At 61.2% G+C, this 57,671-nt stretch carries 51 protein-coding genes and 1 tRNA gene (2 of these 52 running past the window's edge); 29 read left to right on the forward strand and 23 right to left on the reverse strand.

Going from position 1 to position 57,671, the window contains the following annotated elements:
* The 13 genes from ABD653_RS13535 to ABD653_RS13595 all read left to right on the forward strand — a co-directional run.
* Positions 1–416, forward strand: partial view of an NAD(P) transhydrogenase subunit alpha gene (locus ABD653_RS13535; protein WP_160779162.1) — the 3' end only. Its footprint begins 697 nt before the window's first position; only the last 416 of its 1,113 coding nucleotides appear in the window; its start codon lies off the left edge, out of view; the stop codon is at positions 414–416.
* A complete protein-coding gene (locus ABD653_RS13540; protein ID WP_160779163.1) occupies positions 413–1,291 on the forward strand; it encodes a hypothetical protein in 879 nt (292 codons plus the stop codon). The genes ABD653_RS13535 and ABD653_RS13540 overlap by 4 nt, the downstream gene beginning before the upstream one ends.
* A gap of 1 nt (position 1,292) precedes the next feature.
* Complete coding sequence (locus ABD653_RS13545) at positions 1,293–1,577, forward strand: NAD(P) transhydrogenase subunit alpha part 2 (protein WP_160779164.1); 285 nt, start codon at positions 1,293–1,295, stop codon at positions 1,575–1,577.
* The gene (locus ABD653_RS13550) at positions 1,577–3,031 is read left to right on the forward strand and encodes an NAD(P)(+) transhydrogenase (Re/Si-specific) subunit beta (RefSeq protein ID WP_160780399.1); all 1,455 of its coding nucleotides are present in this window, start codon (positions 1,577–1,579) and stop codon (positions 3,029–3,031) included. Before ABD653_RS13545 ends, ABD653_RS13550 begins: the two co-directional genes overlap by 1 nt.
* Positions 3,031–3,369 (forward strand): hypothetical protein, encoded by a 339-nt coding sequence (locus ABD653_RS13555; protein ID WP_160779165.1) that lies wholly within the window; start codon positions 3,031–3,033, stop codon positions 3,367–3,369. The genes ABD653_RS13550 and ABD653_RS13555 overlap by 1 nt, the downstream gene beginning before the upstream one ends.
* Complete coding sequence (locus ABD653_RS13560; protein ID WP_160779166.1) at positions 3,366–3,761, forward strand: hypothetical protein; 396 nt, start codon at positions 3,366–3,368, stop codon at positions 3,759–3,761. Before ABD653_RS13555 ends, ABD653_RS13560 begins: the two co-directional genes overlap by 4 nt.
* A 56-nt stretch (positions 3,762–3,817) precedes the next feature.
* On the forward strand, positions 3,818–5,020 hold the full coding sequence (locus tag ABD653_RS13565) for a parallel beta-helix domain-containing protein (RefSeq protein ID WP_160779167.1): 1,203 nt from the start codon (positions 3,818–3,820) through the stop codon (positions 5,018–5,020).
* Positions 5,017–6,036: an SO2930 family diheme c-type cytochrome gene (locus tag ABD653_RS13570; protein WP_160779168.1), complete on the forward strand. Its 1,020-nt coding sequence runs from the start codon at positions 5,017–5,019 to the stop codon at positions 6,034–6,036. The genes ABD653_RS13565 and ABD653_RS13570 overlap by 4 nt, the downstream gene beginning before the upstream one ends.
* Positions 6,033–7,028 (forward strand): alpha/beta hydrolase, encoded by a 996-nt coding sequence (locus tag ABD653_RS13575; protein WP_160779169.1) that lies wholly within the window; start codon positions 6,033–6,035, stop codon positions 7,026–7,028. Before ABD653_RS13570 ends, ABD653_RS13575 begins: the two co-directional genes overlap by 4 nt.
* A gap of 81 nt (positions 7,029–7,109) precedes the next feature.
* Positions 7,110–7,802: an aspartate/glutamate racemase family protein gene (locus ABD653_RS13580; protein ID WP_160779170.1), complete on the forward strand. Its 693-nt coding sequence runs from the start codon at positions 7,110–7,112 to the stop codon at positions 7,800–7,802.
* A gap of 138 nt (positions 7,803–7,940) precedes the next feature.
* Positions 7,941–9,101, forward strand: a complete 1,161-nt coding sequence (locus ABD653_RS13585; protein WP_160779171.1) for a deoxyguanosinetriphosphate triphosphohydrolase — start codon at positions 7,941–7,943, stop codon at positions 9,099–9,101.
* A 13-nt stretch (positions 9,102–9,114) separates the two neighbouring features.
* Positions 9,115–9,819, forward strand: a complete 705-nt coding sequence (locus ABD653_RS13590; protein WP_160779172.1) for an NAD(P)H-binding protein — start codon at positions 9,115–9,117, stop codon at positions 9,817–9,819.
* Between the two features lie 5 nt (positions 9,820–9,824).
* Positions 9,825–10,256 carry an ABA4-like family protein gene (locus ABD653_RS13595; RefSeq protein ID WP_160779173.1) on the forward strand — a complete coding sequence of 144 codons (432 nt, stop codon included), beginning with the start codon at positions 9,825–9,827 and terminating at the stop codon, positions 10,254–10,256.
* 3 nt (positions 10,257–10,259) lie between these two features.
* Here ABD653_RS13595 and ABD653_RS13600 read toward each other — a convergent pair whose 3' ends face one another.
* The 3 genes from ABD653_RS13600 to ABD653_RS13610 form a co-directional block, all read right to left on the reverse strand.
* A complete protein-coding gene (locus ABD653_RS13600; RefSeq protein WP_160779174.1) occupies positions 10,260–11,477 on the reverse strand; it encodes a hypothetical protein in 1,218 nt (405 codons plus the stop codon).
* Positions 11,478–11,683: 206 nt separating this feature from the next.
* On the reverse strand, positions 11,684–11,812 hold the full coding sequence (locus ABD653_RS13605) for an entericidin A/B family lipoprotein (protein ID WP_160779175.1): 129 nt from the start codon (positions 11,810–11,812) through the stop codon (positions 11,684–11,686).
* 70 nt (positions 11,813–11,882) lie between these two features.
* Positions 11,883–12,770, reverse strand: a complete 888-nt coding sequence (locus ABD653_RS13610) for a DMT family transporter (protein WP_160779176.1) — start codon at positions 12,768–12,770, stop codon at positions 11,883–11,885.
* A gap of 47 nt (positions 12,771–12,817) precedes the next feature.
* On the opposite strand from ABD653_RS13610, the gene ABD653_RS13615 reads away from it, so the two are divergent.
* The gene (locus ABD653_RS13615; RefSeq protein ID WP_160779177.1) at positions 12,818–13,048 is read left to right on the forward strand and encodes a hypothetical protein; all 231 of its coding nucleotides are present in this window, start codon (positions 12,818–12,820) and stop codon (positions 13,046–13,048) included.
* A 253-nt stretch (positions 13,049–13,301) separates the two neighbouring features.
* Here the strand turns inward: ABD653_RS13615 and ABD653_RS13620 are convergent, their stop codons facing one another.
* Positions 13,302–14,843 (reverse strand): TadA family conjugal transfer-associated ATPase, encoded by a 1,542-nt coding sequence (locus tag ABD653_RS13620; protein WP_160779178.1) that lies wholly within the window; start codon positions 14,841–14,843, stop codon positions 13,302–13,304.
* A 225-nt stretch (positions 14,844–15,068) separates the two neighbouring features.
* On the opposite strand from ABD653_RS13620, the gene ABD653_RS13625 reads away from it, so the two are divergent.
* The 4 genes from ABD653_RS13625 (at position 15,069) to ABD653_RS13640 (ending at position 21,782) form a co-directional block, all read left to right on the forward strand.
* Positions 15,069–16,388, forward strand: a complete 1,320-nt coding sequence (locus ABD653_RS13625) for an O-antigen ligase family protein (protein ID WP_160779179.1) — start codon at positions 15,069–15,071, stop codon at positions 16,386–16,388.
* 105 nt (positions 16,389–16,493) lie between these two features.
* Positions 16,494–17,405: a DMT family transporter gene (locus tag ABD653_RS13630; protein ID WP_160779180.1), complete on the forward strand. Its 912-nt coding sequence runs from the start codon at positions 16,494–16,496 to the stop codon at positions 17,403–17,405.
* Between the two features lie 117 nt (positions 17,406–17,522).
* Positions 17,523–19,346: a glutamine--fructose-6-phosphate transaminase (isomerizing) gene (gene glmS, locus ABD653_RS13635; RefSeq protein WP_160779181.1), complete on the forward strand. Its 1,824-nt coding sequence runs from the start codon at positions 17,523–17,525 to the stop codon at positions 19,344–19,346.
* A 75-nt stretch (positions 19,347–19,421) separates the two neighbouring features.
* On the forward strand, positions 19,422–21,782 hold the full coding sequence (locus ABD653_RS13640) for a putative bifunctional diguanylate cyclase/phosphodiesterase (protein ID WP_160779182.1): 2,361 nt from the start codon (positions 19,422–19,424) through the stop codon (positions 21,780–21,782).
* On the opposite strand, the gene purQ is transcribed toward ABD653_RS13640, so the two are convergent.
* Positions 21,779–22,450, reverse strand: a complete 672-nt coding sequence (purQ, locus tag ABD653_RS13645; protein ID WP_160779183.1) for a phosphoribosylformylglycinamidine synthase subunit PurQ — start codon at positions 22,448–22,450, stop codon at positions 21,779–21,781. The two genes, ABD653_RS13640 and purQ, sit on opposite strands and share 4 nt — an antisense overlap.
* A gap of 4 nt (positions 22,451–22,454) precedes the next feature.
* Complete coding sequence (purS, locus tag ABD653_RS13650; RefSeq protein ID WP_160779184.1) at positions 22,455–22,688, reverse strand: phosphoribosylformylglycinamidine synthase subunit PurS; 234 nt, start codon at positions 22,686–22,688, stop codon at positions 22,455–22,457.
* Positions 22,689–22,971: 283 nt separating this feature from the next.
* Between purS and ABD653_RS13655 the strand changes: the two genes are divergently transcribed.
* Complete coding sequence (locus tag ABD653_RS13655) at positions 22,972–25,203, forward strand: TonB-dependent receptor (protein WP_160779185.1); 2,232 nt, start codon at positions 22,972–22,974, stop codon at positions 25,201–25,203.
* A 66-nt stretch (positions 25,204–25,269) separates the two neighbouring features.
* Here the strand turns inward: ABD653_RS13655 and ABD653_RS13660 are convergent, their stop codons facing one another.
* Positions 25,270–28,146 carry a M16 family metallopeptidase gene (locus ABD653_RS13660; RefSeq protein WP_160779186.1) on the reverse strand — a complete coding sequence of 959 codons (2,877 nt, stop codon included), beginning with the start codon at positions 28,144–28,146 and terminating at the stop codon, positions 25,270–25,272.
* 58 nt (positions 28,147–28,204) lie between these two features.
* Complete coding sequence (purC, locus tag ABD653_RS13665; RefSeq protein ID WP_160779187.1) at positions 28,205–29,011, reverse strand: phosphoribosylaminoimidazolesuccinocarboxamide synthase; 807 nt, start codon at positions 29,009–29,011, stop codon at positions 28,205–28,207.
* 198 nt (positions 29,012–29,209) lie between these two features.
* On the opposite strand from purC, the gene ABD653_RS13670 reads away from it, so the two are divergent.
* Complete coding sequence (locus ABD653_RS13670; protein ID WP_160779188.1) at positions 29,210–30,154, forward strand: phosphoenolpyruvate carboxykinase (ATP); 945 nt, start codon at positions 29,210–29,212, stop codon at positions 30,152–30,154.
* Positions 30,155–30,160: 6 nt separating this feature from the next.
* On the opposite strand, the gene ABD653_RS13675 is transcribed toward ABD653_RS13670, so the two are convergent.
* The 5 genes from ABD653_RS13675 to infA form a co-directional block, all read right to left on the reverse strand.
* Positions 30,161–30,236, reverse strand: a tRNA-Phe gene (locus ABD653_RS13675).
* 85 nt (positions 30,237–30,321) lie between these two features.
* Complete coding sequence (locus ABD653_RS13680; protein WP_160779189.1) at positions 30,322–30,501, reverse strand: DNA gyrase inhibitor YacG; 180 nt, start codon at positions 30,499–30,501, stop codon at positions 30,322–30,324.
* On the reverse strand, positions 30,498–31,460 hold the full coding sequence (locus ABD653_RS13685) for a ribonuclease E/G family protein (protein WP_160779190.1): 963 nt from the start codon (positions 31,458–31,460) through the stop codon (positions 30,498–30,500). Before ABD653_RS13685 ends, ABD653_RS13680 begins: the two co-directional genes overlap by 4 nt.
* Positions 31,453–32,040, reverse strand: coding sequence for a Maf family protein (locus ABD653_RS13690; RefSeq protein ID WP_160779191.1), 588 nt, complete (start codon positions 32,038–32,040; stop codon positions 31,453–31,455). Before ABD653_RS13690 ends, ABD653_RS13685 begins: the two co-directional genes overlap by 8 nt.
* Positions 32,041–32,046: 6 nt before the next feature.
* Positions 32,047–32,304: a translation initiation factor IF-1 gene (gene infA / locus ABD653_RS13695; RefSeq protein ID WP_067600927.1), complete on the reverse strand. Its 258-nt coding sequence runs from the start codon at positions 32,302–32,304 to the stop codon at positions 32,047–32,049.
* A gap of 269 nt (positions 32,305–32,573) precedes the next feature.
* Here infA and ABD653_RS13700 point away from each other — a divergent pair, with 269 nt between their 5' ends.
* The gene (locus tag ABD653_RS13700) at positions 32,574–35,531 is read left to right on the forward strand and encodes a TonB-dependent receptor (RefSeq protein ID WP_160779192.1); all 2,958 of its coding nucleotides are present in this window, start codon (positions 32,574–32,576) and stop codon (positions 35,529–35,531) included.
* A gap of 36 nt (positions 35,532–35,567) precedes the next feature.
* Here the strand turns inward: ABD653_RS13700 and ABD653_RS13705 are convergent, their stop codons facing one another.
* On the reverse strand, positions 35,568–36,362 hold the full coding sequence (locus ABD653_RS13705; protein WP_160779193.1) for an esterase/lipase family protein: 795 nt from the start codon (positions 36,360–36,362) through the stop codon (positions 35,568–35,570).
* Positions 36,359–38,029 carry a wax ester/triacylglycerol synthase family O-acyltransferase gene (locus ABD653_RS13710; protein ID WP_160780400.1) on the reverse strand — a complete coding sequence of 557 codons (1,671 nt, stop codon included), beginning with the start codon at positions 38,027–38,029 and terminating at the stop codon, positions 36,359–36,361. Before ABD653_RS13710 ends, ABD653_RS13705 begins: the two co-directional genes overlap by 4 nt.
* Before the next feature lie 245 nt (positions 38,030–38,274).
* Between ABD653_RS13710 and uvrC the strand changes: the two genes are divergently transcribed.
* From uvrC to ABD653_RS13730, 4 genes are all read left to right on the forward strand, one after another.
* Positions 38,275–40,230, forward strand: a complete 1,956-nt coding sequence (gene uvrC / locus ABD653_RS13715) for an excinuclease ABC subunit UvrC (RefSeq protein WP_160779194.1) — start codon at positions 38,275–38,277, stop codon at positions 40,228–40,230.
* Positions 40,227–41,624 carry a TrkH family potassium uptake protein gene (locus ABD653_RS13720; RefSeq protein WP_344705649.1) on the forward strand — a complete coding sequence of 466 codons (1,398 nt, stop codon included), beginning with the start codon at positions 40,227–40,229 and terminating at the stop codon, positions 41,622–41,624. The genes uvrC and ABD653_RS13720 overlap by 4 nt, the downstream gene beginning before the upstream one ends.
* Positions 41,614–42,279 carry a potassium channel family protein gene (locus ABD653_RS13725; RefSeq protein WP_160779196.1) on the forward strand — a complete coding sequence of 222 codons (666 nt, stop codon included), beginning with the start codon at positions 41,614–41,616 and terminating at the stop codon, positions 42,277–42,279. The genes ABD653_RS13720 and ABD653_RS13725 overlap by 11 nt, the downstream gene beginning before the upstream one ends.
* Before the next feature lie 181 nt (positions 42,280–42,460).
* A complete protein-coding gene (locus tag ABD653_RS13730) occupies positions 42,461–42,829 on the forward strand; it encodes a hypothetical protein (protein WP_160779197.1) in 369 nt (122 codons plus the stop codon).
* Positions 42,830–42,882: 53 nt separating this feature from the next.
* Here ABD653_RS13730 and ABD653_RS13735 read toward each other — a convergent pair whose 3' ends face one another.
* Positions 42,883–43,302 carry a DoxX family protein gene (locus tag ABD653_RS13735; protein ID WP_160779198.1) on the reverse strand — a complete coding sequence of 140 codons (420 nt, stop codon included), beginning with the start codon at positions 43,300–43,302 and terminating at the stop codon, positions 42,883–42,885.
* 164 nt (positions 43,303–43,466) lie between these two features.
* On the opposite strand from ABD653_RS13735, the gene ABD653_RS13740 reads away from it, so the two are divergent.
* A complete protein-coding gene (locus tag ABD653_RS13740) occupies positions 43,467–45,071 on the forward strand; it encodes an AbgT family transporter (protein ID WP_160779199.1) in 1,605 nt (534 codons plus the stop codon).
* A gap of 7 nt (positions 45,072–45,078) precedes the next feature.
* On the opposite strand, the gene ABD653_RS13745 is transcribed toward ABD653_RS13740, so the two are convergent.
* On the reverse strand, positions 45,079–46,422 hold the full coding sequence (locus ABD653_RS13745; protein WP_160779200.1) for an MATE family efflux transporter: 1,344 nt from the start codon (positions 46,420–46,422) through the stop codon (positions 45,079–45,081).
* A 117-nt stretch (positions 46,423–46,539) separates the two neighbouring features.
* Between ABD653_RS13745 and ABD653_RS13750 the strand changes: the two genes are divergently transcribed.
* Together ABD653_RS13750 and ABD653_RS13755 are read left to right on the forward strand one after the other, a co-directional pair.
* Entirely contained in the window at positions 46,540–47,205 is a 666-nt protein-coding gene (locus ABD653_RS13750) for a DedA family protein (RefSeq protein ID WP_160779201.1), read from the forward strand.
* A gap of 91 nt (positions 47,206–47,296) precedes the next feature.
* Positions 47,297–48,115, forward strand: a complete 819-nt coding sequence (locus tag ABD653_RS13755; RefSeq protein WP_160779202.1) for a universal stress protein — start codon at positions 47,297–47,299, stop codon at positions 48,113–48,115.
* An 88-nt stretch (positions 48,116–48,203) separates the two neighbouring features.
* Here the strand turns inward: ABD653_RS13755 and ABD653_RS13760 are convergent, their stop codons facing one another.
* The 6 genes from ABD653_RS13760 to ABD653_RS13785 all read right to left on the reverse strand — a co-directional run bounded on the left by ABD653_RS13760 (position 48,204) and on the right by ABD653_RS13785 (position 57,345).
* Complete coding sequence (locus ABD653_RS13760; protein WP_160779203.1) at positions 48,204–49,697, reverse strand: carotenoid oxygenase family protein; 1,494 nt, start codon at positions 49,695–49,697, stop codon at positions 48,204–48,206.
* A gap of 51 nt (positions 49,698–49,748) precedes the next feature.
* Positions 49,749–50,657, reverse strand: a complete 909-nt coding sequence (locus ABD653_RS13765) for an acyl-CoA thioesterase (RefSeq protein ID WP_160779204.1) — start codon at positions 50,655–50,657, stop codon at positions 49,749–49,751.
* Between the two features lie 42 nt (positions 50,658–50,699).
* On the reverse strand, positions 50,700–51,512 hold the full coding sequence (locus ABD653_RS13770) for a cupin domain-containing protein (protein WP_234032293.1): 813 nt from the start codon (positions 51,510–51,512) through the stop codon (positions 50,700–50,702).
* Positions 51,513–51,602: 90 nt separating this feature from the next.
* Complete coding sequence (locus tag ABD653_RS13775) at positions 51,603–52,748, reverse strand: GNAT family N-acetyltransferase (protein WP_325065388.1); 1,146 nt, start codon at positions 52,746–52,748, stop codon at positions 51,603–51,605.
* Positions 52,749–52,889: 141 nt separating this feature from the next.
* Complete coding sequence (locus ABD653_RS13780; RefSeq protein ID WP_160779206.1) at positions 52,890–55,016, reverse strand: alpha/beta hydrolase family protein; 2,127 nt, start codon at positions 55,014–55,016, stop codon at positions 52,890–52,892.
* A gap of 220 nt (positions 55,017–55,236) precedes the next feature.
* The gene (locus tag ABD653_RS13785) at positions 55,237–57,345 is read right to left on the reverse strand and encodes a sodium-translocating pyrophosphatase (RefSeq protein ID WP_160779207.1); all 2,109 of its coding nucleotides are present in this window, start codon (positions 57,343–57,345) and stop codon (positions 55,237–55,239) included.
* Between the two features lie 229 nt (positions 57,346–57,574).
* Between ABD653_RS13785 and ABD653_RS13790 the strand changes: the two genes are divergently transcribed.
* Positions 57,575–57,671, forward strand: partial view of a hypothetical protein gene (locus ABD653_RS13790; RefSeq protein ID WP_160779208.1) — the beginning only. 98 nt of this gene lie beyond the right edge of the window; 97 of the gene's 195 nt are visible here — the first part of the coding sequence; the start codon lies at positions 57,575–57,577; the stop codon falls past the right edge of the window.

Genomic DNA, 57,671 nt, shown 5'->3' on the forward strand with positions numbered 1-57,671 from the left:
AGCAGAAGGCCGCGCAGGCCGAGCTCGTTACCGGCCATATTGCCAAACAGGATATTGTCATCACCACCGCGTTGATCCCGGGCCGCGCTGCACCGCGCCTGATCAGTGACGACCAGATTGCGGCCATGAAGCCGGGCAGCGTGATTTTCGACCTGGCCGTGGCCCAGGGCGGCAATGTCGAAGGTTCCAAGCCCGATGAACTGGTGGAGCGCCACGGCGTCACCATCATGGGCTATTCCAACACGCCCGCATCCCTCGCGCCCGACACTTCGGCCCTGTTTGCACGCAACCTATTCAACTTCCTCTCCGCCTTCTGGGACAAAGAGGCTGGAAAGCCGGTTCTGGACGAGGAAATCGGCAATGCCGTGCGCCTGACACAGGGCGGCAAGGTTGTGAGCGAGAGGCTGAACGGGTGAAACAATTTTCGCAGGCGATGTTGGCAATATGTGCGATGGTCGCGGGCGCAACTGTTCTTCCTTATGCTTCAATTGCGGCGCAAAACCCTGTCTATTCTCCCTACGATAAATGGCATGCAGAACTTGGCGCCGAACTCCGTGCGGAAGTTGCCATCCTACTCCCTCTCATACAGCCAGCGTGTCCGGCATCAGAGGCGATAGAAAGCGTTCTTTCTCGCTATGCCGAAGTTACGAACTCGTTGGCCCTCCCGCGTCAGAAGATTGATCTGGAGATAGCAAATGCGGATTATTCCTACGCCTTGATGCAAACTGCCGACAATCAAGATGAGCGGGTTCTTCCCGCGATATCTTTTGTGGGGGAAGGTTGCCCCAAGCCGGACTCACCACAAGCGCTTGAGGCGGAATCGCGGACTATCGCGCTGGCCAATAGTATTCTTGATAGGATGGAAAGACTAGTTGTGCAGGCACCGGAGAGTTCCGGGCCAAACCCCCGTGCGATACCTGGTCGCGAATGGCGTGGCGATGATGACTTTTACAAGGTTTGGGTGACTTACGGGCGTGCAGAGAGAGCATATACAAGTTTCCGAAACCGCCATTGCGCCTTCGGCGAAAGGAAGCAACGTTCACTGTCCCACGTTTTGAAAGAAACGCGCGAGCGCCTCGATATGGCAAAGCAAAGAATAGATGTTCTTTGGCCCGGCGGAACGGACGGAGCGGTTGATCTTTTTTCCGATGAAGCCGCCGATGTGACCAAGCGCTGCGATGACGCAATCGCTGCAAATGAAGCGTTTGGCGCGGCCCTAGGCGCGCGCGATGCGCTCGAATTCTTATTGAACTTCAAAGAGCGAGAGCGTCTCTTGGCCGAGGAGCCATAACATGGACTTCATCTCTATCCTGTCGATCTTCGTGCTGGCGTGTTTCGTCGGCTATTATGTCGTGTGGTCGGTCACGCCGGCGCTTCATACGCCTTTGATGGCAGTGACGAATGCGATTTCCTCCGTGATTATCGTCGGTGCGCTGATTGCTTCGGCTGAGGCGGGCAGTGTGGTGGCCAAGTGGCTCGGCCTGTTCGGTGTCGTGCTGGCGAGCGTGAACATCTTTGGCGGCTTTGCCGTTACGGAGCGGATGCTGGCGATGTACAAGAAGAAGGAGAAGAAGTGATGGACTTCTCCTTGCTCGTAGCCGCGTCAGACGGCGCTGGCGTCAGCCCCTTTGTGGCTCTCGCTTATCTCGTTGCCGGCGTATTCTTCATCCTCGCACTGCGCGGGCTTTCCAGCCCTGCGACCAGCCGGACTGGCAACCGATATGGCATGGTCGGTATGCTGATCGCGGTGGTCACGACGCTGATCACGCATGACATCGCCAATATCGCCGAAATTGGCGTGGCAATGTTCTTGGGCGGCATTATCGGCATCACGGTCGCGCGCAAGATCGCGATGACAGCGATGCCCGAACTGGTGGCAGGTTTCCACTCGCTGGTCGGCCTTGCCGCCGTAGTGGTGGGTCTCGCCGCATGGCTGGACCCTGCTTCGTTCGGGATTACTGACGCCAATGACCAGATCCTGATGGTCAGCCGGATCGAGCTGGGGCTGGGTATCGCCATCGGTGCAATCACCTTTTCGGGTTCGGTCATCGCGTTCCTGAAGCTTTCCGGCCGGATGAGCGGATCGCCGATCCTGCTGCCGGGCCGCCACATCATCAATCTGGGCACGTTGCTGGCCATCCTCGGCCTGATTGCTGCCTATGCCGTTTCGGGCGCGGGCGGCGCGGGCGAGGGCCAGTTGATCATCTACGTGACGGTGCTGGCCTTCCTGATCGGCTTCCTGCTGATCATCCCGATTGGCGGGGCGGATATGCCGGTCGTGGTGTCGATGCTGAACAGCTATTCCGGCTGGGCGGCGGCGGCGATGGGGTTCACGCTGGGCAACACGGCCATGATCATCACTGGCGCACTGGTCGGCAGTTCGGGCGCGATCCTGAGCTACATCATGTGCCGGGCGATGAACCGTAGCTTCATCTCCGTGATCGCAGGCGGCTTTGGCGCGGATGACAGCGCAGCCGGTGGCGGCGAGGCGCGCGAACAGCGCCCCTATAAGCAGGGTAGCGCTGACGATGCGGCCTTTATGCTGGAACAGGCCGAGAAGGTCATCATCATCCCCGGCTACGGCATGGCGGTGGCGCAGGCGCAGCACGTGCTGCGCGAAATGGCCGATGTGCTGAAGGACAAGGGCGTCGATGTGAAATACGCCATCCACCCCGTCGCAGGCCGGATGCCGGGGCACATGAACGTGCTGCTGGCAGAGGCCAATGTGCCTTATGATGAAGTGTTCGAGCTGGAGGATATCAACAGCGAATTCGCACAAGCGGACGTGGCTTTCATCATCGGTGCCAACGATGTGGTCAATCCGGCGGCGAAGACAGACAAATCCAGCCCAATTTACGGGATGCCGGTGTTCGATGTGGAGAAAGCCAAGCAGGTATTCTTCATCAAGCGTAGCATGGGCGGGGTTGGCTATGCCGGCGTCGATAACGATGTGTTCTACATGAACCAGACCGTGATGTTGTTGTCCGACGCCAAGAAGATGGTCGAGGAAATCGTCAAGGCGCTCGATTGATGCGCGTCGCGCTGGCGGCTGCCGGTGTCGCCATGCTGTTGACGGGATGTATCAGCCAGATTGCGGAAAGCCGGGTCGAGAGCGCGCTGCTGAAGGCCGGCCTGTCGCAGCGAAATGCAACCTGCATGGCCGAACGCATGGTGGATCGCCTCTCGATCGGCCAGTTGCGCAAGCTCGAAGCCCTGCGCGGCAAGGCGGGCGAACCGATGAAGCCACGCACCTTGCGTCAATATGTCGAGCGGGTTCGCGCGGTCGGCGATGCCGAGGTGCTGGCGGTCACATCCACATCGGCCGCCCTGTGTGCTACTGGCCTTGCCAACGAAGCGCGGCGCGATTGACTGCCCTCTGGTTCTACCAGGGTATGTTTATGAAACGGATCGGGATCATTGTGGCGCTGATGGGTGCGCAGGCAATTGCCGGATGTGGTGATGGTGCGGGGGATGACCCGTCTGATGTGGTCAGTTCCGATCGGATTGAGGCGGCGCTGATGGCAGTCGGTGTGAAAAAAGTGATGGCCGCTTGCATGGCACCTACCCTGGTTGACGAGCTCGCCTCCGGCCAGATCGGTACGCTGGAGGAATTCGGCGATCGCGCAGGCGCGGCCCCGGGTTCGCTATCGATGGGCAAAGCGATGGCGCGCCTGCGCCGGATCGATGATCGCGACATGGTCGAAAAGATCGTCCAGTCCGGCGGAAGTTGCGGCTTTGAATTGATGATGGGCGCTAGCTGACCGCGCTTGCATTCCTCCCCCACCACGGCACAATGGCACGCAAGAGGGAGAGAATAATGACACGTTTTCTGATCGGTGCTGCGGCGCTGGCACTGGGCGCACCGGCATTTGCCGAAACCATCGAAGTCGCTGCCGGTGAAGGCGCACAGGAACGGCTGCAAGAGGCGCTGATTCTGGCCGAACCGGGCGATGAAGTGGTCTTGGGCGCAGGCCGCTTCATGCTCACCGACGGGCTCAGCCTCGATGTCGATAATGTGACCTTGCGCGGCGCTGGTATGGACGCCTCGGTGATTGATTTCACTGGCCAGCAGGGCGCGGGCGAAGGCCTGTTGGTGACGTCTGATAACGTGACGTTACGCGATTTCGCGGTCGAGAATGCCAAAGGAGACGGGATCAAATCCAAGGGCGCGGACAATATCGTCTACTACAAGCTGCGGGTAACCTGGACCGAAGGGCCAAAGGCCAGCAACGGCGCCTATGCGGTCTATCCGGTCGAGAGCACGGGGATATTGGTCGACAGCGTAGTTGTCTCCGGCGCTTCCGACGCGGGCATTTATGTCGGCCAGAGCAAGGACATCACGGTCCGCAATTCCATCGCGCAATACAACGTCGCAGGGATCGAGATCGAGAACAGCCGCAATGCGCTGGTCGAGAACAATGTTGCCTTCCACAACACTGGCGGCATCCTCGTGTTCGACCTGCCCGACCTGCCTGTGATGGGTGGCGGTGACGTATTGGTGCGGCGCAACCTGGTGGCCACCAACAACACCCCCAATTTCGCCCCTCCGGGCAATATCGTCGCGGGGATTCCCAAAGGCACCGGCATCATGGTGATGGCGAATGAAAACGTCATGATCGCCGACAACGTGCTGTCAGGAAACGACACCGGCCAAGTGCTGGTGGTCGCCTATTCGCAAGCGTTCACCGATGAACGCTATAACCCCTATCCGCGCAATGTGATTGTCGGCTCAAACCTCTATTCGGATGGCGGACGCGATCCGCAGCTGCCGGGCAAGGATATGCTGTTGGCCGCATTTGGCGGAGCTCTGCCCGATGTGCTGTGGGATGGCTTGTCGCAGGAAGGCAAGCCTGCGCTTTTCGCGATTGAAGGGACCAGTGGCTGGTCGCTCAATCTGCCCGGGCAAGGTGTCCCGCTGGATCAGGCGCAGCCCGGCCCGATGAAAGTGAGTGAGCCGAGCACTCCGATCGATTTGTCTGGTATCGGTGCGCCGCCCGAACTTGCCGAGCGTATCAATTGAGGAAAAGGGTTGCCTTCCTGGGTCTTGCGACGCTCGCCTTGGCAGGGGCGATTGCCGCACGCGCTACGCCGCCGCCCCAGATCGTCGACTATCCCCTGATTGTCGGAAACGACCTCCCGCGATTGTTGAGTGACTTCGACTTTTTCGTCGATGCCCGCGCGCAAGCTCCCAATATCGGGGTGGTGCCTTACCGGCTCAATATGCCGCTATTTTCGGATGGGGCCGACAAGCTGAGGTTCGTCTATCTCCCGCCGGACGGGAAGGCCGTTGCGAGCAATCCGGACGAAGTTCTCGACCTGCCCGTAGGAAGTGCGCTGATCAAGACCTTTGCATTCGGCGAGGGGAAGCAGCGCCGCCTGATCGAAACGCGTGTTCTGCTGCATCGGGCCGATGGCTGGCTGGCCTTGCCGTACAAGTGGAACGCAGAGCAGACCGAGGCGCGGCTGGCACTGGCCGGAGCACGGCTGCCCCTGACGACACCCTCCGGCGAAGAGATCAGCTACCGGATCCCCAACAAGAACCAGTGCAAGGAATGCCACGGGGTCGATGACGCGGTGGTGCCCATCGGGCCCAAGGCACGCAATCTGTCAAAGGCTTTCTTGGGCGATATGGTCGCTTCGGGCACGCTGGATGCGGTTCCCGCTCAAGCTGGCTCGATTCCGCTGTGGGAGGACCGCAAGACTGCCGATGTCACAGCGTCTGCCCGTGGCTATCTTGATGTGAATTGCGCCCATTGCCACCGGCCCGGGGCCACCGCATCCAACAGCGGCCTCGACCTGCGATGGGAACAGCAGGACCGGATGGCCATCGGGGTGATGAAGCGCCCTGTGGCGGCGGGCCGTGGATCGGGTGGCTTTGACTTTGATGTTGTGCCCGGTCGCCCGCAGGAATCGATCCTGCTGCACCGGATGCGCGTAAACGAACCCGGCGTTGCAATGCCCGAACTGGGCAAGGCAACAGTGGATGCAGAAGGCGTCGCGCTGATCGAACGCTGGATATTGGAGATTGGCCCGTGAAGACTTTCGGCAAGATAGTGGCGGTGCTGATCGCCTTGTTGGTGATCGCCTTTGTCATCTTCCGCACGCCGGATACCGACAAGGCGGAAATGCGGGCGAAATATGGCGGGGAACCCTCGCAATTCGTCACGCTCGCCAACGGGCAGGAAGTGCATCTGCGTGACGAAGGCCCGCTTGACGGGAATGCCGATGCGCCTGCCATCATCCTGCTGCACGGGTCGAATGCGGATCTGCATACTTGGCAACCATGGGTCGAGGCGTTGCGTCAGGACTATCGCGTGATCCGGTATGACCAGATCGGCCACGGGCTGACCGGGCCGGCCAATGACAATGATTATGCCGGTGAACGGTTTGTCGAAACCGTCGGACTGGTGGCAGATCACCTTGGGCTGGAAACCTTTGTTCTCGGGGGCAATTCCATGGGTGGGCGGATCTCGCTCGGCTATGCGCTGGAACATGCTGACCGGCTGGAAGGGCTGGTCCTGGTGGATGCATCGGGGGCCCCGATCAAGCGGGAGGGCGGTGGAAATATCGCCTTCACCATCGCGCAAATTCCAGGCGTTGGCGCAGTGATGAGCCAGATGCTGCCGCGCTCCCTGGTTGAGCGGAGCCTGGCGCAAAGCGTGTCCAACCAGGACATCGTGACCGATGCTGCGGTTGATCGCTATTGGGAAATGGCCCGCTATCCGGGCAATCGCGCGGCGACCCGGGCGCGTTTTTCGCAGGCACGCAAACCCTTCGATGTCGCGCGGATCGAGGCTTTGCAGGTACCTACGCTAGTGATGTGGGGCGAGGAAGACTCGCTTGTGCCGTATGAGGCGGCGGGCTGGTTCATGGACCATCTGCCCAATGCGACCCTGGCCAACTATCCGGGCATCGGACACATTCCGATGGAAGAGGCACCCGAACAAAGTGTCGGCGACTTGCGCGCGTGGCTGGAACAGACGCTGGCCTCTGATGCGCAAGATGCCGAGGATCGCGAGGCGGCCTAGACGTTGTCTTGCCAATGCGGGCGGAGCCGCTAGGAACGCGACTGCGCATCCGGCGCTCAAAAATCAAACAGGGACAATAACTTGCGCAAACTGGGCATGATCGGGGGGATGAGCTGGGTCTCTACCCGGTTGTATTACGAGACGATCAATCGCCTCGTGCAACGCCGTGCGACGCCGATGGCCAGCGCGCCTTTGCTGATCGAAAGCCTCGATTTCTGCCAACTCTATGGCTTGAAGGAAGAAGCAGACTGGGATCGCGCCGGAAAAGTGCTGGTCGAGTCCGCGAAACGTCTGGAAGCGGCGGGTGCAGAGGGCTTGATCATCGCGGCCAACTCCATGCACCGCCAATACAACCAGGTGGCCGAAGCGGTTGAAATCCCGGTCTTGCATATCGCTGAATGCGTTGGCGAGCGGATGGCCAAAGACAAGGTCGGGCAGGCGGCCATCATTGGCACCAAGAATGTGATGACCGAAAGTTTCTATCGCAGGCGTCTGGTGTCCCACGGCATCGACCTCGTGCCGCCCGATATGGAGCGGGTCGAGGAAACCAACCGGATCATTTACGAAGAGCTGATGAAGGGCCAGGCGACGCGCGATGCGGAGCGGTTCTTCAAGACAGCATTCACCCGGCTGGAGCAGGATGGTGTGACAGCGCTCGTGCTTGCCTGCACGGAACTGAACCTGGTCGTGGATGCCAATGCGAATGTCCTGCCGATTTACGATTCGGCGCGCATTCATTGCGAAGCGGCGGTGGACTGGATCCTCGACGACTAGACTTGGGCCTATGCGGCCACGGACTTAACCGTCTTGAGACCGGAAGCAGCATATCCACGACAGATGTGCGCGTGGCCGCCATGTTGCCCGATTGTTCCCGTTGCCGCGATTCCCGGCATTCCGTAAGCCCGCGTCTCAATGACGCGTTCTCCGCTAGCATCCGATCCCGACGCCAGTCGCGGCCGCGAATTCACGCAGCCGGGATGCGAAACACGCGGACCGCGTAGCGCCTTCCAGCGCGATCGTGACCGGATTATCCACTCGATTGCCTTTCGCAGGCTGCGTTCCAAGACCCAGGTTTTCGTTGCCCCTGATGGCGACCACTATCGCACGCGCTTGACCCACAGTCTGGAGGTCGCCCAGATCGGCAGGGTGATCGCCCGTGCGCTCGGCCTGGATGAAGATCTGACCGAGGCCCTGTGTCTGGCCCACGACATCGGCCATCCACCGTTTGGCCATGCCGGGGAAAAGGCGCTGCATGACGCGACCGAGCGCCATGGCGGGTTTGACCATAACGCCCAGACGCTGCGCACCCTGATGCGGCTGGAATGCCCTTATCCCACCCATGATGGCCTCAACCTCAGCTGGGAAGTGCTGGAAGGCCTCGCCAAGCATAATGGCCCCATCAAAGAGCCGCACTGGGCGTTGCAGGAGCTTGACGAGCAGTTTCCGCTCGATCTGCCGCAATGGTCCTCGCTGGAGGCGCAGATCGCCGCGGTGGCGGACGACATCGCCTATGACAATCACGACATCGATGATGGGCTACGCGCCGGCTTCCTGAAGCTGGACGACTTGCTCACACTCGATTTTGTGGCCGACCAGTGGCGCGAAGTGGAGCAACGCTTCCCCGATGCGCCGCAAGACCGGCTGCTGCGCGAACTGGTGCGCGGGCAGATCGGTCTGATGGTCAATGATGTGATCGGTCACACTCGCGCTACAACAGAGGGGCTGACGTCTCCGGATGAGGTGCGTGGGGCAGGGCGGATGCTGGGCGGATTTTCCCCCGCCATGCTGGAACAAGAGCGAACCCTCAAAGCCTTCATGTATGAACGGCTCTATTTCCACGAGCAGCAGATGGAAGCCGCGCAGAATGCCAGGAGCGTGGTCGCGCGGCTCTATGCGGCCTACGAACAGGACCCGTCGCTGATGGGAGAAGAATGGCGGGGCGGTTTGCCGGAATCGCAGCCCCGCCGCAGCCGCCACATCGCCGATTTCATCGCCGGTATGACCGATCGCTTCGCCATGGAGCAATTCCGCCGCATCTATGGCAAGGTGCCCAGCGGCCTCAGCCACGTCTAACGTAGAAAAGAACATGTCCAAATCTGTCCGCATAGCCCTTGTCGGCGCCACTGGCCTGATCGGCCAGCAAATCCTGCAACTGGCGGTAGGGCGGGAGGATCTGCGCATTGTCGGGATTGCCCGGCGCGAAGTATCCCTGCCTGAAGGCGCGCGGATGGAAGTCTTCGTGGCCGAACCGGACAAATGGGGTGAAGTGCTGGAGGCAGTGAAGCCCGATGTCCTGATCAGCGCATTGGGATCGACCTGGAACAAGTCTGGCAAAGACGAAGACGCCTTTCGCGCGGTCGACCAGCACCTGGTGCTGGACACGGCCAAGGCTGCAATGGCGGCCGGGGTGGAGCGGATGATCGCGGTATCGTCGGTGGGGGCGGACCGGCATTCGAAGAACTTTTATCTGCGGGTGAAGGGCGAGGTCGAGCTACAGCTGAGCAAGGTAGGCTTCAAACGGCTGGATATTCTTCGGCCCGGCCTGCTGCGTGGCGGACGCAAGAACGATCCCCGCGCTGGAGAAAGCCTGGCGATCATTGCCAGCCCGATCATGGATTTGCTGTTGCATGGGTCCATGCGCCAATATCGTTCGATCAAGGCGCGCGAAGTCGGCGAAGCGGCGCTGGCGCTGGCGCTACGCCGCACGCAGGGGCGCTTCGTGCATGATAATGACGGTATGCACAGAGCGGCCAGATCGCTGCCCGAACTGGCAGCTGGCGAAGAGGAGTGACGGCCATGTGGGACACGATATTTGCCAGCGTAAACCTGCTGGCAATGGCCGCATGGGCCATCCTGATCCTGGCTCCGCGCAAGGAGTTATTGCTGACCGTCGTACTCTATCTGGGCGTCGGCATCTTGTGTTTGGTCTATTCGGTCGGGTTGATTTCAGTATTGGTCGGGAGTGAGGGCAGTGGCCTCGACTTCGGATCGATCGAAGGTGTGCGCGCCATCTTTGCCACCGATAGCGGAGTGACAATTGGCTGGACCCACTACCTGGCCTTCGATCTGTTTGTTGGACTGTGGATCGCCCGCGACGCTGACGCGAAGAAATTCTCGCGCTGGCTGCAGGCCCCCATCCTTCTTGCAACCCTGATGGCAGGGCCGCTCGGCCTGTTTGTCTGGCTGGCTATCCGCGAGACGCGCCGCGCCCCCCGGAAGGCTAGCTAGCGATCAACTCTCGGCAGGTTGTTCGACAATCGGGCGGCTATAGTTTTCCGGCGTCAAGTCGAGCCGTTCAATCCGCAGCACCGGATCACGGCGACGCAGGCGTGTGCCCGTAACGTTGTCGGCGAAGCGGGCGACGGCGGAATAGCGCTCGATCATATAGAAGCCTGGTGTCGCTGCCTTGTCCGAAACCGGCGCATAGCGGCGACTCTTGATGTGGCGTTCGACTTGCTTGAGCCAGTCGGTTTGCCCTTCCGAACGCAAGACTTCGTAATCCTCGATCCGGCCATCTGCATTGATCCAGAAGCCGATGTCGGCCCACCGGGGTTCGTCTTGATTAAGCGTTGTGAGGCGTGCAGCCGCACTGCCTGCACGCGTGTTTTCGCGATCCCGGTCGGCGCGGCTGAAGAGCGGTTCGCTAAACAGCAGAACGGGGCTAGTGACGCCGCCGCGTTCGGCGAAGCGCTTGACCAGTGCATCGGTCTTGTCCTCGTTGCCTTGACTGCGATCGAGACGGGCCAACATGACTTCTGCGACCAGCGTGAACTCCTCGCCGCCAGCAATCGGATTGTCACGAATATCTTCGAGCTTCTCGATCATGCTGCGTCGCTCGCTTTCGAGTCCGGTCACGGTGAAGCGGGCATTGTCGAGCAGTGCAAGGCGCAGACGTGCGAACATGGCGACGCGTGGGTAATTCAACTCCATCGCACGCTTTTCCACACGGCGGTAAATCCGCTCGGCACCATTGTCGTCACCCAGTTTGACCCGGCTGTCACCGACGGTGACGTCGGCGACCAGCGCGCGCGGATCATCGCGGCCCAAACCCTTGCGCAAAGTGTCGCGCATATCGAGTGTGGCGAGCTGGAAATCCTTGCCTTCGCCCAGCTGTTCGGAGACGCGCGAATAGGCCCGCTGCAGGCCCGCAACGGCCACCGGCAATTTGCGGCCATGCTTGTCATTGCGCCCGATCGACTTGCGCAGAGTGTCGCGGCTGTCCTTGTATTCACCCGCTACCAGCAGGTTTTCTGCGTGGTCGAGCGTGGCCTTGATGTCTTCCTCAGGCGGGCAATTGCGCGCGAGGCAGTCGGCCAAGGCCTTGGCTGTATCATCCAAAGAGCGTCCGGTGACGACGATTTCCTCGCCGGTTCCGCCGTCCTGGGCATAAGCCGGAATAGTGGTGGCGCTGGCGGCCAACGCAGCAAGAAAGAGTGTTCGGACGGACATGTGCAGTTCCCCTGGGAATTTTGTGCGGCCAACATAGTTGCGGACGGCCGGATATCTAAGGTGTGTTAGACAAAACCGCTATGCGGCAAGATGAACGACAAACCGATACAGGCTTTGTCAGGTGTCTGACTTTCCATCAAAAACGCCCGCCAACCGGTGGGGGAGACGAGCGCTTTTGCGACCCTTTGGGCCATTGTTGCCAGCAATCAGATGGCGCGATCGCCTGCCTCGCCCACTGATTCAATGTCGCGGCCAAGGCCTTTGACAGTGTTACAAGCGGCGGTTGTCAGCGAAAGTGCTGCGATTCCAACGGCGAGAATAATCTTGCGTGCCATGGTCTTTCCTTCGTCAGATTGGCGTGCATCGTACACCAGGGAAACCAACCTCGACTGAACGGGTTCCCTATCACGTCTTTTTCAGGCGATGCTCGCGCCATGCGACGATCAGCCCTGAAACGATGATGAGCGGTGCGCCAATCCAGAGCGTGGCAGGGGGAACACGCTCGAACACGGTCCAGCCATAGGTCGTCGCCCAGATCAGGGCGGTGTAGTCCATCACGATGATGGTCGCGGCCGATCCGAAGCGGAGCGAGGTGGTGAGCAGCACCTGCGCCAAGGCGCCGGTCCCCGCCACTGCGAGGATCACCAGCCAGGTCATCGGGTCATGCGCTGACAGGACGAAGGGGAGCGCAAGAGCCGCCAGCGGCGTTGTCAGCGCGGTAAACCAGAAAATGATGCCATAGGGTGTTTCGGTCTTGTTGAGGTCCTGGATCTGGAAGGAGATCAGCGCGACCATGAAGGCGGCGACCAGCCCGACTGCCACTCCCAACGGATCGACGGCGTCACTGCCCCAGGGCTGCATCACGATGGCGACCCCGGCAAAGCCGACGATCACTGCACTCCAGCGGTAGAATCCAATCTTTTCGCGAAACAGCACGAGGGCCAGGATCACGGCAAACATCGGGGTGGTGAAACTGATGGTGGTCGCCTCTGCCAGCGGGAGCAGGATCACGGCACCATAGACGAATACCATGCCGGTAATGCCATAGATCGCGCGGCGGGCATGGGCGCCGAAACGCTTGGTCCGGATCTGTACGAGCCGTCCGGTGACTGCCAGCAACCCGCCAATGACCAGGAACGTCAGAAACTGGCGCCAGAAGATCATCTCCAGCAGATGCGCGCCGCGTTGTTCACCCAGCTTTACCAGCATGGCCATGGTCGCAAGGCTCAGCGCAGTGACCAGACGTAGTCCGAGCGCAAGAAACGGGCGCGGGCGTGCGACAGAGCCATCCATGGCCTTGCCCTAGTGCAACCTGGCGCGGATGCCCATATGGCCTCGCGATGGAATTTCTACGTGACCTGATCTTTGCCAGCGACGCCGAATTGCTCGCCCTTTGGGGCGTGGCATTCTTGCTGTTGGCCGGGTTTGCGACCCTGATGGAGCGCCGCCGTCTCAAAAGGGCCCGGATCGATCGCATCGGCTGGGTCCCTTGGTTCGGGATATTCTTCGTCAGCGTGATGCTCGGCGGCGGCCTGCTGGCGCTGGCCGTGCCGGGAATGATCAAGGGCTAGGGAGAGGGTAGGAGAGTAGGATTATTTGGTTTTCGCACGCCCTCCGGCGCGCGATATCCTCGCACCTTCGGTGCTGCGGGCGCCCGGTCGGGCTTGCGGCTTGCTAGGCGCAAGCCGTGCTCCGCCGCCAGGTCAATAGCTAGGAATGGTCCGGTCTACGACCAGTGGACCGCAAGGGCGACCGCCCGCCCGAGCTAATGCGAGGAAGCAAGGGGCGCGGACGCGCCCCGCCCGCAGGGTCAAAACAAAAGTTCTAGAGACACGCCTCAAGATAGGCTTGGTCAAACCCGAATTGACGGGCTTTTTCCAGCGTATAGGGACGCAGGCCACTGGGGCGGAATTCGCCGATGATCTTGCCGTCTTCGCTCTCGTCCAGATATTCGAACTTGAACAGGTTCTGGGTTACGATCACATCGCCTTCCATCCCGATTACCTCGGTGATGTCGGTGGTGCGGCGCGAACCGTCGCGCAGACGTTTCACCTGCACGATGATGTCGACCGATTCCGCGATCTGGCGCGAAATGGCTTCCTTCGGGATCTTGATGTCCCCCATCAGGATCATGTTTTCCATACGGCCCAGACACTCGCGCGGCGAGTTGGCGTGAAGCGTACACATGGAGCCATCGTGGCCGGTGTTCATGGCAGCAAGAAGGTCGAAACATTCCGCGCCACGAATCTCACCCAGGATAATGCGGTCCGGGCGCATACGCAGGGCGTTCTTCACCAGGTCACCAATGGTGATGGCACCCTGGCCTTCAAGGTTGGGCGGACGGGTTTCGAGCGGCAACCAGTGGGGCTGCTGCAAGCGAAGCTCGGCGGCGTCCTCGATTGTCAGCACACGCTCACCCGGGTCGATCATTTTCGACAGGGCGTTGAGCATGGTCGTTTTACCCGAGCCGGTACCGCCCGAGATCACAATGTTCATCCGGCAAGCGCCTGCAATCTTCAGCGCAGTACACATCTTGTCGCTCATCGAACCGAAGTCCTTGAGCATGTCGAGCGTGATCGGCTTCTCGGAGAACTTACGAATGGAGATTGCCGTGCCTTTGAGCGAAAGCGGCGGTACGATCACGTTCACACGCGAGCCGTCTTTCAAGCGGGCATCGGCCAGCGGTGTGGTCTGGTCGACGCGGCGGCCGACCTGGTTCACGATGCGCTGGGCGATCTGGAACAGATGCTGTTCGTCACGGAAGCGGATTGGCGCGATGACCAATTTGCCGCCTTTTTCGATGTAGGTCTGGTCGGGGCCGTTGACCATGATGTCCGACACGTCGGGATCGTTCAGCAGCTCTTCGAGCGGACCGAAGCCGAGCAGTTCGTCGATCAGAACCTTTTCGAGCGCAAATTGCTCGCGGCGGTTCAGAGTGACTTTGAGTTCCGCCAGCACCTCCATGATGATCGGGCGGAATTCTTCCGACAGTTCATCCTTGGTCAGCGTGGCAGCAGCTTCGGGGTCGACACGTTCGAGCAGGCGGGGGAGCACCTGTTCCTTGATCTTGTGGACGCTGGCTTCGAAGCCGCCGATGTCGGCCTGGCCGCTGTGGACGGCATTGGCCCGGTCGGCGAGGCGCGTCATCGCGTCTTCTTGTGCAGGCGGGGTGCTCGATGCCGGGGCTGCGCCCGGGACGCTGGCGTCGTCGGACTCGCCTGGAAGCGGCGGGAATTGATCCCCGCCAGAGGCTGCATTGTCCTTGCTTGCGCGCTCGCCGCCCTTCATCGGGCGGGCCACGCCGAAGGCCGGGCGTCCGCCCGATCCTGCGCCGCCAGCTCCGCTCTTGCGTCCGAATGCACTCATTCCCTGTCCCCCAGGTCGTAATCGATTCATGCCAAGGTTCATCGTCGCTTTTGGGCGAAGAGGACCTTCCGAAGCTTGGTGAATAGAAAGGAAACCTTATTTTTTTCCTAAATTTTCCGATCGGGAATGCTGCGTCGCGCTTGCCTGCCTTAGACCCCGAGCGCGGCGGAACGGGCCACAAACGATGGTAAATATTCCTTAATCGGGCTCGATTAATCAGCCTTCATGGTTTCGATGAATCTTACCGAGCAAGACGCGTCTTCCACGAAAGGGATGCTGCAGGGCTATGTAGTCCCGGTGGCAATCCTTGTCGCGATCCTGATGCCGATCGTCTCTGGCGTGGTCTATCCGACCTATATGCACCGCATGCCGGTACTGTCGCTGGAGTTCTCGCGGCTGATAGAGGCGCCATTCCTTCTGGCCGAGCTTGGCGTCGTGATATGGGCCTATCGGGTTGGTCTTGATCGCGGAAAGATATGGCAGGCCTTGCCGCGCGATGTGCAATGGGCAACCGGCGCCTTGATTGCCGGGCTTACCATCAGCAGCATCTTCATTTCGCGCAGCACCAGCGCTTCGATGACGCATTCCCTGATGTATGTGCTGCACCTGTTTTTCGCGATGTCGGTCTATTCCCTGGCGAGGCACTATGGCGTCGACAGCATTCGCAAAGTGCTGCCAGTATTTGGCATAGGCCTGGTGACTTTGGCGATATTCACGGCGGTGCGGTTCAGCTTTCCGCCGCCGGCCGAGAAGGTTTTTGGCGGAGTGATCGAATGGGAGTCTGCGCTTCCCGGCTTCATCAATGTGCGCCATTTCGGGGCCTGGACAGGAGCCATCGCAGCCGGTTTCGCGATCAAGATCCTGTTCGTGGACGAAGCCCGCAAACTGGGCTGGAGCCATTTCTTCTATTGCCTTGCTGCGGGTATGACCGTGTGGTCGGGTACCCGCGCTGCCCTTCTCGGCATGGTCGTCGTCCTTCTCGTCACGATTATTTCGCTGCGCAGGTTTCCTGACATCCGCAATATTGGCATTGCCTTCCTGCTTACGGCATTTGCGATGGGAGTAGCGTTCCTGCTCCTGCCGCCAGACCCGGCATTCTACCTGTTCAATCTCAATGACACGGCAAGCGCCAATTCGCTGACCAGCGGACGATTGAAGCTGTGGGAACAGACCTATGATCGCTGGCTCGCTTCCCCCCTGTTCGGTTGGGGTTCCGGATCAACCTTCTGGGAGGTCGATATCGGCTGGAGCCACACGCAACCGCACAATGTAGTCCTGCAATATCTCATATCCTGGGGCATTCTCGGCGCAGCGGGCGGCTTGTGGCTGGTCGGGCGAATGATCAAGGCGGTTCATCGTCCGGCTATCGCCGAACCTGTGCTGCTGCCCCTGTTGGCCATCATGTATTGCCTGCTGTTCCAGAGCTTGCTGGAAGGGATGCTGCATTATCCGCGCTACATCATGGCCATCATCATGCTGGGCGGCTTGATCCTTGTCGCGTCGCGCGAGAATGTGAAAGACGAGGCCTGGGGCCGCCGTGCCTAGCTGAGACGTCCCTGGCGGAAACCTGCTTGTCTGATTTGTGAAGGGCTGTATCGACGCCCCGGATCAGGACCGTATCCCAACGGGCCTGAAAAGGGAGCGTGCGCGGTGCAGCAGGATGATCGCAGCGGATTGCTGTTTGCACTGGCGGGCTTTGCATGCCTCTCGGTCGGCGATGCCGTCATCAAGACTATCAGCGGCGAATGGTCCCCGATCGCGGTTGCCGCGCTGCGTTTCACATTCGGCGCCGTTGGCTTGGCGATCTTGCTCGGCATGCGCGAAGGGGTGGCAGGGTTTCGCCCGAGTCATCCTTGGTTGCAGTTGGGCCGCGGATTTTGCCTCGCAATGGCAACCTTGGGATTCTTCTCGGCGATCTTCGTGATGCCTCTGGCAGAAGCGACCGCCCTGGTTTTCCTGGCCCCGATCCTGACCGCGCTCTTGAGTGGTCCCCTGCTGGGCGAGAAGGTGCGCCCGGCTGTCTGGATCGCGTCCGTCGCAGCTTTCGTGGGGGTTTTGGTGATCCTGCGACCCAATGTTGCGGCCTTGGGCGTCACGGCCTTCCTGCCCGTTGGTGCGGCCTTTTTCATGGCGCTGCTGATGATCGCCAATCGCGCTGCTGCGGGGCAGGGGAGCGTGCTGTCGATGCAGGCCTATATGGCGATTAGCGCCGCGGCGATCCTGGCAGTCGCAGCCTTTATCGGGCGGGCAAGCGGCATCGAGATTCTGCAATTTGGCTGGCCGGACCTTTCCATTGTGCTGCGTTGTGCAGTGGTTGCGGTCACTGCCAGCACAGCCCATTGGCTGGTCTTCATGGGAACAACACGGGCGGGAGCTGCATCGATCGCCCCGATGACCTATGTCCAGCTACTGGTCGCCAGCGCATTGGGCTGGTGGTGGTTCGATGACAGCCCAGATCTGGGCACACTGGCAGGGGCGGCGATCATCATCGGGGCCGGATTGTTCCTGTGGCAGCAGGGACGGTTTTCACGCATCGCGCCTGCGAAAAGCTCGAAGCGCTAATTTGCCGGTTAATACCGTGGAATCCTGCGCACAAATCGTCTAGCGCCCCGCCAAGCGTCGGGCGCGCGGGCCAAAAGAGCCTATTTCTTACAGATTTTCTGACGGGACAGACTACGCATGTGCGGAATTATCGGAATTGTTAGCCCAGATGCCGTCTCAGAGCGGTTGGTCGATGGCCTGCGGCGCATGGAATACCGGGGCTATGACAGCGCTGGCGTGTGCACCATCGAGGATGGCCAACTGGTCAGGCGAAGGGCCAAGGGCAAACTGAAGAATCTCGAAGAAGAATTGTCGGGCAATCCCGCGCCGGGCAATGTCGGTATCGCCCATACGCGCTGGGCCACGCACGGGGCACCTACCGAGCATAATGCGCACCCGCATGCGACCGATGACGTTGCCTTGGTCCACAATGGCATTATCGAGAATTTCAAGCCACTTCGTGAGGAACTGCAGCAGGCCGGACGCACGCTGGAGAGCGATACCGACAGTGAAGTCGTCGCGCATCTCGTCTCGCATGAGTTCGAGAAGGGTCTCAGCCCGCAAGATGCCATCAAGGCCGTGCTGCCGCGTCTGCGCGGTGCCTTTGCGCTGGCGATCGCCTTTCGCCAGCACCCTGATTTGCTGATTGGCGCGCGGCTCGGCTCGCCACTGGTGGTCGGCTATGGTGACGGGGAAATGTTCCTCGGGTCTGATGCTTTGGCACTTGCCCCCCTGACCCAGAAGATCACCTATCTCGAAGAGGGTGACTGGGTTGTCATCACGCGCGACACAGCGACGATTTATGACAGCGAGAACAAAGTTGTAGAGCGGCCCGTTGTTGCTTCCGGTGCTTCTGCTGCTGCGGTGGAGAAGGGCAATTACCGCCACTTCATGCAGAAAGAGATCTACGAACAGCCGACGGTCGTTGCGCAGACGCTGAACAGCTATGTTCGGCAAGCGGACGAAAGCGTGGCCTTGCCTCAGATCGATTTCGACCTGTCAGCGATAAAGCGGATCACCATCGTGGCCTGCGGCACGTCGTTCTATGCTGGCATGGTGGCCAAGTACTGGTTCGAAACCTTTGCTCGCGTCCCCGTCGATATCGATGTTGCGAGCGAGTTCCGCTATCGCGAGCCCGTGCTCGAAGAAGGCGGCCTGGCGATCTTCATTTCGCAAAGTGGCGAGACGGCCGATACGCTCGCCGCGCTGCGCCACTGCAAGGAAAACGGCCAGACCATCGCGACGGTGGTGAATGTTCCAACCAGTTCGATGGCACGTGAAGCCGACCTGATTCTGCCGACCCATGCAGGGCCCGAGATCGGCGTCGCGTCGACCAAGGCGTTTACCTGCCAGCTGGCCGTTCTGGCTGCGTTGGCTGCGCATCTGGCCGTCGCCAAGGGCAAGATGAACCGTGCCGAAGAGCAAGAGGTTGTGCGCCATTTGATTGAGGCTCCTGCGGCCCTCAATGCCGCGCTCGATCATGATGACGATATTGCCGCAATGGCGCCGTTGATCGCACCGGCGCGCGATGTGCTTTATCTCGGGCGCGGGCCGGACTATCCGCTCGCGCTGGAAGGAGCCCTGAAGCTCAAGGAAATCAGCTATATCCATGCCGAAGGATACGCTTCGGGCGAGATGAAGCATGGCCCGATCGCCTTGATCGATGAAGAAGTGCCGGTGATCGTTCTCGCTCCGTCGGGCCCGCTGTTTGAGAAAACGGTTTCGAACATGGAGGAAGTGCGTGCTCGGGGCGGGCAGGTCGTGCTTATTTCCGATGCCAAGGGGCTTGCAGAAGCTGGCGATGGTTGCATCGCAACGATCGAGATGCCCGATGTCCATCCGCTGATCGCGCCGCTGGTCTATGCCGTACCAGTCCAGCTGCTGGCCTATCATGTTGCTGTTGTGAAGGGCACGGACGTCGACCAGCCGCGCAATCTGGCGAAGTCGGTTACCGTCGAATAGCGGCCTGACAATGCGCGTCTTTTTGGCGCCGGCGCTTTACGTGGAAATAACTATTCAGGCCTAAGGATCGGCCGCGTGAGCGAGAACCGATCCCATACGCTGACCTTGCCAGAAAGGTTGCCGCTGCTCGCCGTCCTCGGGTTGAAAGACACCGAAGGGACGGATTGGCCGCGGCTGCGTGCATTGCAATATGCCCGTGTGGGACGCTCGTCCTTCGCGCGGGTCGGTACGCATAGTGTGATCGCCGGTCTCGCATTCTGGATCAGCTGGGGGCAGGTAGGAGCGATTGCGTTGCTCGCCTGGCTGGCAGCATTGGGTTGCGCGGCTTCGGTGTTTGCACGCCAGGATCACAAGCTGGGCAAGGCCGCCGCGTCCACATTGTCGCGCAAGGATGCAAAGCACCACGCAAAGGGTGCATTGGCCATTGGCCTGGTCTGGTCGGCTTTGCTGCTTTTCGTGGCCGTCACCGGCCAACCCGGGGCACTCGAGACTCTCTGGATGATTGCGATGCTGGTCCCGGTTGGTTCCGCGATCTTCCTGGGATCGGCACCGCTCAGCGCGACTGTCATCATCCTGACAACCGGCTCAACTGCCGCGGGATTGTTTGCGTGGACAGGCAATGTCGAGGCGGCCGGTTCAGTGACGATCCTGACCGCTTTGCTGCTCTATGGCGTGATGACCCGTGCCGAAGCGTTTCTGCGCGCCTGTGTCGCCGAAGGGGGCATGGCCGAAAAGAACGAGGTGGTGTCGCTGCTCCTGCGTGAATTCGAGGAGAACGAGGCGGACTGGCTGTGGCAGATCGATACCAATCGCCGGATCCGCTCCGCATCGCCGCGCTTCGCCTTCGCCTTCGGGGTCGAACCTGAAGAGATCGAAGGGATGCCGTTCCTGCAGCTGATTTCCGGCCCGGCATGGGATACCGGCCAATTCCCGACCAGCCTGCACGATCTCGCCGAGCGGCTCAAACGACGCGAAAATTTCTCCAACTTGCTGGTCAAGGTCACACTAGGCAGCGAGCACCGGTGGTGGGAGCTTTCGGGCACACCGATGCTGGACCAAAAGGGGCGCCATGTCGGTTTCCGCGGGGTTGGCTCCGATGTTACCGAACAGCGCGAGTCCTCGGAAAAAATCGCCTATCTGGCGCGGTACGATACGCTTACCGGTTTGCCCAATCGCCTGATGTTGAACGAAGCTCTGGGCGAGGCCATGCGCTATGCCCGCCAGTGGCGCTCGCGCAGTGCGTTCCTGATGATCGATCTCGACCGCTTCAAGGCAGTCAATGATTCCCTTGGCCATCTGGTGGGGGATCGCCTGTTGGCGCAGGTCTCCAACCGGCTGAAAGAAATCCTGACCGAGAACGAAATGTGCGGCCGGCTTGGGGGAGACGAATTCGCCATCGTCATCCGTGACGCTTCCGATGCCGGAACCGTTTCGACAGTGGCCAAGAGGATAATCGACCGGCTTTCACAGCCTTACGAGGTGGACAATCACACGCTGTATGTTGGGGCCAGTGTCGGCTCTGCCGTCGCACCGCGCGATGGCAACAGCGTCGAGGAATTGATGCGCAATGCCGATCTCGCGCTGTACCGCTCGAAAGATCTCGGTGGCGGCGAGCATTGCGAATATGAACCATCGCTCCACGCATCGGCAGAAGAACGTCGCCAGCTGGAATTTTCTTTGCGCAAGGCGCTCGAGCGTGACGAAATGGTGCTCAATTTCCAGCCCGTGGTCGATGCGCATCGAGAAGAGATCGTCAGTTTCGAGGCGCTGCTGCGTTGGCAGAGCAAGGATCATGGCTTTGTCAGCCCGGCCAAGTTTATCCCGCTGGCAGAAGAAACCCGCCTGATCGTGCCAATCGGCACCTGGGTGCTGCAACAGGCCTGTATCGAAGCGGCCCGTTGGCCTTCGCACATCAAGGTCAATATCAACGTCTCCCCCGAACAGCTGATCGAGCCGGACTTTGCGCCCACTGTCGTGCGCGCCTTGGCCCAGAGTGGGCTGGAAGCGAGCCGGTTGGAAATCGAAGTGACCGAGAGCATTTTCATGCGCGATGCCCAAGTCGCTGGCGCTGCTCTGGAAGAGGTCATGGCGCTGGGTTGCCAGGTCGCACTCGATGATTTCGGCACTGGCTATTCCTCGCTCGGCTACCTGCGCAAATTGCGATTCTCGACCATCAAGGTCGATCGCAGCTTCGTTCAGGGGGCGGCACAGGGCAGCAACGAAAGCCTTGCCATCATCCGTGCGGTGGTGGCCATGGCGGAAAGCCTTGAGATGTCGACCACGGCCGAAGGAGTGGAAACCAGCGAGGAAGCCGCGATGATCCGCAGCCTGGGCTGTAACAAGATCCAGGGCTATTACTTTGGCCGGCCGATGACCGATGTCGATGCGCGCAAGCTGGTCGAGCCGAAACTGCCCGGAACTCAGATTTCCCTTTAAGCGACGGCGAGCCCTTCAAGCGCCGTCTTGAACAGGGCCAACCCGTCAGTTCCCCCATGCGCTGCATCCACAGCGCGTTCGGGATGGGGCATCATACCCAGAACATTGCACGCTGCATTAAGCACCCCGGCAATGTCACGTTGCGAGCCATTGGGATTGTCTACGTAACGAAAGGCGACCCGTCCGTCGCCTTCCAGTCGGTCAAGCGTCGTATCATCGGCGAAATAATTGCCATCGTGATGCGCGACCGGGATGTCGATCTGCTGACCGGCATCATAGCCCGAGGTGAACAGCGTTTGCGCATTGGCGACTTCCAACCCGACTGTGCGGCAAATGAAAGTCTGGCCGGCATTGCGCATCAGCGCGCCGGGTAGCAGTCCGCTTTCGGTCAGGACCTGGAACCCGTTGCAGACGCCCAGTACGGGGACACCACGCCCGGCCTGTTCAACCACGGCCCGCATGATCGGGCTGTTGGCGGCCATGGCGCCAGAACGTAGATAGTCACCATAGGAAAATCCGCCGGGCAAAGCGATGAAATCGAGATTTTCGGGCAGCGCGCTGTCCCCGTGCCACACGCGCAGCGGGGCGGTGCCGGATGCGAGCTCCAGCGCCACTGCCATGTCACGGTCGCAATTGGATCCCGGGAATGTGATGACGGCAGCACGCATGACGTTAACTCACCTTCTCGATGCGGTAGTTCTCGATCACGGTATTGGCGAGCAGCTTTTCGCACATTTCGGTCAGCGCATCGTCGCTGGTGCCATCGGCCACATCCAGTTCGACCAGCCGGCCGATGCGGACATCTTCGACGCCTGCAAAGCCAAGCCCATCCAGCGCATGATGGACGGCACGCCCCTGCGGATCGAGCACCCCTGGCTTCAGGCTGACATGGATGCGGATCTTCATGGGAGGGCTCCGGGTGCAAAGGTTTGGCAATGGGCTATTTGCGAGACCCTATAGCGGGCCTCCGTTGCGCTGCAATCCCGCTATGCGCGTGCATCCACCACCGCGGCAGCGCCCCAGCTTGCGTTACATCAATGTTACACCTGCGGAGCAAACTATACCGCAATGCAACAAAACGGGGCGTTTCCTAACCATTTGGCTCGCATCCGCGGCTAAGAGACGGCAAATTCAAAGACCACGTAAAGTTACGTCGTCCCGATGCGCTGCAGCTATTCACGAGGAACCGATGACTAAACGCTCCACCATACTCCGCCATTCCATGGCGACCGCTTGCGTCGCTGCCCTTGCTACTGCCGGACTGGCAGCCCCTGCTTATGCGCAAGACGCAGAAGAGCCGGCGGCTGAAACCGAAACCGGCGGCCTTGGCGTTATTGTCGTCACGGCGAACCGTCGCGAGGAAAATCTGCAGGACGTGGCGATTTCCGCTGCAACGCTGCAGGAAGACCGCGTCCAGGCGCTGTTTGCCGCCGGTGCGGATAACACTGCGCTTTCCGGCCAGGTGCCCGGTCTGTTCGTCGAAAGCTCCAATGGACGTGCGGCCCCGCGCTTCTACATTCGCGGCCTTGGCAATACCGATTTCGACCTTGCGGCATCGCAGCCGGTTTCGGTTATCATGGACGATGTAGTGCTCGAAAACGTCACATTGAAGAGCTTCCCGCTGTTCGACGTTGACCGGATCGAAGTCCTGCGTGGCCCGCAGGGTACGCTGTTCGGTCGTAACACGCCGGCCGGCATCGTAAAGATCGACACCAAGAAGCCGACCTTCGAAACCACCGCCCAGGGCTCGCTCAGCTATGGTAGCTTCGGTTCCGTCGCGGTCGATTTCGGGATCGGCGGTTCGCTGGTCGACGATTTTCTCGCCGTGCGCCTGTCGGGCCTTTACCAGCACCGCAACGACTATATCGATAACGGCTTTACCGGTCAGGAAGATGCGCTGGGCGAGTATGATGACTTCGCCATTCGCGGCCAGGTCCTGCTTACGCCGTCCGAAGATCTCTCGATCCTGGTCAGCGGCCAGTATCGTGACCTCAATGGCACCTCGACGCTGTTCCGTGCCAATATCCTGGGCCCGGGCAACAATGATCTGAACGCCAATTATGATCGTGACACCGTGTTTTACGATGCCGGCGACGGCAACCAGGCCGGATACGAGACGGCCGGTGCCTCGGCCAAGGTCGATTACGACGCCGGATTTGCGACACTGACCTCGATCACGTCCTATTATGACAGTTCCGGTTCCAGCCGCGGCGATATTGACGGTGGCTTCGGTGCCGCATTCCTGCCGTTCCAGGGCCCGGGTTTCATTCCGTTCCCGTCAGACACGCAGGACTCGATCGAGCTGGAGCAAATCACCCACGAGGTGCGCCTGGCGTCGAATAATGATGGCCCGATCACCTGGCAGGTGGGCGGCTATGGCTTCTGGAGTGACTTCAGCGTCACCACCCAAGGCTTCAACTTCCCGCCCCCTGTTACTGTGCGTCACCGCAACGATGCGTGGGCGGCCTTCGGCCAGATCACGGCGCAGGTTTCCGAAGCCATCCGCCTGACCGGCGGGCTGCGCTACACCGAAGATGACAAGAACTTCGTCGTCGTGTCCGGGGCTGCGCCGCAGTTCCGCGCGGTCGAGGAATCGCGGGTCAGCTGGGATCTTAGCGCCTTTGCCGATCTGTCGGATGATGCGAGCGTCTACGCCCGCGTGGCCAGCGGTTTCCGTGCGCCGACCATCCAGGGCCGCGATGTCGCATTCTTCAATCCGCCATCGATCGCCACGTCTGAAAAGATCATGTCGTATGAAGTCGGCTTCAAATCGGAACTGGCCGACCGCCGGATCCGCCTCAATGGCGCGGTATTCTACTACAATGTCGATGACCCCCAGTTCACTGCAGTTGGTGGCGCGGGCAACCTCGTCCAGCTGGTCAATGCGAACAAGGGGCAGGGCTACGGCTTTGAGCTCGACAGTGCGTTCCAGATCACGGATTATTTCACCGTCACAGCAGGCGTCGCGTGGAACAATACCGAGATCAAGGACAACGCATTGGCTGTGGGCATCTGCGCCCAGTGCACAGTCACCGATCCGACCACGGTCATCAACGGCACCACGCGCGCGCTGGTGGACGGCAACCCGTTCCCCAACGCTCCGGAATTCACTGCCGATGTGACCGCGCAGCTCGATATCCCGGTCAGCGATAACTACAAGGTGTTCGCATTCACCGACTGGCAGTATCAGGGGAAGACCAACTTCTTCCTTTATGAGAGCCTGGAATTCAATTCGAACAACCAGGTCGAAGGCGGCCTGCGCGTCGGCTTTGGCCCGATCGATGGCGACTGGGAGCTGGCCGTGTTCGCCCGCAACATCACCAATGCCGACAATCTGAAGGGCGGGATCGACTTCAACAACAACACCGCGTTCGTCAACGAGCCCCGCGTGATCGGTATCTCCGGCCGCTTCAGCTACTAAGCCGCGAACGGTCTGTTATCAGAAGGGGGGCGTCCTGCGGGGCGCCCCCTTTTTTCGTGGGTCGGTCTATTCAGGGCTCGACGCGGCTTCTTCAGGCCTCGGCAGCGCAACAAATTTCACCGCACCGTCAGCTGTGAGATATTGCTCCGCCACTTCGCGTAACCGCTCCGCAGTAACCGCTGTGTAGCGATCCTTGGCCGCGAGATAGCGCGGGATAGTGTCCGTCTGGCTCTGAGCCCGGACGGTATAGCGCATCCAGCTACCATTGGTTTTCAGCGTGTTGTCGAGGCCTTCCAGGATCGGCTGTCGGGCCCGCTGCATGACATCGTCGGAAACCGCAGTCTGGCGCAAGCGGGCGACGGTGGCTTCGATCGCCTCCCGCGTCGCTTCGACTTCATTCACCTCGACACCTGCGCGGATGCCGAATGTGCCATAGCCGTCATAATAGCGGGACTGGCTGTTGCCGACGCCGGGAGAATAGGCCTTGCCCAGCTTCTCGCGCAGCGCTTCGGTAATTTCCAGATCGATTACAGCGCGCAGCATGTTGAGCTCGATGCTCGCGACCGGATCGGCATAGTCGCGCGTTGGCCAGACATAGCTGACCAGCGCCTGGTCCCGCTCCCCGTCGTGATAGATGGTTTTCTCGCCGCGCTGGGCGGTAAAGGTCCGTTTGCGGCTTTCGGGATAGTCGCGGAAAGCTGCCTCGCGTTCGGGCAAAGCGGCCAGCGTTTTTGCGACCAGATCAATCGCACGTGCCTCGTCGAAATCGCCGACAATCGCGACTTCCATCGCTCCTTTGGCAAGCCGGTCCGAAATCGCATCGCGCAAGACATCGAAATCGAGCGCTTTGAATGTCTCTTGCTCGGGTAGGGTGAAACGCGGATCATTGTCCGACAGGATTGCGCCCGAGGCATTGCCCAGCGCGCTGCTAGGTGTGGCCGTCACTCTGGCGTAAAAATCGTCGAGGCTGTTGCGGAACCGGGTAATCGGCTCAGGCCGATAGCCCGGATCGGTCAGATAGGCGGCAATCAATTGAAGCTGCAGTTCCAAGTCGCGCGGGGTCGTTCCGCGGCTGATCCGGAAACTGTCGGTTCCGCTGCCGATGGCAAAGCTCGCGCTGCGGCCGGCCAGGACCGACTGCAATTCGTCCTGGGAATACTGGCCCAGCCCGCCAGCTGCGAACAGGCCGGTCAGGTCGGTCAACAGCGGCTGCTCGCGGCTCTCGAGGAAATTGCCCCCATCGATGGTGACGGCCACGCTGACGCGATCTTCCTGCAGCGCGGTTTTCTTCAGGTTCAGCCGCACGCCATTGTCGAAAATGATGCGGCGGATGCCCAGCGCATCGCCTGTTTCATCGGAAACGACGCTGCCCGGGGCTCCGAACTCGGTGTAGTTCCATTCGGCGGTGGCCACGGTTTCAAGCGGTGCGACGGGTTGCGCCATCGCTGTGTCCCACGCGCTGCGCAAGGCTTGCTCGCCGCCTTCGGGCGTGGTGCGGCCCTGATAGCGGATCAGCGGCTGTTCCAGCGGCACCAAGTCGGCCTGCACGGCTGCCATAACGGCTTTGGGCGTCGCCTCTGCTGCGACCTGCTCGAACAGCGCCAGGTTGAAGTCGGGCGAGGTGGGCACACGGTCATTGCGGGCCAGGTTGATGGCGCGGCCGACGAATGCTGCGTGGCTGCGCGTAGCCTTGCCTGCAATCGCGTTCTCGAGCCCGGTGCGCCGCCGCGCGATCTGTTCGGCGATCTCGGCCTCTGTCACGCCAAAGGCCAGGAACTGCCGGTACAGTCCGACGGCAGCCTGCAGTCCTTCTTCCCAGCGCCCGGCAATGGCGTTGACGCTCAGCGTAGTCTGTCGGCCCGCTTCGAAGACGTCGGACGTCCCGACCCCGGCACTGCGGAAGGGCGGCTCTTCCGACCGGGTCAGGCGAGTGAAGCGCCGGCCAAGGATCGAGTATCCGATCGAGCGCATCAGCGCGTCGCGACGGTTCTGGGCAGTATCTTTACGTTCTATCCATTCAGCATTGGCAGCAAGGGTGATCTGCTCGTCCAGCGCGGGATCGACATAGATGTCGATCGCATCCTTGTAATCCGGGTTGATCGGACCAGCGCCAGGTTGCGGCTCGCCCTGTTTGGCCTGCCAATCGCCGAACCGCTCGCGGATCGCGGCCTCGACAGCGGCAGGATCGAAATCACCGACAACCACCAGCGTGGTCTTTTCGGGAATGTAATTGCGCTCCCAAAACCCCTTCAGCGTCGCTGCGTCGGCGGTGCCGATATCCTCGCGGTCAATCACCGGGAAGCGGTTGGCAAGTTGGGAGCCGGGCACGAAGAAATCGATCTGGTCGGCGGCATTGAGGCGCGCGAATGTGGTTCGGTCGCGCCGTTCGGCCAGCAAGACACCTCGCTCGCGCTCCACCGCATCGACATCGAACAAGAGCTCGCTGGCGGTCTCGCGCATCAGCATCAGGGCCGTGCCAAGCAATTCGGGATCATTATTGGGCAGGTCGAGCCGGTATTGGGTGTAATCGAATGCGGTCGCGGCATTGGTGTCTGCGCCAAACGCGAGGCCAAGCCGCTCCAGCAGTTTGACCATCTCGCCTTCGGGCACATTGGTCGAACCGTTGAAGGCCATATGCTCGACGAAATGGGCCAATCCGCGTTCGTTGTCGCGTTCGTCCAGCCGCCCTGCGCCCACTTCCATACGCACCAGCCCGGTGCCTTCGGGTGTTGCGTTCTGGCGAATGACGTAGCGCATGCCATTGTCGAGCTGGCCAAATACATAGCCATCCTCTGCGGCAAGGTCGCTTTCCTCGAACGCCCAGGTCGGCGCCGGAGTAGCGGCCGCAGCGGCTTCGCTGGCGGTAGCGGTGGCAGTTTCCTGTGCAGCAAGCGGCACAGCGACGATCAGCGCAAGTGGCGCTGCGAGAATGAGACCCTTCATGCCGTGCACAGTGGCGTACAGTCCTGCCCGCGGCAAGACCCAACATGTTGAAGTGGCATTACTTCTTTGGTTTCGGCTTCCCGCGCAGGCGGCCGCGATGGGCGGACAGATCGAACACTTCGCCAGGCGTGTTCTCTTCGTCGTTTTGCAGCAGGCCCAAACGGCGCGCGACTTCCTGATAGGCTTCGCTTTCACCGCCAAGGTCGCGACGGAAACGGTCTTTGTCCAGTTTCTCGCCGGTTTTCATGTCCCACAGGCGACAACCATCGGGGCTGATCTCGTCGGCCAGGATCACGCGGCTGAAATCGCCTTCATAGATGCGCCCGAATTCCAGTTTGAAATCCACCAGGCGAATATCGATGGCGGCGAACATGCCGCACATGAAATCGTTGATGCGGATGGCCATGCTGGCGATATCCTGCATCTCTTCCGGGCTGGCCCAGTTGAAACAGGCGATATGCTCTTCCGCGATCAGCGGATCACCCAGCGCATCGTCCTTGAAATAATACTCGATCAGTGTGTGGGGCAGGGGGTCGCCCTCGGTCAGACCCAGACGCTTGCAAATCGATCCGGCGGCGACATTGCGCAGCACCACTTCGATCGGGATAATCTCGGCCTGTCGTACCAATTGCTCGCGCATATTGAGGCGACGGATGAAATGCGTCGGAATGCCGATATGCGACAGGCGCGTGAAGACATGCTCGCTGATGCGATTGTTGATCACACCCTTGCCGTTGATCGTGCCTTTCTTCTCCGCGTTGAAAGCGGTCGCATCATCCTTGAAATACTGGATGATCGTCCCGGGTTCGGGACCTTCATAGAGGATCTTGGCCTTGCCTTCATAAATCTGGCGACGACGCGACATGTCAGGGGCACCTTTCGGCTGGAAAACACATCGCCCCGGCTGCGGTCCTGTCCAGGTACGCATGGGCCGGGGCGAGGCCTGACCCCTTAGCGCGCATTGGTGGCCCGTGCAATTGTCGCGCAATTGTCGCGCAATTGTCGTGCAATCGCCCTGATGGGGCCTTGCGCCGTTTTAGGGCAGCCGCCACACAAGCGCGTGATGGACAGGGTCAATACACGCCAGGCAGATACCAAGCTGCCGCAGTTCAGCTATCGCCATTCCGGCTGTGTGATCCGCTCCGATCTGGAGCTCCCGGAATGGCAGTGTTTCGCAGAGGATCACGCGCCTGATCCCGCTGAGATCGAGATCCGTTTCGACTGCAATCTGTCCGGCGATGCGCCCCCGGCGCAACATCCGTCTGCTACGCGCGATAGCCTGCGCTTTACGATTGACCAGGTTGGCACCTGGCGGATCGATGCGGGTGGCGAGATCGCGCTCCAGCCTTTTGACGGACATGATCCAGCGGCACTGCGCCTGTTCACTCTTGGCAGCGCTTGGGGCGCCTTGGGATATCAGCGTGGCTGGCCGATGGTGCATGGCAGCGCGGTTCTTGCAGCGAAGGGTGCTGCGCTGTTTTGTGGGCCGCAAGAAGCCGGCAAATCGACCATGGCTGCGGCTCTGGTGGAGAGCGGGCTTCCCTTGGTTTCGGACGATCTGAGCCGCGCCAAAGTGGATGAGCAAGCGGGCGGTGCGGTGCTCTATCCGTCGAGCAGCCGGATCAAGCTGTGGCAACCTGCAATTGATCATCTGGAATGGGGCACGCGCGAGATGGTTCGCGATCATGCGCGGGAGGAGAAATTCCACCTCTCGGCAGATCGGCATGTGGGCAGTGCTGAACCCGTACCGCTGGCGGCCATATACGCGCTGGAGTTTGGCGACGAGTTGTCGATCGAGCGGGTGACGGGCGCCGATGCTGCCGCGCTGGTGCTGAAGGGCACGATGTATCGCAAGCAGTTCCTGCATGCGATGGGGCGGCTGCCCGAACAGGCGGTCCATGCAGCGCAGATCGCGGCCAGCACGCCGGTTTACCGGCTCACGCGGCCGCGCGACCTGATGCAGCTTCACACAGTGAGCCAAGCGGTCAGCGATCATCTGTCAGGTTAGGGAAGGTGGTGCCTCGGGGCGGATTCGAACCACCGACACCGCGATTTTCAGTCGCGTGCTCTACCAACTGAGCTACCGAGGCATTCGCTTGCGATCCGGCACCAATAGCACCGTGAACAAGTGAGTGCGCGCCTATGGCGAAGGGCGCTGGGATTGGCAAGGGGGAATCATTCCTCCCTCACAATCTCCTCTGGCGAGGCGGGCCGCCCCGGGACCGAGTAGCCATCATTGAACCATTGCGCGAGATCGCGATCCTTGCATCTGACGGAGCAGAACGGCGCATGATCGGCGCTGCGCGGTTTCTTGCAGATCGGGCATTTGCGGGTGCGGGCGGCAGGTTCGGTCATGATGGTACCGCCTGCGCGAATCCACCGCCGAGGGCAAGGCCCGGATCGGTGATGATCGATACTTGCCTGCCGGTCCTCCGTGCCAGCTCTTCCAGCCATTCGGGTTTGAGTTTTGCCTTGATCGCGGGATGGACGGTCAGCTGCAGCGTACCGGGTTCTTCCACTCGCTCGGCCTGCCGCAAGACCATGCGCGCCGCCGCGCCAACGCGCGAAGTGGCCATACGGTGGAGCAGTGAAGGCCCCTCGAGCCGGGCAACCAGCTGGACGAAGCCAAACCCGTTCATCGCGGTGCGTTCATGCGGCCAGTGCACCAACGCGCTTGCCAGTGCCTCGTCCACTGCACGTCGACCGGCCTTGTCGGCGACGGTCGGGAAATCGATCCCGATCGATCCGCCAAGATCGAATTGCTGCAATGACCGGGAAAGGGCAGGAACAGCAGCCAGGGACAGGTTCTTAGCCGAACCGTCACCATCGATATCGACCAGTGTCATGGCCGGGGTCACGCTGAATAGCAGCGACCCTCCGTCAAAAGCGACTTCGCCGTCCCATGCCGAAGTCCAGACATCTTCCCATAGCCCGGCGGGGAAGCTGCGCACGCTATCGCCGAGCAAGAACACATCATGGGCGCGGTCTTGCGCTTCCTGATCGGTCAGGATCAGCCGTCCCTGCGCGCGTTTGTGGCGACCGCGCTCGGCAATCGGAGCACGGGTAATATGGATCGGCAGGATCTTGCCCTCGGTCGCATGGGCAGGAAGCTTGTCCAGCAATATCTCGACGCCTTTGTCCGTCTTCGCAACGCCGCGCGGCGAACCGGACTGGCGCGATACCAGCTTTGCCGGAATGGCCTGTCCCGCCACCAATTCGCCGGGCCAGTGCAGTTTCGCGGCGATCACCTCGCCCTTGTCGATGCAGATCGAGCGGGTTTCGCCGATCCCGTGCTCGGTCAGCCATTCAGGCAAGGGGAAGCCCTGCCGCCTTCAACAATGCGCGGGTTTCGAACAGGGGCAGGCCAACCACGCCGGTATAGCTGCCCTGCATCCAATCGATCAGCCCTGCCGCCTGGCCCTGGATGGCGTATCCTGCGGCCTTGCCGATCCCTTCGCCACTGGCGGCGTAATCGGCAATTTCGGCGTCGGACAATCGTTTGAATCGCACTTTCGAGGGCACGACGCGGGATCTTACCGTGCCATCCCGGTCGATCACCGCCATGGCAGCATAGACCGTGTGCCTGCGACCCGAGAGCAAACCCAGGAACTGCGCGACTTCGTCGGAACTGTTGGCCTGGGGAAAGATGCGGCGCCCTGCGGCCACGGTTGTATCGCCGGCGAGGATGATGTCCTCGCCGTCGCGTGTCACTGCCTGCGCCTTCTCCACTGCCATGCGTTCGGCATAGATCCGCGGAAGCTCGCCCTTGCGGGGCTCTTCATCAATATCGGGAGACTGGATCCGGTCAGGGACCACGCCGATTTGGGCCAGCAGCTCGCGACGGCGCGGGCTGGAACTCGCCAGGACTAAACGGGGTGTGGGGGCCTCTGCCACCAGAGCTTATGCTGGGCCCGGACCCTGACCGGGGCCGCCGCGACCGGGCATAAAGCGGTAGGTAATGCGTGCCTTGGTCAGGTCGTAAGGCGTCAATTCGCACAGCACCTCGTCACCCACCAGCACGCGGATGCGGTTCTTGCGCATCTTGCCGGCCGTGTGGCCCAGAACTTCATGGCCATTCTCGAGCTCGACCCGGAACATCGCATTGGGCAGCAGTTCCACCACCTTGCCGCGCATTTCGAGGAGTTCTTCTTTTGCCATGTAGTCCTGATTTCCGTGTCTTGTCCGAGGTAAGGCGCGCCCTTTAGCGGGGCGCTACACAAAAGGAAAGCCTTGGCGGGGAAATGGCCCGTTTCCGACCAGCAGCACAGAATTGTCGACCAGCGACAATTTGTTACGTTTCTGCCACTTGCTACGGCGGAACCTATCCGACAGCACCGGCGTTGGGTGGGGAAATTGAAAAGGGTTCTGCTGCGTTGCGCTACTTTGCTGGTCTTCCCCTCGTTGCCCTTGTCGCAGCTGTTCCCGCCATGGCCCAGGATACGTCGCCAGAGCCCTCTCCCGAGCCAGCGGTAGAGGAAGCGCGCGACACCAATCCGTCTGACACCCGCTTCAACGAGCAAGGCGAAATCGTCGTCACTGCAGACCGGATACCGGGCCAGCTGGATGTGCCCCAGGCACCGCTGGTGGAGCTGGATGCCGAAGATATCGCCGGTTTCGGGGTTGGCTCGATCCAGGAACTGGTCGCACAGCTGGAGCCGGCGACCGGCTCTGCCCGTGGTCGTGGCGGTGGTGGCCGCCCGGTCTTCCTGATCAACGGCATTCGTGTCAGCAGTTTTCGCGAATTCTTTCGCTATCCGCCGGAAGCCTTGCGCAAGGTCGAGGTGTTGCCCGAAGAGGTCGCCCAGCGCTTTGGCTTTCCGCCTGACCGGCGGGTGATCAACTTCATTCTCAAGGACGATTTCCGCAGCCGCGAGGTGGAGGTGGAATATGAACAGCCCGACCGTGGCGGCTATTCCCGTACCGAACAGGAATTCGGCCTGCTCGCGATTACCGGAGGGGGGCGGCTCAACTTCAACTTCGAGCATAATGACACATCGTTGCTGACCGAGGCCGAGCGAGACATCATCCAGACACCGGGCAGTTTCTCCACGGTGCCGGGTGACCCTGACCCCGCGGCCGCACGCAGCCTGGTGGCTGACAGTCGGGGTCTCGAGGGCACGATCAATTGGGCCAAATCCTTCACCGAAAGCGGTGCTTCGCTGAGCCTGAGCGGCAATATGGAACGGCAGGATCGCCGCTCGCTGTCCGGCCTCGACACTGTCACCCTGACTGATCCGGCGGGCAATTCCGTTTTACGGACCTTCAATGACGGCGATCCGCTGGAAGTGAATTCGAGAACCGACAGCGCCAATGTCGCAATTGGCTATGCGCGCCCTCTCGGCTCCTTCCAGCTGACTGCGACAGCCAATGGTGCCCTGTCCGGCACGCGCACCCGGATAGACCGCCGCGCGGATACCCGCGTCTTGCAGAACCGCGCGCTCTTCGGAGCCTTCGCCCTGGACGCGCCGATCCCGCCGCTGGTTGATCCCGGCTTCGATACAGCCAACACCGATACCGTCACCGCCTCCACCAAGGTCACGTTGCGTGGGCGCCCGCTGCGGCTGCCGGCCGGGGAATTGGGGCTGACTTTCGATGTCGGCTATAACTGGAACAGCATCGATAGCGACGACACCCGCAGCGCCACCGCTGCCAGCCTGACCCGTGGTGTGCTCGAGGCCGGTGTGAACGTCGCCATCCCGCTCACCAGCCGGCGTGAAAACGCGCTTGGCGCGATCGGCGATTTCTCGCTCAATTTGCAGGCCGGGATCGATCACTTCTCCGACTTCGGCACTTTGCGCGATTACAGCGTCAGCCTGATCTGGAAACCGTTCGACGATCTGCAGCTGGCTGCGACCTATGTCGATAACGAACAGGCTCCGTCGCTCTTCCAGCTCGGCAACCCGCAAATCACCAGTTTCAACGTGCCGGTCTTTGATCTGGTCAACGGGCGGACGGAGCTGGTGACGCTGACCAGCGGCGGGAATCCCGACCTGTTGGCCGAAAGCCAGCGCGACTGGAAATTCTCCGGCAACTGGAAGCTTCCAATCGGCGGGGATGTCCGGCTCAATCTGGAATATATCCGCAACAAATCGGACAATGTGACCAGTTCCTTCCCGGCGCTGACCGAAGCCATCGAAGCGGCTTTCCCGGAACGGATCACGCGCGATGCAACCGGGCGCCTGACAGCGCTCGATTTCCGGCCTGTGACCTTTGCCGAAACGCGGGCCAACCGGCTTTCGATCGGCCTTAATATGCGCGGGCAGATCGGCAAGAAGCCGGAGCGCCCGAGCGGACCGCCCCCGGGTGTGCGTGGCGGTGGCCAGCCAGGTGGCCCGCCCGCTGGTCGTCCCGGACGCCCGCCGGCTGATGGCGCCAGCGGCCCGCCCGCACCCGCAGCAACCGGCTCTCAAGCTGCGCGCGGTGGTGGACCGGGCACAGGCAGGGGCGGTGGTGGCCGGTTTCAGGCCATGCGAGAGCGTTTCTGCAACACGCCCGAAGGCCAGATGCCCGATCTTACCGGCGTGCCGGAACCGATGCTGGCGCGTCTGCGCGGCCCCGATGGTGAACTCGACCCGGAAAAGGTCAAACAGGCCCAGCAACGGTTCTGCGGTGAACGTGGCCAACAGGACATGGATCGCTTTGCCCAGCTGCGCGAGAAACTATGCAAGGACGAGCCGGACCTTGAAGGTCTTCCCGAGCCGATGCTGGCGCGCCTGCGCGGCCCCGATGGCACAATCGATCCTGAGCGCCTCAAGCAGGTCAAGCAACGCATTTGCGCCGATGGCGATGCAGGCGGCGAAGCGGGAGCTAGCGGCCAACGAGGCGGCCCGCCCGCGCAAGCCCGCGGCGGCGGCAGACGTGGTGGCGGCTTCAATCCATTTGGTGGCGGTGGCCGGGGTGGCGATACGCGGCCCCGTTACTTCTTGTCACTCAATCACACGATTGAGCTCGATAATTCGATCCTGATCGCTCCGGGTGTTCCGGTGCTGGACCAGCTGGACGGGGATGCCACATCAACTTTCGGCCTGCCGGAAAACAGCACCCGGCTGGAGGCGGGTATCTTCTGGAACGGATACGGCATGCGCGTTTCCGGGCGATATGTCGGATCGGCCTTCGTTCAGGGATCAGGGCTGCCGGGCAGCACCGATCTGTTTATCGATGATCTGGCGACCGTGGGCCTGCGCGCCTTTGTCGACTTCGGCCGTGCGCTGAACAAGGACAAAGGCTTCCTGAAGGGCTTCCGCGTTAGCGTGCGGGCAGACAATATCTTTGACGGTCGCCGCATCGTGCGTGACCAGAATGGCGATATTCCCTTGCGGTTCCAGCCACTTCTGGTCGACCCCACAGGGCGCTATCTGGGCATTGATCTGCGCAAGCTGTTCTGATCGGCTATGATGCTGCCGGGCGCTGCCTGGAGTGGGTCAGTGCATCAGCCGCGTGCGCGGGAAGGCGAGGGCCGCCACACCGCGTGCATGAAACGGCTTCCATTCACCTTCGGGCTGGGCCAGCCGGTCGGCAATGGCGAAGGCCACTGACGGATTGGCGCCCATGCCACAATGGCTGGCATAGACTTCGATATTCTCGGTCTGGTCAGCCTCGGCCTGGATCGATCCGCGCCAGTGGACGACGCCATCGGTCTTGGTCAGCATCGACGTTGTCGGCACCGGGGGGGCTTCGGCCAGCTTCTGGAAGTTGCCACCCTTCATCACTTCGGGTTCTTTGCCGTTCAGATATTCGAACAGGCGGCGGGCATTGGTGTGGTTGCGATCATCCGAAATCGGGCTGCCGAGGCTGATCACCAGGCGCACTTTTTCCGGCATCATCTTGGCCAGTTCGCGGGCGAATACGCCGCCCAGGCTCCATCCCACCAGCGAGACTTTCTTGTGTCCGGTCCGCTCGTAAAGCTCGTTGACGCAATCGGCCATCGCCTCGATCCGGGCTTCGTCCACCCGGACATTGCGACCCAAGCCCCAGCCTGAAGTTTCGTACCCAAGCTGCTTCAGCAAAGAGCGCAGGGGGCGGGTCGAGCTGTCGGATGCCATGAAGCCGGGCAGCACCAGAACGCCGTGGCCATCGCCCTTAGGCAGCATCCCCAGCAACGGGCGCATGGCGTAAAAGGCCGCCAGTTCGCCCATCGCGCGGCCGGGTTCCGCCAGTGCCAGCAGGCGGCTGGGCGGGCGGGGCGTATGTTCGGCCTCTAGAGTGGCAGTGTTCATGTCTTTGTCGTCCTCTTGCTACCCGTCCGGCTCTTGCTGGCCGCTTTCGGTTTCCGTTGTGTCTTGGTTGTGGCTTTGCTGGCCGCCGCCTTGCGCGGCGCGGCCTTGGTGTTTGCCTTTGCGGCTGTCTTTTTCGCTGCTGCCTTTTTGGCAGGCGCTTTCTTGGCCGCAGGGCGCTTTGCCGTCGATTTCCTGGCCGCAGCTTTCTTTGCTGGTGTCTTCTTTACACTAGCCTTGCTCGCTGGAGCCTGAACGGTTCCTTCAGCAACGGCCTTGGCCAGATCGCGATATTCCTCGAAGCTGTTCTGGATGCACTGGATGTAGAACTCCGGATCCGGGAGTAGCTTGCGGCAGGCAGTGAAGGAAATCGTCGCCTCGTCGGTATAGGATTGCACCACGTGGCCTAGGCCCATGCCATCGGTCAGGCAAACCAGGCCCATCATGCTTTCCAGCCTCGCACCGCTCGAATAGATCGGGATCGGCGGGCCCGGCACATTGGTGACGACGGTGGAGAAGGGCGGGCCAACACGGTTGGCGAGGCCGAGGCGGGTATAGAGCTGCGCACCCAGGGCCATGAACAGTGCCGGGCTGACCTTGCTCATCTCGGTCATGTTGCGGGCGCCCATCGCGTCCGTCATGGCCTTGGAATTGACGGTCTTGTCGTGGACAAATTGCAGCCGTTCGAGGGGATCCTCCATATGGGTGCCCAAAGGCGCGACCATCGCCGCAACCTGATTGCCCATATCGCCCTTTTCGCCCTTCGAACGGACCGAAATCGGTGCCATCGCCGTGAGCGTCGCCTTGGGCAGGTCGTCTTTTTCGGTCAGGTAACGATGCAGTGCGCCACCGACGATGGCGAGGAACACGTCATTGACCTTGGCCCCCGGCACCAGCGCCCGGATCGCCTTGATATCGGCCAGGGGCACGCTGCGCCCTTCGACCACACGTCCGCTGGAGATCTTGCGATTGAAGCGGCTGCGCGGCGCGATCATGTCGCTGGAGACTTTGAAATCCTGAGTCGCCAATCCCTTGATGGCGTTGGCCAGGCCCGGCGCAGCCTTGGCCGCAACTTCCAGCTGCTTCATCGGGTTGGTGAGGGCGGAGAGATAGCTTTTGCCCAGCAGTTCGATCGGGTTCGGAATCTTCTCCGGCTTCCACTCGTCCGGCGCGTTGGGGGCGGCCTCGTTCGGATCGAGCGTGTGCATCGCTTCCATCAGGTCAATCCCGCTCATCCCGTCGATCGCGGCGTGGTGGACCTTGGTGACCATGGCAAAACTGCCCGGAGTGACACCGGGGATATTGTCGAGGCCTTCCACCACGGTGAATTCCCATGGCGGGCGGGTCAGATCCAGCGGGCGGGCAAAGATGCGCGCGGCTTGAATACACATCTGGCGCCAGTCACCCGGTTTGGGCAGCGCGACGTGGCGCACGTGATATTCCAGGTCGAAATCGGGGTCTTCGATCCAATAGGGATAGTCGAGCTCGAACGGAACACGGACCAGCCGCTGGCGGATCGTCTTGGAAAGCTGCATCCGGCTTTCGAAGAAGCCGAGAATATCCTTGAAGCGGACAAAGCCGCCCGGCGCCGTTTCCGGATTGTATATGAGTATCGAGCCGATATGCATCGGCGACGTCGGCGTTTCCAGCGCGACGAAACTCGCATCCATCCCCTGCAATTGGCGCAAAGGCATCCTCCTGCAATTCCTGTCCGCGCTATCGCTTCGCTACTTGAGCGCGAGCTCTTGGCCCGGCCCCGGTGCGCTGCAATTCGAACGCAGAACTGCCCGCTTTTGCGGATCTATGATGCAGGCGTAACAGATGGCCGAGTCACGTCAACTTGCCGCGCCCGTCAACAGGTTCCCTAGCGGAAGGGCTTCCCTGTGTGGGACACGGCCCCTAAATCGCAGGGGCAATGGCCAAATCACCTGCCGGATCCCCGCACGACCCCAGAGGAGCCGAGCGTTTCAACGAGGAACGCGCGGCCTATACGGTTGCCAGTGCCAAGCCCGACCTGGAGGGCGGTATCAAGGCGATCCGCGAGGTGGTGGACACGCTCAAGCCCAAGCCCGGCGTTTACCGCATGCTCGATACGCGCGGGGACGTGCTGTATGTCGGCAAGGCGCGCAGCCTGAAGGCGCGAGTGGCGAATTACACCCAGATCAACAACCTCACCAATCGCCTGCAGCGCATGGTCAGCCAGACGCGCGGGATGGAGATTGTCACCACCAATTCAGAGGCTGAGGCGCTGCTGCTCGAAGCACAGTTCATCAAGCGTTTTCGCCCGCCTTTCAATGTCTTGCTGCGCGATGATAAGAGTTTCCCCTTCATCCTGCTGCGGGCGGACCATGCCTATCCGCGGATCATGAAACATCGCGGGGCGCGGCGGGCCAAAGGCAATTATTACGGTCCGTTTGCGAGTGCGGGCAGCGTCAACACCACTATTAATGCGCTTCAGAAACTGTTCCTTCTAAGGTCTTGTACCGACAGCTTTTTCAGCAATCGTGACCGGCCCTGCCTGCTGTACCAGATCAAGCGGTGCAGCGCGCCCTGTGTGGGCCGGATCGATGAGGCAGGATATGAGGAGCTGGTGCGCGAGGCGAAGGATTTCCTCGGTGGGAAATCGGACGCGGTGCAGCGCAAGATCGAAAGCCAGATGGCCAAGGCTGCGGAGGAGCTCGATTTCGAAACCGCCGCGATCCTGCGTGACCGGCTGCGCGCGGCGACCTTCATCCAGGGCAGCCAGGCGATCAATGCCAGCGGGGTGGGCGATGCCGATGTGTTCGCGCTGGCGCACAAGAACGGCCAGATCGCGGTGCAGGCCTTCTTCATTCGCGGCGGACAAAACTGGGGCCACCGCGCCTTCTTCCCCACCCATACCAAGGATGTGGACGAGGGGGCCGTGCTCGCCAATGTGCTGGCGCAATTCTACGAAGAGGTGCCGCCGCCCAAAACGATCCTGGTCGATCGCGCGTTGGAGGATCAGGCGCTGATCGAAGCTGCCTTCGCGGAAAGCGCGGGGCACAAGGTCAGCCTCTCGATCCCGCAGCGGGGAGACCGGCGCAAACTGATGGAACAGGCCAGCCGCAATGCCACCGAAGCGCTGGACCGGCGGCTGGCGGAACGCGGCACACAGGCCAAGCTCAACCGCGAGCTGGCCGAATTCCTGGAATTAGACGCGCCGCCGGAGCGGATCGAGGTCTATGATAACAGCCATATCCAGGGCGCAAAGGCAGTCGGCGCGATGGTGGTCGCGGGGCCGGAGGGCTTCGACAAGGGCCAGTACCGCAAATTCAACATCAAGACCGCGCAGACCAATGACGATTTCGGCATGATGCGCGAAGTGATGCAGCGCCGGTTCCGCAAGCTGGCCGAGGATGGCGGCGATACGGGCAAGAAGGATACGCACGAAACGATCTGGCCCGATCTGGTGCTGATCGATGGCGGCAAGGGGCAGATGAGCACGGTGCGCGATACGCTGGCGGAAATGGGCATCGAAAATGTCCCGCTGATCGCCATTGCCAAGGGGCCGGACCACGGACGCGAGGGGCGTGAAGTGTTCCATTTCCCCGACGGGCGCGAGAAGACGCTGCCGGTCAATTCGCCGCTACTGTTCCACCTCCAGCGCCTGCGCGACGAGGTCCACCGCTACGTCATCGGCGCCCACCGCGCCAAACGCAGCCGCGCCATTACCGCCTCACCACTCGACGAAATCCCCGGCATCGGCCCGGCAAGAAAGCGCGCCCTGCTGCTGCATTTCGGCACCGCGAGCAAGGTCCGCGCCGCCGCGCTGGAAGACCTGCAACGCGCGCCGGGCGTGAGTGATGCCGTGGCGCGCAAGGTGTATGATTTTTATCATGCTGGGGGGTGAGGGAACCGGCCCGCATTCGTGTCGTTGGTGACAGGCCGGCCGAGACGCCATTTCTGAGGCAGAGCTTGAAAGCCTATCGTGATCCTATCCGCCTGATACCGGTACTGTTTCTCGGCGTGATTGCGTTGGGGACGCTGCTGCTTAGCCTGCCTATCGCAACCGCGGACGGCACGCCCACGCCCATCCTCACCGCGCTGTTCACTTCGACTTCGGCGGTGGCGGTCACCGGGCTGATCGTCGTCGATACCGCGACCTATTGGTCGCCGTTCGGGCAGGGCGTGATCCTGCTGCTGTTCCAGATCGGCGGGTTCGGGATCATGACGGCAGCGACATTGTTCGGCCTGATGGCAGGGCGCGGCTTCGGCCTGCGCGACCGGATGGCGACACAGGTGGAGCGCAGCCGGCTCGATGTCGGCGATGCGCGCTCGGTGCTCAAGCTGGTGCTGGTAATCACGCTGGTGGTCGAAGCGATCGTTGCGGTGATCCTGACCGCGCGGCTCTATGTCGCCTACGACCACACCTTCGGCGAAGCGCTGTGGCACGGCGTCTTCCACTCGGTCAGCGCGTTCAACAATGCGGGCTTTTCCAGCTATTCGGACAGCGTGATGGGGTACCAGACCGACGCCGTGGTGCTGGTGCCGATCATGATCGCAGTCATCATCACCGCGCTTGGCTTCCCGGTGATGCAAGACCTGCGCGAGCATCGCCTAACCTGGGGCCGCTGGAGCCTGCATAGCAAGATCACCGTCGCCGGGACGGGCATCCTGCTTGCCATCGGGTTCGCCTCAGTGCTGGCGATGGAGTGGAACAACCCCGACACGCTCGGACCAATGGGGCTCGGCTCGAAGCTGCTCAATTCCGCATTCCATTCGGTCATGCCGCGCACCGCCGGGTTCAACAGCCTCGATGTCGGTTCATTCGAGGACGAGACGCTGATGACCAATTACCTGCTGATGTTCATCGGCGGGGGCAGCGCGGGGACGGCAGGCGGCATCAAGATCACAACATTCGCGGTGCTGGTCGCCATCGTGCTGAGCGAGATCGCGCGGCGGCGCGATGCAGGGCTGTTCGGGCGGCGCTTCGGTCATGCGATCGAGCGGCAGGCGCTGACGGTGGTGTCGCTGGCCGGGGCGCTGATATTCTCGGCCACCGCGTTTCTGTCCATGACCACGCCTCTGCCCTTCGAAGACCTGCTGTTCGAGGCGATCTCCGCCTTCTCGACCGTCGGCCTTTCGACCGGAGTGACCGGCGAATTGCCGCCTTCGGGGCAACTCGTCATAATCGCCCTGATGTTCATCGGGCGGGTTGGCACGATCACCGTCGCCACGGCTCTCGCGCTCGGCGCGGCACCACAGAAATTCCGCTATCCGGAGGAGAATCCCATTGTCGGCTAATCAACGTAAACCCGTGCTCGTCGCAGGCCTCGGCCGTTTTGGTGGCTCCGTCGCCCGCACGCTCCAGCGGATGGGTCACGAAGTACTCGGCACCGATGTGGCGGCCGACAGGGTGCAGGAATATGCGGACGATCTGACTCAAGCGGTAGAGGCCGATTGCACCGACATGACGTGCCTTAAGCAGCTTGGCGCTGGCGATTTCGAGGCCGCCGTGGTCGGCATTGGCAGCGACATCGAAGCCAGCGTGCTGACGGTGCTGGCGCTCAGTGACATGGGGATCACCAACGTTTGGGCCAAGGCGACCAACGACAAGCACGCCCGCATCCTTGAGCGGACGGGGGCAACGCATGTCGTCTTCCCTGAAGAGCGCATGGGTGAGCGGGTGGCGCACCTGCTCAATGAACGCCTGCTCGACTTCATCGACTTCGGCGACGATTTCGCGATCGCGCGGCTCACAGCCCCTGAGCCGATCATCGGCGTGCCACTCGTCACCAGCGAATGCCGCAAGAAGCATAATGTGACGGTGGTGGGCGTGAAGCGCGAAGGCGAGGATTTCATCCATGCCGTGCCCGACACGCTGATCATGCCGAGCGACGTGCTGGTCGTCTCGGGCAAGATCGACAAGATTGAGGCGTTTGCGGCTCTAGGTGATTGATGCGCTAGGACCTTTCCTACACCCCTCATCCTGTGCCTTACCTTTGGCGATGAAGCAGTATCGCCCCTCGCGCCCCAAACTCTTTCGCCGTTCGCTCACAAACATTCCACTGTTCCATGCTGTCCCCATACGCATTCGTGTGGATGGGTGGACGCCGTTGCGGCAGGCGGAGTTTATCGGGATGCTCGCGCAGACTCGTTCGGTGGCGGCGGCGGCGCGGTTTGTCGGGATGGGGCGGGAGAGTGCCTATCGGCTGCGCGGTCGGCCTGGGGCGGCGAGCTTCTGTGCGGCGTGGGATGCGGCGCTAGGCAAGGGTATGGGGAAGGGCATTGGCATGGGCCTCGGCCAGCCGCCTTCCACGGCACATCATGCCACGCGAAAGTCCACACTTTCGGAGCTGGAATGGCGGGTTGAGACCGGGTTGTGGCAAGTCATCCTGCACCACGGTCGCTATCTCGGGGTGCGCAAAAAGCTCGATAATTCAGCGCTTTTGATGCTCACGCGGCGGATCGACCGGATCGAGCACGGCATTCGGGACCGCGCGCGATGACGGAAAGTCACAGTTTTGCAAACCGCAGTTGGTGCTCCATCCGGAAAGGTGCCTCAGCCCTCGACCGCCCCGTCACCCTTCCACCAGTCCGTCAGCGACAGCGCCCGCACCTTGGCCGTGCCCGCCAGCACCAGCAGCCCGGCCATGATCCCCAGGTTCTTGACGAAGTTCTGCGTCTCATGCTGCACCCGCTCCGGCTCCATGCTCCAGAAGTCGTGCAGCATGAGATTGACCAGCAGGATGTAGAGCACGAAGCCATAGGCCACGAAACGCACATGCCGCCCCGCGATCAGCATCAGCCCGCCCACGATGTTCACGCCCGTAGCAAACCACATCAGCGGCAGCGCGAAGGGCACGCCATTGGCCTCCATATAGGCCACCGTCTCCGCCGGCCCCGCCAGCTTCATCAGCCCGGGCAGCAGGAAATACAGCCCCAGCAGGATGCGTCCGATGGTGATGCTCGTTTGCGCCACGTTATGTCCCCCTCCATTGTGCGGGCACGTCTAGAGCGCGGCCCCGGTGGCGACAAGCCGGACGGGTTCGGGCCGATTGCGCCGCTTCCTCGGCTTTGGTTCATCTTGACCGCTCTAGCCCCTGCGTTAGACGCCCACCTTTGTGACCCGCCAGCGAGGCCAGCATGAGCGAACTTCCCGCCACGACCGATCAATACACCCAAGGCAAGCGCAACGCCTTCACCCGCTTCCTCGACGGGGTGGAATGGCTGGGCAACCTGTTGCCGCATCCGGTCACGCTGTTTGCCCTGCTGGCGGTGGGCATCGTGTTCCTTTCCGGCCTGCTCGGCTGGATGGATGTTTCGGTGGTGGACCCGCGCCCGGCTGGCGCGAAGGGCGTGGCAGAGGATGGCATGATCCGCGCGGTCAGCCTGATGGATGGCGACGGAATCCGGCGCATCTTCACCAATCTGGTCGACAACTTCACCGGCTTTGCGCCGCTCGGCGTGGTGCTGGTGGCGATGCTGGGCGTAGGCGTGGCGGAGCATTCGGGGCTGCTCAGCGCCGCTGTCCGCTCGATGGTATTGGGCGCGCCCAAGCATCTGGTGACGGTCGCCATCGTGTTTGCCGGCATCATCTCCAACACCGCGTCCGAAGTCGGCTATGTGGTACTGATCCCGCTCGCCGCTGCGATCTTTTACGCTCTCGGGCGGCATCCGCTGGCTGGCATGGCGGCCGCCTTTGCGGGCGTTTCGGGCGGATACAGCGCGAACCTGCTGATCGGCACTATCGACCCGCTGCTGGCCGGGATCACGCAGGAAGCCGCGCAGCTGATCGATCCGGACTATACCGTGGTCGCGACGGCGAACTGGTACTTCATGTTCGCCTCCACCTTCCTGATCACGCTGATCGGCTCGCTGGTAACGATCTACATCGTCGAACCCAAGCTGGGAGCTTATGACAGCTCGCGCGCGGACGAGACGATCCTCGACGACCGGATGATGGACGAAGTCACCGACACCGAACGCAAGGGTCTGCGCTGGGCAGGCCTTGCCTTGCTGGCTGTGCTGGGCCTGATGGCGCTGGTGCTGGTTCCCGATTGGGGCATCCTGCGCAATCCGGACAATGGGGACCGCATCGACAGCCCGTTCTTCGACGGGTTCGTGGTGTGGATCTTCATCTTCTTCGTCACTGTCGGCTATGCCTATGGCCGCGCGGTCGGCACGATGAAGACCGATCGCGATGTGATCGATGCGATGGCCAAGGCGCTCAGCTCGCTGGGGCTGTATATCGTGCTGGTGTTCTTCGCCGCGCAATTCGTGGCGTTCTTCGGCTGGACCAATCTGGGCGCAATTACGGCGGTGACGGGCGCCAACTTCCTGGTCGAAACCGGGATGACCGGCCCGACTATCTTCTTCATGTTCATCCTGTTGTGCGCGCTGATCAACCTCTCGCTCGGCTCGGCCAGTGCGCAATGGGCGGTGACTGCGCCTATCTTCGTGCCGATGCTGATGCTGATTGGCTATGCGCCCGAGGCGATCCAGGCGGCGTACCGGATCGGCGACAGCACCACCAATATCATCACTCCGATGATGAGCTATTTCGGACTGATCCTTGCCTGGGCCACGCGCTATGACAAGAATCTGGGTGTCGGCACGCTGATCGCGATGATGCTGCCCTATTCGATGGTCTTCATCGTCTTTTGGTCGGTGTTCTTCTACCTGTGGACGTTCGTGCTGGGCATCCCCGTCGGGCCAGGCTCCCCGACCTACTACGAGATGGCAAACTGAGAGCCGGTCATTTCCGCCACCCTCCGAGCTTGACCGAACCGGCTATCATCACGCCAAACACCGTCATGGCGGCGGCTGCGGCGATGTAGATGCCATCGAGACCATAGCCGAGTTGGAAGGCCAGGAACCATCCGCCGCCCAGCGCGAGTATGACGCGCAGGATGGTGGCCGCCACGGGCCAGAACATGAAGCCCGCGCCTTGGCTGGCAAAATAGAGGGAGAGGCCCAGGCCCTGAAAGGCGTAGAACGGGCCGACGATACCGATATAGGATTTGGCTGCCGCGAAGGCTGCCGGGTCTTGCGTGAAGGCACCGATCCAGCGGTCCGGAAACAAGGTGAGGATCAATCCCAGCAGGCCGGCCAGCGCGGCTGACATCACACCGCCGGTCCAGCCAATCCGTTCAGCGCGGGCAATGTCGCCTGCGCCGATGGCGAGGCCGACAAGCGATGTCATCGCCGCGCCGATCCCGAAGATCAGAGGGATCAGGAGGAACTCGATCCGCGATCCGATCCCGTAACCCGCCAGCGCCGCTTCGCCGAACGTTGCGACCATCGCGGTGAGGCTGAGAATGATCAGCACGGTCAGGATGGGTGAGAGCGAGGCGGGGCCAGCAACGGAGAAGATATCGCGGAACAGCCGCGCTTCAAACACCAAGGCCGTGCGCTTGAGCTGGATGACTCGGCCCGGTTTGGCAAGAATGGACAACATCACCAGACTGATCACAAAGCTGGTGGTCACTGCGGAGATCGCTGCTCCGGCAATGCCGAATTGCGGCACACCCAGCAGGCCAAGCACGAGGACGGCTGTGAGCGGCACCTGCACAAACGCCCCGATCACCATCAGAACGGCAGGTAGCGCCATGTCGCCCATTCCCCGGAAAACTGCGCCAATGACGCCCAGCAACCATATGAAAAGTCCGCCGCAAAACAGGATCAGACAATAAGTTGCTGCCTGCGCAAGGATATCATCGCTCCCGCCAAGGGTGCGTAGCAGTGTGTCGCCAGCAGTCAGGAAAAGTACGAGAAACAGGGCGGATCCTGCGGCGCAAATCGCCAGAGCGTGCCAGATCAATCTTTGTGCAGCGTTGCTATCTCCCCGGCCCAGCGCGCGTGCAATGGAGGATGTGACAGCCCCGCCTACCGCGCCGCCCGCCATCGCCTGCATCAGCATCAGGAGCGGGAAAGAAAGCGCAATCGCTGCCAGCGAAGACGTGCCGAGCTGACCGATGATCCAAACCTCTGCCAGGCTGACAGTAGACTGAATCATGAAAGCCAGAGAGTTGGGTGTGGCCATCTTGACCAGAAGCGTGCCCGGAGGCGCGGTCAAGAACAGGCGGGTTCGTTCATCCATGCGATCGGTGGCCTTTGATCGATTCTGGTCGCAGCGGTGGCTGATCAAGGGTAGGTTGTAAATCGAAACTATGATGGCCACACGGTTGTCGACCGCCTCAACGGAATGGATGCAGCAATGCGATTGTCGCCAAATATCACCCGATGGCTCCGCATTGTCGGGGTGGCGATGGGGGTGTTTGTGCTGCCGGTAGTCATCCTGCTGCCCTTTGCCAGCTGGCTGGTGGATCGGGCTGGCGAGTTGGGTGACCTCTCCCCAAGCTTGGCATTTCTGACAGTGATCGGATTGCTCTTGCTGGATGCAGTCGCGATCATTCCGCATGGTTTGGTCGGCGCGCTAGCGGCAACTGCCATGCCTTGGACCGCCGCATGGATCGCAACCTGGCTGGGCCAGATGGGTGCAGCCATGATCATGTACGGGCTGGGTCGCTATGCCGGACGCCCGTTGGCGGGCCGGATTATCGGCAAGAGCGACATGGAGGCGGCCGAAACCCGCGCCGGGACAGTCTCTGCCCTCCTGCTGTTCGGCACCCGGCCCGTACCCGTTGTCGGCGAGGTGATCCTGATAGCTGCCGGCATCGCCCATTATCCCTTCAGGCGTTTCCTCATGGCGGTCGGGGCCGCCAATGCTGTGTTGGCGCTTGGCTACACCGGATTGGGGCAGATGTTTGGATCGGTCGATACGTCCACAATCGTGCTGGTGGCGACAGTCGGCATTCCGGCAGCAGCGGCAATCCTGTACTGTCTGGTCACGCTCTTACGTCCCGGCCGAGAGCAAGTTTGATCTGCATCAAAGCAAATCGCGCGAGCCAGGCGTACCCCTGAGTCGATGGAGAGGCGCTCTCTTGCTTCTCCCGCTTGGAAGGAGATGGGCCATGAAAGCGATTATAGTTCACGCATTTGACGATGCAGGTTTCGAGAACCGGTTGCAGGTCTCGCTCGACTTGGCCCGGTCATTTGACGGGCACCTGACATTGGTCAACGCGATCCCGGTCGAGGCAGGCGTTCCCGGGGATTTCTACGGCGCGGCTTTCGCAGCCATGGTGCCGGTATGGCGCGAGGGTGCAGACAAGCTGCGCGAGAAAACGAAGAAGGATATGGGTAACGAGGATGTTCCCTATGACTGGATCGAAGTTGCCGGGTCAGCTTCGGCAGGGCTGCTGAGGCATTCTGCCCTCAGCGACTTGATCGTGGTCGGGCCGAACGAGCCGCAGATCGACGGCCGCGCCCCCTCGGCCACGGTTGGCGATCTTGCCCTACATGCACGCTGCCCGGTTCTGGTGGTTCCCGATACGCAAAGCCGGATCGATGTCGAAGCGCCGGTATTGGTTGCATGGGATGGCTCTGCCGAGGCATCGCGGGCGCTGCGCAATGCGATGCCAGTGCTGCGCCGCGCGAGCAAAGTGTTCCTCGCCTGCGTGAAGGAGCATGGCGACAGCGTCGATGATTTCGATTTCCCGCCGCTGAAGGGCGCCGAATATCTCGCTCGCCACGGGATCGAGAGCGAAATTGTGGAGCTCGCCAAAGCCGATCGCAAGGTTGCTGCGGTGCTCTATGATGCCGCAGCGCGGCGCGAAGCAGGCATGATTGTCATGGGCGCCTATGGCCACTGGCGCCTGGCAGAGCGGGTTTTTGGCGGGGTGACGCGGGCCATGCTGTCGGACGTAAAATTGCCGCTCTTCATGACCCACTAGGGCCATGATCTAGCGCGCTACGCCTTGCGACGGCGCCTTGAGGCTTGGGCTCGGAGAGGGGCCTTGGGGAAGCCTCGGCGTCGCCGCATCAAGCCGCCGCTTGTTGGCGCCGGACGGCCTTGTCCGCATCGAGTTGGCTGCGCTCGACCCAGGTCGAATGGGTGCCGCTGCAAAGCTTGTGGGGCAAAGCGAGGCGACAGATTGGCCCTTTCGTGATGTCAGATGCGTCGAGGATCGCGCATTGCGACGTCCCGGTGTTCTCATCGATCAGGAAGGTGACAAGATAACCCTCATCCTCTGCCGATCCTCCCTTGCGCGGGATCATCGGGCTTTCGCTGGCATAGACCCCCTCTGGCAGCGCATATTCTTGCGAGGCACCAGTTTCAGTGTCGTGGCGGATATAGCCGTTGAACAGGAACCACCCGGGCCGCGTAGTGGTGGACCAGACATATCGGCTCTTCTGCCCAAGGTAGTCCGGATTGATCATCCCGAATTCGACAATCCGATCGTCCAGGCGCTCTTCTGTGGTCTCCCCGGTTTTCAGGTTGAAGCGCCACCGGTGCAGTCGGCTTTCGAAGCTATGTTCGTCAACATAGGCCATCATGTGCCCGTGCTCGCCCATGTTCTCCAGCGGTTCCGGCATCGGATTTGTCTGGTGGTACCCCTCCAGCACGACCTCGTCGCTTTCTTCCCATGCATTGGTCCAGTGCAGGACAAAGGTCGGTTCAGCTTCAAACCAACGAATGTCTTCGGGTTGGCCATGGCGGGGGATCAGAGCGAACCGAGTCGGGACACCTTCATGCATCCGTGCGGCATGGATGTCACGCTTGAGCAAGTCCTCGTCCCAGAACAGCGGCATGTCGTTGAGGATTGACCAATTGGGCGTGATCGCCATGTCATGCGGCAGACGGGGCCCGGGCAGTGGGATCGGCACATAGTGGCTCAGTGTGCCGGTGCGATCGACCACGCCGTAATGCATGTAGGGCGCATGGGTGGAATAGTTGAAGAACATCAACTCGCCCGTTTTCTCGTCCACCTTCGGGTGTGCCGAGATCCCATCGAGCGGCCCCCATGGTGCCTTGCCGAGATTGTCCAGCGTTTCCGGATCGAGCTGCCATGCTTCCCCGCATTGGTAGAGGGTGGCGAGCGCGGTTCCCGCGTGCACGATGATATCAGTGCTGCCGGTATCCTTGAGCCGCCCGTGCGCGCCGAAGCCGGGGCGATCAGCAGTCCCCTTCGGGTCCATCAAGCCACCCCAGAGGGAGCGCCCCATGATCTGCTCTTCCTCGAAACAATGGGTGCGGACATAGCGGTTGCGATAGCTGGCCTTGCCACCGGAAATGCTGACCTGGTGGATCATGGAATCGCCATCGAAGGGATGATGGCGGCCCAAGGGCTGGTGGACCTGGTTTTCGGTATTGCGCAGGTAAATGCCGTCAATATCGTCGGGCAGGATGCCCTCGATCACCTCCAGCTCGTCCACATCCACTTCCTCCTGCAACGGAGTCCATGGGCCACTCAGATAGGGGTGGTTGCTCGGCTCGAGCGTGTGTTTGACCGGGGGCTGGCGGGTGATCTGCATCGGGTGTCCTCTCGGGGTCGAGATTACCCGAGCGCTGCGATCACGCAAGCATCACGTTGCCTTCTTCTTGCGCTTGCGCATCATGCCTTCCTGCGCGACGCTGGCGACCAGTTGACCCTTCTGGTTGAAGATGCGGCCATGGTTCATCCCGCGGCCTGAGCCGCTCCATGGGCTTTGGGTAGCGTAGAGCAGCCACTCGTCAGCCCGTGCGGGGCGGTGGAACCAGATTGTGTGATCGAGGCTGGCGCCAACCAGTTCGCCGCGCATCCAGCTTAGGCCGTGGGGCAGGGCACTGGTGCCAAGCAACGTATAGTCGCTGGCATAGGCAATGATCGCGCGGTGCATCGCCGTATCGTCACTCAGCGGCGCGACGGTCTTGAACCACGTATGCGCGCGCGGCTCCTTCGGCTCGGAATTCATCCAGTGGAGCCGGTCGATAGTCCGCATCTCGATGGGGCGGGGGCGCAAAACCAGATTGCGTTGCTGCTCTGTCATCCGGTCGCCAGCCTTTTCCACCATCCGGCGCCGCATCTCCATGTCGGATTTCAGCTCTTCGGGGGGCTCGACATCGGGCATGATGGCGTCCTGGTGTTCCAACCCCTCTTCCGGGCGCTGGAAACTTGCCGTCAGGTTCAGGATCGGTGTGCCTTCCTGGCTGGCCACGACCCGCCGATTGGCAAAGCTGCGACCATCGAAGTCGCGAGCCGTATCGTAATCAATGGCGATCCCTTCCTGCCCGCCACGAAGGAAAAACGCATGGAGCGAATGCGCCTCCAATCCTTCCGGCGCGGTTGCCTGGGCTGCCTGAAGCGCCTGGGCAATCACTTGTCCGCCGAACACGCGGCCAATCCCGTTGGGCTGTTCGCGACCCATGAAACTGTCTTCGGCGGTCCGTTCGACGGTCAGGAGCTTGACCAGTCCGTCGACCAGTCTTTGTGGATCAGGAGTCTTAGCATTCATAGTGCGCCTCCTGCGATGCAGGCTGGCCCACGTCAACGCATGTCAGGAAACGAATCCGACTTTCCGCAACGCGCGATAGGCATAGGCCTTGCCGCGATTGCTGCGCGGCCAGCGGCCAGGAGCGGCGGGATCGATGCCAAGCTTGCGCAAGATCCGGTTGAGCCCGCGGGCATCGGCCTCTTCGAAGCTCCAGTCACTGCGCCAAGTGATCGACAGCGAGATAGAGCTCTCGGGCCCATTGCGAACAAAGTGAGGCGCCATCACGGGCACGAACAGCGCTTCGCCGGCAGTGATCGCAATCTCGGTTCCGCCCGTTGCGAGGTTGTCGCTCCAGACGAGTTCGCGGGCGCCCCCGGAATGGTAAGTCTCGTGCACCTCGTCCGGCGCGTATTTTGCGTCGCCAGCGGGGAATTGTGTCATCGTCTTGCCGCCCTTGATCTGGAGCAGGATGTTATGCTCCGGATCGAAATGATAGGGCGTCACGGCATCGGGGCTGGAGATAAAGATGAACCCTTGCGGGCGCAGCATTGCCCCCGTCTTGGCTTCGATCTCGTCGTGGATTTCATCGAGCAACCGTCGCAACAAAGCTTCGTAAGCCGGGACTTGCTCAATGTTCTTGAGCACGGCCCAGCTGTTGCTTGTCGCAACCTGGCGGATGGTATCTTCTATCGAAAGGCCGGTGGTGCCCGGCTTGCCTTCGACGCCGATCGGCAGGTCGCCCCGGTTATATTCGATCGAGCGGGATGGCAGCTTCCCTGCAAGTGCGGCCAGAGCGTCTAGGGCCAGCAATTCGTGTTGGCGCAGATTATGCGTCAGCTTGTGCGGTGTTTCCGGATAGTTCTTGGCAAACTGCATCCGGGCCTCTGGCGGGAAAACATCCTGCGGCAGATCATCGACAATGTCGGGTGCGCTATCTGGTGAAGGTGTGCGGGCGAAGTCCATGGGTCACAGGCCTTTCGGGAATGAACCGGTTTCAATGCGGGCGAGGGCGCGCATGGCATGGCGGCGGATCATGCCGCCCAACGCCACATTAACGCGCAGGATGGTGCGTTTTTCGCGCCAGATCCGTTCGATCATGGGATGATCGGCGGCAGCGCAGCTGTCGCACCAGGCGATATCGTCCTGATCGAGCAAAGCGAGGTTTTCTCGCTGGAGCAGGACGCCTGGGGAGAATCGGGCGTACTCTTCATCAAAGGTCGTCTTGAAGCTGTAGGCGCCCGGTGGCGTGATAAAGCTGGCAAGCATTGCAATCTGGCGTCCGTCCAGTTCAAGGGACAACCGCTCCAACCGTCCAGCGTGTGCCGCCCCGGCTAGCGCGTCAGCAAAGAAGGTGCGGGTCTGTGCTGCATCGGCGAGGGCTGTGCTTTGCTTGCCCTTCCAGCCCGCCTGTTCGAGCGCGAGATAGCTGGATATCCATTCGTCGATCCCCTCGGCATCGGACCAGCGAAGGAAGACGAGGTCACCCTGTTCGGACAGGCGCTTGTGCTGGCGGCGCAATTCCTTGCGCTTCTTGCTGCTCATCGATTGGGCGAAATAGTCCTCGGGCGAGAGGTCGGAGACGAGCAAGGCGCGTTCGTCTTCCTGCACAATCGTTGCTGGCCGGCCTTGCAAGCGCGCGACATCACGCAATGCGGTGTGAAGTTGCCCGCCTGCGGGAAGCCCTGCGAGATGTAGAAAGGGCACCAAATTGCCTGATGAGTCCGCCCATTCCAGCAGGCTGGACCAGAAGATGGTTTCGTACCCTGTCGCCACCAGCGGAGCGCCGCAGAAGGCATTGTGGTGGAGCCAGATCGAGACATGCGGGATCGCATGATCATAATAATCGCGCGAACGGGTCAGCGGCATCAGGCCCACAAGTTCATCCTGATCGAGCAGGGTGAACAGAAGGACGCTTTCGTCGCCGTCAAACTGCTCAAGCGCGGGCTTTAGCGCCCAGCGCTCGAAAAAGGGATTGGGCTCGCAGGCATGGCTGGCAAGTGCGTCCCACCGCTCGGGGAGCGATAGCGCCGGTGACTGGCGCCACGGATCAACCCGCACGACAGGTGCAGATACTTCCGCTTGCGCCAGAATTGCCCCGGTGTGGCGTGTCACGCGTTAACCCTCGCATTGGGCGGCCCCTTGCCGCCATGCGCCCGCTTACAGGGGAACAGCTTAGGAGCCGTTAACAATGCGAAGGGGGCGCCCCCACCGCAGTGGAAGCGCCCCCATGGTAATCTTTGCCGAAGTGGCGGATCAGAGTGTAAAGTTCAATTCCTCGGCCATCTTCACAGCAGCCGCATCGAGTTGTTTGGGCCGCTTGGCATAGTCAGCGTCACTCTCGATGAAGGCAGGGTTGTACTTGTGGGCCCACGCCGTCGCCGTGCCCAGCCATTCCACACGCGTGTCGGTATAGGGCAGATTGTGAGTGTTCTTCGGCTGCTCGAGATAGACGAAGTCACGCCCTTCGACTTTACCGGCGCTCTTCAGCGAGTTTACCAATGTCCGTGCCTGCTCGTAAGGAACGCGTGCGTCGCGCACTCCGTGCACAATGGCAATTGGCGACCAGTCACCGCCACCATTCTTAGCCGGGCTGACCGTATCAAGGTCTGCCGCGCCCTTGGCGAGGTAGTTGGAACCGAACTTGCCCAGATAACCGACATCATACTGACGCATCAGTTCCAGGTCATAAACGCCCGCCCCGGCAATGGTGCAGCGCCAGCGGTTCGGGTCGCGCTGTGCTGCGCGGGCCGAGGCATAACCACCGTAGGACCAGCCCATCATGCAGGCGCGATTGGCATCGACGATACCTTCTTTGGCGAGGTGATCGATTGCGTCGTTCAGGTCATCCTGCATCCGCATTCCAAAACCATCGTCACGGCCCATCTTGATAAATTCGGCGCCATAACCGCCCGAACCGCGATAGTTCGGCTGAACGACGACATAGCCTTGCTCTGCCATCGCCTGGTTCCAACCAAAGCCGTCATAATCGGCCGTGTCACGCGGACCGAAGGGGCCACCATGCGTAATCATCATCACCGGCAGGTTCTTTTGCCCGATCCGGTGGCGCGGCATGGTCACGATCATTTCGATCTCGACCCCGTCCGATGCCGTGTAGCGCATGGCTTTGACCGGGTTCAGCTTGGCATCCTGCAGGCCGTTATTGGTCCAGCCGATGGTTTTGAAATCGCCATTGTCGCTGTTGTAGTAGAAGAAGCCACCCATTTGGCTGGTGTCGGCCACGCGAATGACCATCTTCTTCTGGTCTTCGCTGCTCGATACCACCCGGGCATTACCCTTGCCGAAAGACGCGTCGAGAACCTGTTCCTGGATCGCCTTCATGAAGGGATCGAAATATTCTACCCGGCTGCGGTCTGTGCGGTACTGCACGCCGATCAGCTTGTTGTCTTCCTTGTTGCTGATCACACCATCGACGTCATAGCCGTCTACGCCGAACAGCTCTTCACCCAGTTCCATGGTTGCAAGGTTCACCTTATAAACCTTGTTGAATCCGGTATGGTTGCTGGTGGCAATCGCCATGTCCGGCTCGTCGAGGAAAATCTCGGGATTTATGCCCTCACCGGTGAAGCTTTCGTCGACGACCTTCTGGACCGTCTTGAAATTGCCCTTTTCGCCCGGACGATAGAGCATGCGGGCTTCGCCGCTGTCCGGGTCGTAAGCCGATCCCATACGAACATTGCCATCGCCGTCTGCAAACCAGCCGCCAACGATCAGGTTGGGGCGCTGGACGCGAGTATAGCGACCTGTTGCGACATCAACCTTGACCACTTCCGGGCGACGCTGGTCAGCGCCGCTGGAATAGCTGCGGTTGGTCCGCTGGAGCAGGAATTCGCCCTTTTCGTGATCGATGTGGAGCATCTGGCTCGCATTGCCGCCCGAATCGCGCCAGACCAGCGGTTCGGCCTTGCCGGTGTTCACGTCGAAGCCGACCAGGCGAGCCAGGTCAGCACGCTGGCCGAAGAGATTTTCCCGGCTGACCAGCTGGAAGACAATGTGATCATTGCCGACCCAAGTGTAGAAACCGACGGTACGGTCACCGGCCTCGCGGAATTCGCCCGCAGATGCGAACACCTTCGGCCGGGCCTGGGGATTGTTGAGGTCCAGCACAGCGTACACTTCTTCGCCGTCGCGATTGACTGTCATCGCCAGACGATCGCCATTGGGCGAGATCCGGACTTGTTGGGTGCTGGGAATAGCGCCGATCACGCCAAGATCGATCGGCTGGCCGGTAACGACGATTTCTTCGCCCGAGCCGCCGTCCTGTGCAATCGCCACACCCGTGGTAGCCGGCGCAAGGCCCATTCCCAGGACGGAAAGTGCAACAGCGCTTGCCCCGCGCAATGCGAAATTCTTGAAAGACATGAAAAACCCCTTGAATCCAAATGCGACCAATGGACCGGGCGAGGCTCTCCCGGTCAATGCGGCCCTTGGGCCATGTGCTCTCAGGGGGAGAATCCGAGCCAGTCCTAACTCGTGAGGCGGAGCTTACGAAAGCTAGGCTGAACTGCAAGTGAAAACCCCGCCCGGATTGCTCCGGACGGGGTTTTCAGGCCAACTTTCGTTGGATCAGGGCTTGCGCCGGTTAGCCGGCAGCAAGTGCCGCCAGCAAAAGCAGCGCGACGATGTTGGTAATCTTGATCATCGGGTTCACGGCCGGGCCGGCAGTATCCTTGTAAGGATCGCCAACCGTATCGCCGGTCACAGCAGCCTTGTGGGCTTCCGAACCCTTGCCGCCGTGATTGCCGTCTTCGATGTACTTCTTGGCATTGTCCCATGCGCCGCCACCGGCGGTCATGGAAAGGGCCACGAAGATACCCGAAACGATCACACCCAGCAGCAATGCGCCCAGCGCAGCAAAGCCATTGGCCTGGCCTGCAACGAGAGTGATCACGAAGTAAACAACTATCGGTGCCAGAACCGGCAGCATCGAAGGAACGATCATCTCCTTGATCGCAGCCTTGGTTACCAGGTCGACGGTGCGGGCGTAATCAGGGCGACTGGTGCCGGCCATGATACCCTTGTCCGCAGCGAACTGCGCACGCACATCGACCACCACGTCACCAGCGGCACGGCCAACAGCGGTCATGCCCATGGCACCGAACAGGTACGGGAGCAGGGCGCCGAGCAGCAGGCCAACGATAACATACGGATTTTCGAGGCTGAAGCTGACCTGGAGATCCGGGAAGAACTCCTTGAGGTCGGCCGTGTAGGCGCTGAACAACACCAACGCCGCGAGGCCAGCCGAACCAATGGCATAGCCCTTGGTCACAGCCTTGGTGGTGTTACCCACGGCGTCGAGTGCATCCGTCTTCTCGCGCACGCTTTCGTCCAGTTCAGACATTTCGGCGATACCGCCGGCATTGTCCGTAACCGGGCCATAAGCGTCCAGCGCAACAACCATACCAGCAAGAGCCAGCATCGAAGTAGCCGCAAAGGCGATGCCCATCAGGCCCGCGAGCTGGTATGTCACGATGATACCCACCACGATCACGATCGTCGGCAACGCGGTCGATTCCAGGCTGATAGCCAGGCCCTGGATGACGTTGGTGCCGTGACCGGTTTCGGACGATTTCGCAATCGAGCGAACGGGGCGATACTCGGTGCCGGTGTAATACTCGGTAATCCAGATGATCAGGCCGGTAACCGCCAAGCCCACCATCATCGACCAGAACAGGTCCATGCCGGTGAAGGTCTGATCGCCGACCGTGAATTCAGCACCCATACCGATCGCATAGTCGGTCGCCCACCAGATGGCAGGGATCGAGAGAACGGCGGTGGTGATGAAGCCCTTGTAGAGGGCGCCCATGATGTTGTTCGATTTGCCGAGGCGGACCATGTAGGTGCCGATGATCGACGTCACGATGCAAACACCGCCAACCAGCAGCGGCAGGCTCATCAACGCGGTCAGTTCAGCCGACGCCATGCCGGTAAACAGCAGGGCGGTCAGAACCATGGTCGCACCAACGGTCACAACATAGGTCTCGAATAGGTCAGCAGCCATGCCGGCACAGTCGCCAACATTGTCACCCACATTGTCAGCGATAGTCGCCGGGTTGCGGGGATCATCTTCCGGGATACCGGCTTCGACTTTGCCGACCAGGTCGGCGCCGACGTCGGCAGCTTTGGTGAAGATACCGCCACCCAGACGGGCGAAGATCGAAATCAGCGAGGCACCGAAGGCGAGGCCAACAAGAGCATCAATGATCTCGCGCTTTTCGGCGAGAACGGTGAGGTCCAGACCCATCGGGCCGGTCAGCACATAGAAGAAGCCTGCAATGGCGAGCAGCGCGAGGCCTGCCACCAGCATGCCGGTAACGGCGCCCGCGCGGAATGCCACGGTCAGACCTTCCTGCAGGCCGGTCTGTGCAGCCGCCGCCGTGCGGACATTCGAGCGAACCGAGATGTTCATCCCGATAAACCCGGCAACCCCGGAAAGGATTGCGCCGACCACAAAGCCGGCGGCCGAAATAGCGCCCAAAAATACGAATACCAGGATCGCAACGACCACACCGACCATGGCGATGGTGGTGTATTGGCGTTTCAGATAGGCTTGCGCACCTTCCTGAATCGCACCGGCGATTTCCTGCATTTTCTCGTTGCCCGCAGTTGCTCCGAGCACCTGGCGACTGGTGATAAAGCCGTAAATAACGGCCAGCAGCCCCAGAACGATCGCGATCAGTACAAGATCCACGATTGTCTCCCCTAAAAGTTTCTTGTTCGTTCGATAGCCAAAGGCCCCGCTTGCACAGGGCCCATGTGGCACGCACCGCTAGAGACCGAAGAGCGCCTAGGCAAGCTTTTCTGCGACGGATCGAAGGGGCATCCCCAGCCTTGGTTTGGCCGTACCGAAATGGGGCGCACAAACTCTTGGATTGCGCGGACTCTTGCCGGATTCCATGGTTAGCAGTAAGTAAACACCCATGCAGGTCGCGATAAAAAGACTGTTCGCCATTATGCCGCTTCTGTTCGGCCTGGGCTTCATTGCCCCGTTGATCGCGCAGACCATGGCGGTTTGGG

The sequence above is a fragment of the Parerythrobacter jejuensis genome, assembly GCF_039536765.1.
Taxonomy (GTDB): domain Bacteria; phylum Pseudomonadota; class Alphaproteobacteria; order Sphingomonadales; family Sphingomonadaceae; genus Parerythrobacter; species Parerythrobacter jejuensis.

Bases quoted from the DNA above. Each gene is read 5' to 3' on its own strand.
- ABD653_RS13620 (WP_160779178.1), bottom strand. From the start codon at position 14,843: ATGAGTGCATTCGGACGCAAGAGCGGAGCTGGCGGCGCAGGATCGGGC.
- ABD653_RS13765 (WP_160779204.1), bottom strand. From the start codon at position 50,657: ATGAATGCTAAGACTCCTGATCCACAAAGACTGGTCGACGGACTGGTC.
- ABD653_RS13590 (WP_160779172.1), top strand. From the start codon at position 9,115: ATGTCCAAATCTGTCCGCATAGCCCTTGTCGGCGCCACTGGCCTGATC.
- ABD653_RS13585 (WP_160779171.1), top strand. From the start codon at position 7,941: ATGACGCGTTCTCCGCTAGCATCCGATCCCGACGCCAGTCGCGGCCGC.
- purQ (WP_160779183.1), bottom strand. From the start codon at position 22,450: ATGCGTGCTGCCGTCATCACATTCCCGGGATCCAATTGCGACCGTGAC.
- ABD653_RS13545 (WP_160779164.1), top strand. From the start codon at position 1,293: ATGGACTTCATCTCTATCCTGTCGATCTTCGTGCTGGCGTGTTTCGTC.
- uvrC (WP_160779194.1), top strand. From the start codon at position 38,275: ATGGCCAAATCACCTGCCGGATCCCCGCACGACCCCAGAGGAGCCGAG.
- ABD653_RS13660 (WP_160779186.1), bottom strand. From the start codon at position 28,146: ATGAAGGGTCTCATTCTCGCAGCGCCACTTGCGCTGATCGTCGCTGTG.
- ABD653_RS13655 (WP_160779185.1), top strand. From the start codon at position 22,972: ATGACTAAACGCTCCACCATACTCCGCCATTCCATGGCGACCGCTTGC.
- ABD653_RS13680 (WP_160779189.1), bottom strand. From the start codon at position 30,501: ATGACCGAACCTGCCGCCCGCACCCGCAAATGCCCGATCTGCAAGAAA.
- ABD653_RS13705 (WP_160779193.1), bottom strand. From the start codon at position 36,362: ATGAACACTGCCACTCTAGAGGCCGAACATACGCCCCGCCCGCCCAGC.
- ABD653_RS13700 (WP_160779192.1), top strand. From the start codon at position 32,574: ATGGCCCAGGATACGTCGCCAGAGCCCTCTCCCGAGCCAGCGGTAGAG.
- ABD653_RS13745 (WP_160779200.1), bottom strand. From the start codon at position 46,422: ATGGATGAACGAACCCGCCTGTTCTTGACCGCGCCTCCGGGCACGCTT.
- ABD653_RS13730 (WP_160779197.1), top strand. From the start codon at position 42,461: ATGCTCGCGCAGACTCGTTCGGTGGCGGCGGCGGCGCGGTTTGTCGGG.
- ABD653_RS13780 (WP_160779206.1), bottom strand. From the start codon at position 55,016: ATGTCTTTCAAGAATTTCGCATTGCGCGGGGCAAGCGCTGTTGCACTT.
- ABD653_RS13595 (WP_160779173.1), top strand. From the start codon at position 9,825: ATGTGGGACACGATATTTGCCAGCGTAAACCTGCTGGCAATGGCCGCA.
- purS (WP_160779184.1), bottom strand. From the start codon at position 22,688: ATGAAGATCCGCATCCATGTCAGCCTGAAGCCAGGGGTGCTCGATCCG.
- infA (WP_067600927.1), bottom strand. From the start codon at position 32,304: ATGGCAAAAGAAGAACTCCTCGAAATGCGCGGCAAGGTGGTGGAACTG.
- ABD653_RS13710 (WP_160780400.1), bottom strand. From the start codon at position 38,029: ATGGATGCGAGTTTCGTCGCGCTGGAAACGCCGACGTCGCCGATGCAT.
- ABD653_RS13760 (WP_160779203.1), bottom strand. From the start codon at position 49,697: ATGCAGATCACCCGCCAGCCCCCGGTCAAACACACGCTCGAGCCGAGC.
- glmS (WP_160779181.1), top strand. From the start codon at position 17,523: ATGTGCGGAATTATCGGAATTGTTAGCCCAGATGCCGTCTCAGAGCGG.
- ABD653_RS13600 (WP_160779174.1), bottom strand. From the start codon at position 11,477: ATGTCCGTCCGAACACTCTTTCTTGCTGCGTTGGCCGCCAGCGCCACC.
- ABD653_RS13770 (WP_234032293.1), bottom strand. From the start codon at position 51,512: ATGCAGTTTGCCAAGAACTATCCGGAAACACCGCACAAGCTGACGCAT.
- ABD653_RS13670 (WP_160779188.1), top strand. From the start codon at position 29,210: ATGGACAGGGTCAATACACGCCAGGCAGATACCAAGCTGCCGCAGTTC.
- ABD653_RS13605 (WP_160779175.1), bottom strand. From the start codon at position 11,812: ATGGCACGCAAGATTATTCTCGCCGTTGGAATCGCAGCACTTTCGCTG.
- ABD653_RS13755 (WP_160779202.1), top strand. From the start codon at position 47,297: ATGAAAGCGATTATAGTTCACGCATTTGACGATGCAGGTTTCGAGAAC.
- ABD653_RS13610 (WP_160779176.1), bottom strand. From the start codon at position 12,770: ATGGATGGCTCTGTCGCACGCCCGCGCCCGTTTCTTGCGCTCGGACTA.
- ABD653_RS13550 (WP_160780399.1), top strand. From the start codon at position 1,577: ATGGACTTCTCCTTGCTCGTAGCCGCGTCAGACGGCGCTGGCGTCAGC.
- ABD653_RS13555 (WP_160779165.1), top strand. From the start codon at position 3,031: ATGCGCGTCGCGCTGGCGGCTGCCGGTGTCGCCATGCTGTTGACGGGA.
- ABD653_RS13625 (WP_160779179.1), top strand. From the start codon at position 15,069: ATGGTTTCGATGAATCTTACCGAGCAAGACGCGTCTTCCACGAAAGGG.
- ABD653_RS13740 (WP_160779199.1), top strand. From the start codon at position 43,467: ATGAGCGAACTTCCCGCCACGACCGATCAATACACCCAAGGCAAGCGC.
- ABD653_RS13615 (WP_160779177.1), top strand. From the start codon at position 12,818: ATGGAATTTCTACGTGACCTGATCTTTGCCAGCGACGCCGAATTGCTC.
- purC (WP_160779187.1), bottom strand. From the start codon at position 29,011: ATGTCGCGTCGTCGCCAGATTTATGAAGGCAAGGCCAAGATCCTCTAT.
- ABD653_RS13750 (WP_160779201.1), top strand. From the start codon at position 46,540: ATGCGATTGTCGCCAAATATCACCCGATGGCTCCGCATTGTCGGGGTG.
- ABD653_RS13565 (WP_160779167.1), top strand. From the start codon at position 3,818: ATGACACGTTTTCTGATCGGTGCTGCGGCGCTGGCACTGGGCGCACCG.